Origin of the sequence: Curtobacterium sp. MCLR17_055 (assembly GCF_003234305.1) — a bacterium.
Lineage (GTDB): Bacteria > Actinomycetota > Actinomycetes > Actinomycetales > Microbacteriaceae > Curtobacterium > Curtobacterium flaccumfaciens.
Genome location: NZ_QKSX01000008.1, coordinates 57365 through 115035 on the forward strand (window position 1 = coordinate 57365; position 57671 = coordinate 115035).

Annotated in this window: 47 protein-coding genes and 1 tRNA gene (2 of these 48 running past the window's edge); 21 read left to right on the top strand and 27 right to left on the bottom strand. The window is 71.2% G+C overall.

The annotated features are described in order from the left end of the window. Nucleotides 1-1541, bottom strand: partial view of a S1C family serine protease gene (locus tag DEJ09_RS08665; RefSeq protein WP_258373836.1) — the 5' portion only. It extends 424 nt beyond the left edge of the window; 1541 of the gene's 1965 nt are visible here — the first part of the coding sequence; the start codon lies at nucleotides 1539-1541; its stop codon lies beyond the left edge, outside the window. A gap of 191 nt (nucleotides 1542-1732) precedes the next feature. On the opposite strand from DEJ09_RS08665, the gene DEJ09_RS08670 reads away from it, so the two are divergent. After that, nucleotides 1733-2941 carry an aminotransferase class I/II-fold pyridoxal phosphate-dependent enzyme gene (locus DEJ09_RS08670; RefSeq protein WP_111088204.1) on the top strand — a complete coding sequence of 403 codons (1209 nt, stop codon included), beginning with the start codon at nucleotides 1733-1735 and terminating at the stop codon, nucleotides 2939-2941. A gap of 32 nt (nucleotides 2942-2973) precedes the next feature. Here the strand turns inward: DEJ09_RS08670 and DEJ09_RS08675 are convergent, their stop codons facing one another. The 4 genes from DEJ09_RS08675 to DEJ09_RS08690 all read right to left on the bottom strand — a co-directional run bounded on the left by DEJ09_RS08675 (nucleotide 2974) and on the right by DEJ09_RS08690 (nucleotide 8409). Beyond that, nucleotides 2974-3813, bottom strand: coding sequence for a carbon-nitrogen hydrolase family protein (locus tag DEJ09_RS08675; protein WP_111088205.1), 840 nt, complete (start codon nucleotides 3811-3813; stop codon nucleotides 2974-2976). A gap of 181 nt (nucleotides 3814-3994) precedes the next feature. Then, nucleotides 3995-4071 (bottom strand) — tRNA-Met (locus tag DEJ09_RS08680). A 63-nt stretch (nucleotides 4072-4134) separates the two neighbouring features. Beyond that, entirely contained in the window at nucleotides 4135-7134 is a 3000-nt protein-coding gene (locus DEJ09_RS08685) for a UPF0182 family protein (RefSeq protein ID WP_181433313.1), read from the bottom strand. A gap of 165 nt (nucleotides 7135-7299) precedes the next feature. After that, entirely contained in the window at nucleotides 7300-8409 is a 1110-nt protein-coding gene (locus tag DEJ09_RS08690; RefSeq protein ID WP_111029540.1) for a PDZ domain-containing protein, read from the bottom strand. 152 nt (nucleotides 8410-8561) lie between these two features. Here DEJ09_RS08690 and DEJ09_RS08695 point away from each other — a divergent pair, with 152 nt between their 5' ends. Continuing rightward, the gene (locus DEJ09_RS08695; RefSeq protein WP_111029541.1) at nucleotides 8562-9980 is read left to right on the top strand and encodes a zinc-dependent metalloprotease; all 1419 of its coding nucleotides are present in this window, start codon (nucleotides 8562-8564) and stop codon (nucleotides 9978-9980) included. Between the two features lie 60 nt (nucleotides 9981-10040). Next, the gene (locus tag DEJ09_RS08700) at nucleotides 10041-10898 is read left to right on the top strand and encodes a TOMM precursor leader peptide-binding protein (protein WP_111046326.1); all 858 of its coding nucleotides are present in this window, start codon (nucleotides 10041-10043) and stop codon (nucleotides 10896-10898) included. Here DEJ09_RS08700 and DEJ09_RS08705 read toward each other — a convergent pair. Together DEJ09_RS08705 and nudC are read right to left on the bottom strand one after the other, a co-directional pair. Further along, entirely contained in the window at nucleotides 10789-12555 is a 1767-nt protein-coding gene (locus DEJ09_RS08705; RefSeq protein ID WP_181433314.1) for an ATP-dependent helicase, read from the bottom strand. The two genes, DEJ09_RS08700 and DEJ09_RS08705, sit on opposite strands and share 110 nt — an antisense overlap. Beyond that, on the bottom strand, nucleotides 12552-13487 hold the full coding sequence (gene nudC, locus DEJ09_RS08710; protein ID WP_111088206.1) for an NAD(+) diphosphatase: 936 nt from the start codon (nucleotides 13485-13487) through the stop codon (nucleotides 12552-12554). The genes DEJ09_RS08705 and nudC overlap by 4 nt, the downstream gene beginning before the upstream one ends. Nucleotides 13488-13603: 116 nt before the next feature. On the opposite strand from nudC, the gene DEJ09_RS08715 reads away from it, so the two are divergent. Continuing rightward, a complete protein-coding gene (locus DEJ09_RS08715; RefSeq protein ID WP_111022632.1) occupies nucleotides 13604-14602 on the top strand; it encodes a phosphotransferase in 999 nt (332 codons plus the stop codon). A gap of 226 nt (nucleotides 14603-14828) precedes the next feature. On the opposite strand, the gene DEJ09_RS08720 is transcribed toward DEJ09_RS08715, so the two are convergent. Together DEJ09_RS08720 and DEJ09_RS08725 are read right to left on the bottom strand one after the other, a co-directional pair. After that, nucleotides 14829-18110: an ATP-dependent DNA helicase gene (locus DEJ09_RS08720; RefSeq protein ID WP_258373839.1), complete on the bottom strand. Its 3282-nt coding sequence runs from the start codon at nucleotides 18108-18110 to the stop codon at nucleotides 14829-14831. Continuing rightward, a complete protein-coding gene (locus DEJ09_RS08725; RefSeq protein ID WP_181433315.1) occupies nucleotides 18107-21262 on the bottom strand; it encodes a UrvD/REP family ATP-dependent DNA helicase in 3156 nt (1051 codons plus the stop codon). The genes DEJ09_RS08720 and DEJ09_RS08725 overlap by 4 nt, the downstream gene beginning before the upstream one ends. Before the next feature lie 127 nt (nucleotides 21263-21389). On the opposite strand from DEJ09_RS08725, the gene DEJ09_RS08730 reads away from it, so the two are divergent. Both DEJ09_RS08730 and DEJ09_RS08735 read left to right on the top strand, forming a co-directional pair. Continuing rightward, nucleotides 21390-21614 (top strand): DUF3107 domain-containing protein, encoded by a 225-nt coding sequence (locus DEJ09_RS08730; RefSeq protein ID WP_031259670.1) that lies wholly within the window; start codon nucleotides 21390-21392, stop codon nucleotides 21612-21614. Between the two features lie 4 nt (nucleotides 21615-21618). After that, complete coding sequence (locus DEJ09_RS08735; protein WP_111033226.1) at nucleotides 21619-21915, top strand: hypothetical protein; 297 nt, start codon at nucleotides 21619-21621, stop codon at nucleotides 21913-21915. 42 nt (nucleotides 21916-21957) lie between these two features. Here the strand turns inward: DEJ09_RS08735 and DEJ09_RS08740 are convergent, their stop codons facing one another. Continuing rightward, nucleotides 21958-22671, bottom strand: a complete 714-nt coding sequence (locus tag DEJ09_RS08740; protein ID WP_258372448.1) for a ferritin-like domain-containing protein — start codon at nucleotides 22669-22671, stop codon at nucleotides 21958-21960. 159 nt (nucleotides 22672-22830) lie between these two features. Between DEJ09_RS08740 and DEJ09_RS08745 the strand changes: the two genes are divergently transcribed. Continuing rightward, nucleotides 22831-24351 (top strand): DEAD/DEAH box helicase, encoded by a 1521-nt coding sequence (locus DEJ09_RS08745; RefSeq protein WP_111088208.1) that lies wholly within the window; start codon nucleotides 22831-22833, stop codon nucleotides 24349-24351. A gap of 177 nt (nucleotides 24352-24528) precedes the next feature. Here DEJ09_RS08745 and DEJ09_RS08750 read toward each other — a convergent pair whose 3' ends face one another. After that, nucleotides 24529-25401, bottom strand: coding sequence for a PHP domain-containing protein (locus tag DEJ09_RS08750; protein WP_111088209.1), 873 nt, complete (start codon nucleotides 25399-25401; stop codon nucleotides 24529-24531). Nucleotides 25402-25471: 70 nt separating this feature from the next. On the opposite strand from DEJ09_RS08750, the gene DEJ09_RS08755 reads away from it, so the two are divergent. Next, nucleotides 25472-26956 (top strand): aminopeptidase P family protein, encoded by a 1485-nt coding sequence (locus DEJ09_RS08755; RefSeq protein WP_111088210.1) that lies wholly within the window; start codon nucleotides 25472-25474, stop codon nucleotides 26954-26956. Between the two features lie 9 nt (nucleotides 26957-26965). Next, nucleotides 26966-27442, top strand: coding sequence for a GNAT family N-acetyltransferase (locus tag DEJ09_RS08760; protein WP_111054518.1), 477 nt, complete (start codon nucleotides 26966-26968; stop codon nucleotides 27440-27442). Nucleotides 27443-27815: 373 nt separating this feature from the next. On the opposite strand, the gene DEJ09_RS08765 is transcribed toward DEJ09_RS08760, so the two are convergent. Continuing rightward, nucleotides 27816-28709: a general stress protein gene (locus DEJ09_RS08765; protein ID WP_111088211.1), complete on the bottom strand. Its 894-nt coding sequence runs from the start codon at nucleotides 28707-28709 to the stop codon at nucleotides 27816-27818. A gap of 130 nt (nucleotides 28710-28839) precedes the next feature. Here DEJ09_RS08765 and DEJ09_RS08770 point away from each other — a divergent pair, with 130 nt between their 5' ends. From DEJ09_RS08770 to DEJ09_RS08785, 4 genes are read left to right on the top strand one after another with little or no spacing between them, the layout of a single operon-like run. After that, nucleotides 28840-30159, top strand: a complete 1320-nt coding sequence (locus DEJ09_RS08770; protein ID WP_027464574.1) for a magnesium transporter MgtE N-terminal domain-containing protein — start codon at nucleotides 28840-28842, stop codon at nucleotides 30157-30159. A 52-nt stretch (nucleotides 30160-30211) separates the two neighbouring features. Beyond that, complete coding sequence (locus DEJ09_RS08775) at nucleotides 30212-30709, top strand: DUF1003 domain-containing protein (protein ID WP_111088261.1); 498 nt, start codon at nucleotides 30212-30214, stop codon at nucleotides 30707-30709. Further along, the gene (locus tag DEJ09_RS08780; RefSeq protein ID WP_111088212.1) at nucleotides 30702-31862 is read left to right on the top strand and encodes a P-loop NTPase; all 1161 of its coding nucleotides are present in this window, start codon (nucleotides 30702-30704) and stop codon (nucleotides 31860-31862) included. The genes DEJ09_RS08775 and DEJ09_RS08780 overlap by 8 nt, the downstream gene beginning before the upstream one ends. 10 nt (nucleotides 31863-31872) lie before the next feature. Further along, the gene (locus tag DEJ09_RS08785) at nucleotides 31873-32721 is read left to right on the top strand and encodes a bifunctional 2-polyprenyl-6-hydroxyphenol methylase/3-demethylubiquinol 3-O-methyltransferase UbiG (protein ID WP_111088213.1); all 849 of its coding nucleotides are present in this window, start codon (nucleotides 31873-31875) and stop codon (nucleotides 32719-32721) included. Nucleotides 32722-32803: 82 nt separating this feature from the next. Here the strand turns inward: DEJ09_RS08785 and DEJ09_RS08790 are convergent, their stop codons facing one another. Then, nucleotides 32804-33172: a twin-arginine translocase TatA/TatE family subunit gene (locus DEJ09_RS08790; RefSeq protein WP_110894138.1), complete on the bottom strand. Its 369-nt coding sequence runs from the start codon at nucleotides 33170-33172 to the stop codon at nucleotides 32804-32806. Nucleotides 33173-33236: 64 nt separating this feature from the next. Between DEJ09_RS08790 and DEJ09_RS08795 the strand changes: the two genes are divergently transcribed. Beyond that, nucleotides 33237-33869, top strand: coding sequence for an O-methyltransferase (locus DEJ09_RS08795; RefSeq protein WP_017887052.1), 633 nt, complete (start codon nucleotides 33237-33239; stop codon nucleotides 33867-33869). A 27-nt stretch (nucleotides 33870-33896) separates the two neighbouring features. Here the strand turns inward: DEJ09_RS08795 and DEJ09_RS08800 are convergent, their stop codons facing one another. The 4 genes from DEJ09_RS08800 to dapE all read right to left on the bottom strand — a co-directional run bounded on the left by DEJ09_RS08800 (nucleotide 33897) and on the right by dapE (nucleotide 37369). Continuing rightward, the gene (locus DEJ09_RS08800; protein WP_111029550.1) at nucleotides 33897-34625 is read right to left on the bottom strand and encodes an AAA family ATPase; all 729 of its coding nucleotides are present in this window, start codon (nucleotides 34623-34625) and stop codon (nucleotides 33897-33899) included. Between the two features lie 114 nt (nucleotides 34626-34739). After that, nucleotides 34740-34910: a DUF3117 domain-containing protein gene (locus DEJ09_RS08805; protein WP_017887054.1), complete on the bottom strand. Its 171-nt coding sequence runs from the start codon at nucleotides 34908-34910 to the stop codon at nucleotides 34740-34742. A 147-nt stretch (nucleotides 34911-35057) separates the two neighbouring features. Next, a complete protein-coding gene (locus DEJ09_RS08810; protein ID WP_111088214.1) occupies nucleotides 35058-36302 on the bottom strand; it encodes a hypothetical protein in 1245 nt (414 codons plus the stop codon). Then, entirely contained in the window at nucleotides 36287-37369 is a 1083-nt protein-coding gene (gene dapE / locus DEJ09_RS08815; protein ID WP_071404160.1) for a succinyl-diaminopimelate desuccinylase, read from the bottom strand. Before dapE ends, DEJ09_RS08810 begins: the two co-directional genes overlap by 16 nt. A gap of 118 nt (nucleotides 37370-37487) precedes the next feature. Between dapE and dapD the strand changes: the two genes are divergently transcribed. Then, nucleotides 37488-38453 (top strand): 2,3,4,5-tetrahydropyridine-2,6-dicarboxylate N-succinyltransferase, encoded by a 966-nt coding sequence (gene dapD / locus DEJ09_RS08820; protein ID WP_111088215.1) that lies wholly within the window; start codon nucleotides 37488-37490, stop codon nucleotides 38451-38453. A 618-nt stretch (nucleotides 38454-39071) separates the two neighbouring features. Here the strand turns inward: dapD and DEJ09_RS08825 are convergent. The 7 genes from DEJ09_RS08825 to typA form a co-directional block, all read right to left on the bottom strand. Beyond that, nucleotides 39072-40370, bottom strand: coding sequence for a citrate synthase (locus DEJ09_RS08825; RefSeq protein ID WP_111029554.1), 1299 nt, complete (start codon nucleotides 40368-40370; stop codon nucleotides 39072-39074). A 164-nt stretch (nucleotides 40371-40534) separates the two neighbouring features. Beyond that, nucleotides 40535-41653, bottom strand: a complete 1119-nt coding sequence (gene dapC / locus DEJ09_RS08830; RefSeq protein WP_111088216.1) for a succinyldiaminopimelate transaminase — start codon at nucleotides 41651-41653, stop codon at nucleotides 40535-40537. A 13-nt stretch (nucleotides 41654-41666) separates the two neighbouring features. Further along, on the bottom strand, nucleotides 41667-41984 hold the full coding sequence (gene fdxA / locus DEJ09_RS08835; protein WP_017887060.1) for a ferredoxin: 318 nt from the start codon (nucleotides 41982-41984) through the stop codon (nucleotides 41667-41669). A gap of 35 nt (nucleotides 41985-42019) precedes the next feature. After that, complete coding sequence (locus tag DEJ09_RS08840; RefSeq protein WP_111088217.1) at nucleotides 42020-43204, bottom strand: PIG-L family deacetylase; 1185 nt, start codon at nucleotides 43202-43204, stop codon at nucleotides 42020-42022. A gap of 19 nt (nucleotides 43205-43223) precedes the next feature. Further along, a complete protein-coding gene (locus DEJ09_RS08845) occupies nucleotides 43224-43772 on the bottom strand; it encodes a hypothetical protein (RefSeq protein ID WP_071404165.1) in 549 nt (182 codons plus the stop codon). A 117-nt stretch (nucleotides 43773-43889) separates the two neighbouring features. Next, on the bottom strand, nucleotides 43890-45083 hold the full coding sequence (locus tag DEJ09_RS08850) for an amidohydrolase (protein WP_220034921.1): 1194 nt from the start codon (nucleotides 45081-45083) through the stop codon (nucleotides 43890-43892). Between the two features lie 100 nt (nucleotides 45084-45183). Further along, nucleotides 45184-47106: a translational GTPase TypA gene (gene typA, locus DEJ09_RS08855; RefSeq protein WP_027464562.1), complete on the bottom strand. Its 1923-nt coding sequence runs from the start codon at nucleotides 47104-47106 to the stop codon at nucleotides 45184-45186. A 121-nt stretch (nucleotides 47107-47227) separates the two neighbouring features. Here typA and DEJ09_RS08860 point away from each other — a divergent pair, with 121 nt between their 5' ends. The 3 genes from DEJ09_RS08860 to DEJ09_RS08870 all read left to right on the top strand — a co-directional run bounded on the left by DEJ09_RS08860 (nucleotide 47228) and on the right by DEJ09_RS08870 (nucleotide 49278). Continuing rightward, nucleotides 47228-47977 carry a CPBP family intramembrane glutamic endopeptidase gene (locus tag DEJ09_RS08860; protein WP_035807570.1) on the top strand — a complete coding sequence of 250 codons (750 nt, stop codon included), beginning with the start codon at nucleotides 47228-47230 and terminating at the stop codon, nucleotides 47975-47977. Between the two features lie 76 nt (nucleotides 47978-48053). Further along, a complete protein-coding gene (locus DEJ09_RS08865; protein ID WP_071404167.1) occupies nucleotides 48054-48533 on the top strand; it encodes a peroxiredoxin in 480 nt (159 codons plus the stop codon). Between the two features lie 193 nt (nucleotides 48534-48726). After that, a complete protein-coding gene (locus DEJ09_RS08870) occupies nucleotides 48727-49278 on the top strand; it encodes a PH domain-containing protein (protein ID WP_181433316.1) in 552 nt (183 codons plus the stop codon). An 87-nt stretch (nucleotides 49279-49365) separates the two neighbouring features. Here the strand turns inward: DEJ09_RS08870 and DEJ09_RS08875 are convergent, their stop codons facing one another. Then, nucleotides 49366-51084, bottom strand: a complete 1719-nt coding sequence (locus DEJ09_RS08875) for an ABC transporter family substrate-binding protein (protein ID WP_110864438.1) — start codon at nucleotides 51082-51084, stop codon at nucleotides 49366-49368. 255 nt (nucleotides 51085-51339) lie between these two features. Between DEJ09_RS08875 and DEJ09_RS08880 the strand changes: the two genes are divergently transcribed. From DEJ09_RS08880 to DEJ09_RS08890, 3 genes are read left to right on the top strand one after another with little or no spacing between them, the layout of a single operon-like run. Beyond that, a complete protein-coding gene (locus DEJ09_RS08880) occupies nucleotides 51340-52320 on the top strand; it encodes an ABC transporter permease (protein ID WP_110864437.1) in 981 nt (326 codons plus the stop codon). 3 nt (nucleotides 52321-52323) lie between these two features. Then, on the top strand, nucleotides 52324-53262 hold the full coding sequence (locus tag DEJ09_RS08885) for an ABC transporter permease (RefSeq protein WP_083404166.1): 939 nt from the start codon (nucleotides 52324-52326) through the stop codon (nucleotides 53260-53262). Beyond that, a complete protein-coding gene (locus DEJ09_RS08890) occupies nucleotides 53255-55399 on the top strand; it encodes a dipeptide ABC transporter ATP-binding protein (RefSeq protein ID WP_111088218.1) in 2145 nt (714 codons plus the stop codon). Before DEJ09_RS08885 ends, DEJ09_RS08890 begins: the two co-directional genes overlap by 8 nt. 104 nt (nucleotides 55400-55503) lie before the next feature. Here the strand turns inward: DEJ09_RS08890 and DEJ09_RS08895 are convergent, their stop codons facing one another. After that, a complete protein-coding gene (locus DEJ09_RS08895; protein WP_111088219.1) occupies nucleotides 55504-56010 on the bottom strand; it encodes a PH domain-containing protein in 507 nt (168 codons plus the stop codon). A 62-nt stretch (nucleotides 56011-56072) separates the two neighbouring features. Next, nucleotides 56073-57671 carry the 3' portion of an ABC transporter ATP-binding protein gene (locus DEJ09_RS08900; RefSeq protein WP_111088220.1) on the bottom strand. The gene runs 144 nt beyond the window's last position, so 1599 of the gene's 1743 nt are visible here — the last part of the coding sequence; its start codon lies off the right edge, out of view; its stop codon occupies nucleotides 56073-56075.

A 57671-nucleotide genomic window follows, 5' to 3' on the forward strand; every position in this document is an offset into this window, starting at 1 on the left:
ATGCCGATCAGTCGGCCCTTCGAGTCGAGCAGCGCACCGCCGGAGTTGCCCGGGTTGATCGATGCGTCGGTCTGGATGACCGGGAGCGAGACGGTGGTGTTCGCGGACGAGCTGCTGCCGTTGTCACCGTTGCCCCAGAAGTCGAAGGGACCCGAGCCGCCGTTGCCGCCCTCGTTCGAGTCGCCGCCCTCACTGGGGGCGCTCGAGGTGACCTGGATGCTGCGGTTCAGCGTCGAGACGATGCCGTCGGTGACGGTGTTCGACAGGCCCAGGGGCGCGCCGATCGCGACCGCGGTGTCGCCCACGTTGAGCTTGGACGAGTCCGCGAACTCCATCGGCTTGAGGTCGGTCGCATCGATCTTGATGACCGCGAGGTCGACCGTCGGGTCGGTACCGATCAGCTTGCCCGCGTAGATCTTGCCGTTCGAGGTCGTGACGGTGATCCGGCCGTTCGAGCTGTCGCCGTCGAGGGTGACCACGTGGGTGTTCGTGACGATGTAGCCGTCCTTGCTCATCACCACGCCGGAACCGGTGCCGGCCTCGTTGCTCGCGGACACGTTGATCGTGACGACGGACGGGGTCGCCTGTGCCGCGACGGCGGTGACCACGGTAGCGGAGTCGTAGTCGTTGACGGTCAGGTTGCCGCCCTGCGACGAACCGGAGGACACCACGCTGCCACCGTCGTTGGTCGCCGACGAGGCGAGCCATCCGGCGCCGCCACCCACGAGCCCAGCAACGACTACGCCGGCGATGATCGGCAGGAGCAGCTTGTTGCGGCCCGAGCGGTCCTTCGTCGTCGTGGTCGCGGCTGCGCCGGAGGCGTCGTCGCTGAAGTAGTGGCCGTTGCGCTGGTTCGCGCCGTCGACGTCGCCGAAGGCGCTCGTGGCCGACTGCGGGGCCTGCGCGGACGCGTTCGCGTACTCGGAGGACGAGCTCGGAGCGGTCGAGGACGTCGGCTGGGCGTACTCGCCGTAGCGGGGGCGTTCGCCGCCCGGTTGGCCGTACTGGGACTGCTGGCCGTACGGGTTCTGGGGCTGCTGGCCGTACTGGGACTGCTGGCCGTACGGGTTCTGGGGCTGCTGGCCGTACTGGCTCTGCTGGCCGTACGGGTTCTGGGGCTGCTGGCCGTACTGGCTCTGCTGGCCGTACGGGTTCTGGGCCTGCGGCGTCTGCTGGCCGTACTGCGAGGGCTGGCCGTACGGGTTCTGGCTCTGCTGGGGCTGCTGGCCGTACGGCGACGTCTGCTGGCCGTAGCCGCCCTGCTGCGCACCCGAGGAGTCGCCGGAGACGGCGGGGTACGGCGCGGTGTAGCGGTCGGTCGGGTGGTCCGTCGACGACCGGATCACGTCCGTGTGGTCCGGGGTCGTCTCGTCGTGCTGGTTCTGGTTCGGGCGAGGGGTCTCGTCCGGCTGGTCGGAGTCGTTCGGCATCGACGTGTTCCCTCTCGTGGCCGCTGCTGCGGCGTCCTCACTGGCGGCAGGCGGAGCCGCATCGTCCGGACGGCGGTCGTCGCCCTGCCCGCTGGGCGTGGTGTCGGTCATGCTGGACGTGCTCCTTTCAAGCTCGTGCAGTCTGTCGCAAGCACCTGAGCGGTCCTTCTGGCGAGGCTGCGAGCCACCCCTGGCGATCTTATGCGTGCGCTGTACACGGTGGCCCGGTCTGCCGCGGGACGGACAGCTAGGTTGGGGTCCGTTCAGCGCGACACGTCGTCGCCCGCACGGGAGGGAACCACATGCGCCAGGCAGGACCGTGGCTGCGAGCCGCCGACGGAGCGATGCTGCTGGGACCGGACGGGGTCCCCGCACCGACGGTGTTCGCCGAGATGAGCGCCCTCGCCGCCAGCACCGGCGCGGTCAACCTGGGGCAGGGCTTCCCCGACGAGGACGGGCCGGCCGAGGTGCTCGAGGCCGCGGTGCAGGCGATCCGCGACGGCGTGAACCAGTACCCGCCGGGCCGGGGCACCCCTGACCTGCGGGCGGCGATCGCCGAGCACCAGCAGCGGTGGTACGGGCTCGAGGTGGACCCCGACCGCGAGGTCCTCGTCACCGCCGGCGCCACCGAGGGGCTGGCCGCCACGATCCTCGCGCTGGTCGAACCCGGTGACGAGGTGATCACCTTCGAGCCGTTCTACGACGCCTACGGAGCGCTCATCCGGCTGGCCGGCGGCGTGCACGTCACGGTCCCGCTCACCGCGCCCGACTTCCTGCCCGACGAGCGCACGCTCCGCGCGGCCTTCACCGACCGCACCCGCGCCGTGCTCGTGAACACCCCGCACAACCCGACCGGCCGGGTCCTGCCCACCGAGGTGCTGCAGACGATCGTCGACCTGGCCACCGAGCGCGACGCGGTGATCATCACGGACGAGGTCTACGAACACCTGACGTTCGCCGTCCCGCACACGCCCATCGCGACCCTGCCCGGCGCTGCCGAGCGGACGGTGTCGGTCTCGAGCGCCGGCAAGACCTTCAACACGACCGGGTGGAAGGTCGGCTGGCTCACCGCTCCCCCGGCACTCGTCGACGCGATCACGACGGTCAAGCAGTACCTCACCTTCGTGAACGGCGCGCCCTTCCAACCGGCCGTCGCCGTGGGACTCCGCCTGCCCGACGCGGTCTTCACCGGCATCGCCGCCGACCTGCGCGCGAAGCACGAACTGCTCGCCGACGGACTGACGGCGGCGGGCTTCGACGTGATGCGGCCCGACGGCGGGTACTTCGTGCTCGCCGACGCCGCGCCGCTCGGGTACGACGACGCCCGTGCGTTCTGCCTCGAACTGCCCGCGTTGGCCGGTGTCGCGGGCGTGCCGGTCTCGGCGTTCGTCCGCCCGGACCGGGTATCCGGCTACCGGTCCCTGGTGCGCTTCGCGTTCTGCAAGCGCCGGAGTGTCCTGGAGGACGCCGCCGCACGCCTGGCGACCCTTGGAGCGCGCCCCGGCGCCTGAGACGCGACCGCGTCGGGGACGCGACCGACGCGTCAGGGCTGCCCCGGGCCTCCAGGCAGGGTGCGCAGTGCGACGTCGTAGCGCCGCAGCGACAGCGACGGGTTCACCCGTCGGACGGCGTCGGTGACGGTGGTGTCGATCGTGGCGGTGAGCGTGGTCGGCGAAGCGCCGGCCGAAACGACCGCGACGCCCGACGGGTCGAGGACGACCGAGCCGCCGATCCCGATCGGCGGCGTCTGCCCGACCCCGACGACCCAGACGGTGTTCTCGATCGCGCGGGCGGTGAGGAGCGTGTGCCAGTGGTGCTCCTTGCCGGGGCCGCGCACCCACTCCGCCGGGAGGACGACGACGTCGGCCGCTCCGGTCTCGGGAGCGGCGAGCCGTCGCGTGACCTCGGGGAAGCGCAGGTCGTAACAGGTCTCGAGCCCGACGCGGACTCCGCCGAGCTCGAAGACCGGCAGCTGCTCCGGGTCGCCGGACTCGATGCGGTCCGACTCCCGCGAGCCGAAGGCGTCGTAGAGGTGGACCTTCCGGTACGTCGCCGCCAGGTCGCCCGACGGGAGCACCGCGACCAGGGTGTTCCGGAAACGCTCCGGCGTGTCTGCCGACTCGGCGACCCCGACGACCAGGGCGATGCCCGTGTCGCGGGCGATGTCGCGGAGGCCGGAGACGAACGGACCGTCCAGGGACTGCGCGGCCGCGACGAACCGATCGTCGATGTCGGCGGTGAAGTACGAGGTGTACTCCGGCGTGATGAGGAGATCGGCGCCACGGGCCGCCGCGTCGACGGCGGCGGTGCGCACGGTGTCGAGGTTGGTGACGGGGTCGTCCACGGGGGCGAACTGCGCCGCCGCGATCGTGAGGGTGGCCATGGGGCGAGCGTACCCGGGGGTCTGCGGCGGGCGGGCCTGCGGCTGGGCGTCCTGCGCCGGGCGTCCTGCGCCGGGCGTCCTGCGCCGGGCGTCCTGCGCCGGGCGTCTCGCGGCGGGCGTCTCGCGGCGGGGACACGAAGAAGGCCCCGGTCCTGTTGGACCGGGGCCTTCATGTGACGCTTGGTTGCGGGGGCAGGATTTGAACCTACGACCTCTGGGTTATGAGCCCAGCGAGCTACCGAACTGCTCCACCCCGCGGCACGTTTAGAAGCCTACACGGGGCCGTGGCGGGACACAAATCGAGTGCCCCGCCACGGTGTGTCAGTTGCCGTTCTCGGCTGCCGTGGCGGCCTCGATCGCGTCCTGGAGGCGCTGGTCGGCTTCCGCCGCGGCGACCAGGTCGTTGTCGGCGTAGGCCTCCTGGCGGTCCTGCAGGGCTGCCTTGGCGTCAGCCAGGGCTTCCTGCAGGGCGTCGTTGTCGGTCGAGCCGGAACCCGTGGAGCCGGTCGAGCCGGAGCCCGAGGACCCCGTGCCGGAGCCGGACCCCGTGTCGGAGCCGGATCCGCTGTCGGAACCGGAACCGCTGTCGGAACCGGAACCGCTACCGGAACCGCTGCCGCTCGCGCCGGAGTCGCCCGCCGCGGCACCGGAGTCGCCGCCGAACAGCGAGTTCAGCGCCTCGTCGAGGGTGTCCTCGAACGCGATCTTGTCGCCGAAGGCCACGAGGACCTTCTGCAGCAGCGGGTACGAACCACTCGAGGTCGACTGGACGTAGACGGGCTGTACGTAGAGGAACCCACCGCCGACCGGGAGCGTGAGCAGGTTGCCCTGCTTCACGGTCGAGTTGCCCCGCTTCAGGATGTTGAGCTCCTGCGACACGGTCGAGTCACCGTTGAAGAGGCTCTGCACCTGTCCGGGGCCCGGGATGTTGTCGGTCTTCGGCATCGTCAACAGCGTGAGTTTGCCGTAGCCCGACGCCTTCTCGCCCTTGCCGGCACCACCCGCGTCGGAGTTCACCGCCAGGTAGCCGGTCAGCACGTTGCGGTTGTTCGCCCCGGCCGACTGCTGCGGGATGTAGGTCGTGTACAGCGAGTACGCCGTCCCCTGCCCCGGCACCTTCATCGTCAGGTAGTACGGGTCCTGCAGGTTCGCCCTGTTGGCGGTCGTCGTCGTCTGCGCGCCGAGCGCGTTCGTCGACGTCGCCGCGGTGTCGGCGTCACTGTCCGACGTCGCCGTGCTGGTCGGTTCCTGCGGGGTGTTCCACGCGTCGTCGCCCGAGTAGAACGAGTTGGCGTTGGTCACGTGGTACGTACCGAGGATCGAGCGCTGCACCTTGAACAGGTCCGTCGGGTACCGCACGTGGTCGAGGAGCTCGGCGCTCATGCTCGACACCGGCTTCATCGACGTCGGGAAGATCTTCTGCCACGTCTTGAGGACCGGGTCCTTCGTGTCCCACGTGTACAGCGTCACCTTGCCCGTGTAGGCGTCGACGGTCGCCTTCACCGAGTTCCGGATGTAGTTCACCTGGTCGGTGCGGTACGTCGAGGACTCGGCGCCGGCGATGCTGTCCGACAGGCTCTGGCTCTGCGAGTACGGGTACGCGTCGCTCGTGGTGTATCCGTCCACCACCCACTGGATGCGGTGGTCGACGATCGCCGGGTAGGCGTCGCTGTCGACGGTCAGGTACGGCGCCGCCTTCTGCACGCGGGTGATCGGGTCGCGGTCGTAGAGGATCTGCGAGTCCTTGTTCACCGCGTTCGAGAGCAGGATCTGCTCCGACTGGAACTTCGCGGCGTAGACGAGCCGGTTGAAGAAGTTGCCGAGGCTCGGACCGCCGTCGCCGGCGTAGGTGGTGGTCGCGTTGCCGCCGTTGTCGTCGTCGGACCCGGACGGGTAGTCGAGCTCCACGTCCTTCGTGCCCTTCGGCGCACCCACGATCGAGTAGGGCGGCGAGGTCTCACCGAAGTACACGCGCTGCTGGAAGTCGCCCAGTGCACCGTTCGACGGGATGCCGGACTCCAGGAACACCGGCTTGCCGTCGCTCGCGCGCTGGTTGCCGTAGGCCGCGGTGACGCCGTAGCCGTGGGTGTAGACGAATGCCCGGTTGTACTGCGTGTTCGCGGCCGAGCTGAGCCCGGCGAGGTCGATGTCGCGGACCGCGATGACGGTGTCCTCGGTCTCGCCCTTGACGTCGTAGCGGTCGACGTCCAGCTCCTTCGGGAACTGGTAGTACTGCCGGTACTGCTGCAGCTGGCTGAACGTGTCGGAGACGATCTTCGGGTCGATGAGACGGATGTTGGCCGTGGTCTGCGCGTCCTTCGCGAGCGCACCCGAGCTCGTCTCGGTCGTGGCGTCGTAGTTCTGTTCCTCGACACCGGCGACACCGTAGGCGTCTCGCGTGGCCTTGATGTTCCGCTCGATGTAGGCGGACTCGAAGGTGCGCTCCGAGGGCTTCACCTGCAGACGCTGGACGACCCACGGGTAGATGCCGCCGACGACGATCGCGGCGACGAGCAGCAGGCCCGTGCCGACGATCGAGATGCGCCAGCGACCGATGACCGCCGTGACGATGAAGAGCAGCGCGACGATCGCCGCGATGCCCGCCATGATCTCGCGGCCCGGGATGACCGCATTGACGTCGGTGTACTGGGCACCGGTGATGAGCGAGTTCGACTTCGTCAGCGCCGCGTACTGGTCGAGCCAGAGGCTGACGGCCTGCAGCGCGATGTAGAGCGCCGCCGTGACCGCGAGCTGGATGCGCGCAGCACGGGAGATCCGGACCTCACGACCACCGAAGCGGAGCGCTCCGTAGAGGTAGCTCGCCGCGAGTGCGGCGAGACCGGCGATGAGGACGACGGCCGACGAGTAGGCCACGATCGAGCGCCAGAACGGCAGCTCGAACACGTAGAACCCGATGTCCAGTCCGAACTGCGGGTCGGTCTTGCCGAACGGCGTGCGGTTGAAGTACTCGAGGACCATGCTCCAGCGGCCCGCGGTCGAGAGCCCGGCGAAGATGCCGAGGACCACGGGGATGCCGATCATCACGGCGCGCCGCAGCGGCTCGATGACCTGCTGGTAGCGGTCGAGCTGCGAGTTGAGCTTCGCGTAGACCGGCCGGAACCGGAACGCGAGCGCGATGCTCACGAAGACCGGGGCCGCCATGCCGAGGAAGCCCGCCAGGAACATCAGGGTCCCGGCGATCCACCGGGTGGTGAGGACCTGCTGGAACCCGAGCTGCGCGAACCACGCGTAGTCGGTGTACAGGCTGGCGAAGATGAAGAAGGCGATCACCAGTGCGGCCAGCACGATGATCGTGACCACGATGGGGACCCGCGGCGAACGCCGCCCCGAGGTGGACGAGGTTGTCGTCACTTGATGTGCTCCAGACGTGTCGGACCGGCGGGCCCGGCTCGCGGCGGGCCGTCAGTGACACTGATCCTATGGGACCGGACCGAGCGTGAACCTGTACGGGGGCTCAGGACCGGGTCAGGACCCGCAGCGGGCGAGCTTCGCGGTGCTCCCGCCGTCGGCGATCGTCTGCAGGTCGGTGACGGCCTGGTCGAGCGTGGAGACGCTGTAGACGTCGAGCCCGTCCGGCACGTGCCCGACGACCTCGTCGCAGTTGTCCGCGGGGGCGAGGAACACCGTGGCGCCCGCGTCCGCGGCACCGTAGAGCTTCTGCCGGATCCCGCCGATGGGGCCGACCTCGCCGGCCGCCGTGATCGTGCCGGTGCCCGCGACGTGCTTGCCGCCGTTCAGCTTGCCCGGCGTGATCTCGTCGATGATCCCGAGCGCGAACATCATGCCGGCGGACGGACCGCCGACGTCCTGCAGGCGGATCGACACCTTGAAGGGGAACTCGTAGCGCTCGGTGACGCCGACCCCGAGCAGCGCCGTGCCCTGCTCGCTGCGCGGCGTCACCCGGACGTCCTTCGTCGCGCCGTCCCGTTCGACGGTGACGGTCGCGGGGCTCGAGGTGCCGTGCTGCGCGACGGCTTCGCGCAGGCTCACTGCGTCGGCGTTGGTCGTGAGCGACTTGCCGTCGAACGCCGTGATGACGTCGCCCTTCTCGATCGTGCCGTCGGCCGCTGAGCCCTCCTGCACGGCGCTGACCTCGAGTTCCGTGGGCAGGTCGTTCCCCTGCTGGATGAGCGCGGCGGCGACGGCTGACTGCTGCGACGCCTGCATGTCGGCGGAGTCCTGCTCGTTCACCTGCTCGGTCGTGGTGCCGCTCGGGTAGATCGCCTCGACCGGGATCACCGCCTGCGACCTGGTGAAGATCGCGCGGATCACGCTGGTCCACGACGGGCGATTCGTGGCGTCGCCCTGGATGCCGACGGTGAGCATGTCGAGGGCGCCGGCCGTCGGGTACGTCTCGTGGCCGGACACCTGGATGAGCTTGACGTCCTTCGCGTCCTTGCCCGTCCCCTGCTCCTGGGTGCCGATCGTGTTGTAGACCGGCCCGGGGACCTCGATGAGGTACGGGCTGGGCAGCAGGCTCGCCAGCAGTCCCAGCACGACCGCGCCGATCAGGAACGCCCACCCGACGGTCCGGGCACGCGAGCGACGACGGGGCGCGGGGGCGAAGAGGGTCACGCGGGGTCCTTCCGAGGTGGGCACCCGCGCCTGGAGGCAGGGTGGTCGCCCGCGTCTCGCGACGGGGCTGTTCGCCCTGGGCGCAGCGCTTCGGGCGTTCCCACGGGGGCATCCCAGGTGCGGCCCCGTGAGCAGCGATTAGCGTAGTCGGCATGCCTGATGAACCACAGCCGGGGCCGGACGACGACTTCCAGGAGATGCTGCGCAAGCTACTCTCGGGCGAGGGGCAGATCGACCCGTCGCAGCTCGCCGGTGCCGCCGGTCTGCCGAACGACCCGGCATCCGTGGCGAACCTGATGAGCCAGCTCCAGCGTGCCGCGCAGTCCGGCGGTGACGGCATCGACTTCTCGGCCACCGCGGAACGCGCCAGCGCGATCGCTCGGGACGGCGGCCACCCCGTCGACCCGGCCACCTCGCAGGCGGCCGACCAGGCGTTCCAGGTCGCCGCGCTGTGGCTCGACGAGGTCACGACCGTCGCCGAGCTGACCGCGACCCCGAGTCTCTACACGCGTGAGCAGTGGGCCAAGGCGACCGTCCCGGTGTGGACGCAGATCGCCGAGCCGGTGGCCTTCAGCATCGCCGATGCCCTGACCGAGGCGATCGACCAGCGTGCTCCCGAGCAGCTCAAGGCGATGCTCGGCGACGTCTCGAAGGCGATGCGCGGCATCGGCGGGGCACTGTTCGCGATCCAGCTCGGCCAGGTCGTCGGGCAGCTGTCGAAGGAGGTCGTGTCCGGCGGTGACGTCGGCGTACCGCTCCTCGACGAGCAGGTCGCGGCACTCCTGCCCCAGAACGTCGCCGAGTTCGCCGAGGGCCTCGACGTCTCCGAGGACGAGGTCCGCATCTACCTCGCGGTCCGCGAACTCGCCCACGCCCGGCTCTTCCGGTCGGCACGGTGGCTCCGCCTGCACATCATCTCGTCCATCACGGACTACGCGCGGGGCATCCACATCCCCTTCGACCGCGTCGAGGAACTCGCGGCCGACATCGACCCGACCAACCAGGAGCAGCTGCGCGACGCACTCGCCTCGGGTGCCCTCATCCCGCCGCGGACCGCCGAGCAGGACGCCGCGCTCGCCCGACTCGAGACGATGCTCGCCCTGGTGGAGGGCTGGGTGGACACGGTCACCGCCGCGGCCACGGTCCGTCTCCCCAAGGCCGGAGCGATCGCCGAGATGGTGCGCCGTCGCCGTGCGGCCGGCGGCCCGGCCGAGTCGGCGTTCGCGACACTCGTCGGCCTCGAGCTGCGTCCGCGTCGTCTGCGTGAAGCCGCCGCGATGTGGCAGCGGGTGACCGACGAGCTCGGCGCCGAAGAGCGTGACGCCCTCTGGTCGCACTTCGACCTGGTGCCGACCTCGGACGACGTCGACGCACCCGACGCCCTCGTCGCACGGCTGCGGAACCCGTCCCAGACCGACGAGGACGACGCGTTCGACAAGGCCCTCGAGGACCTGCTGAACGACTCGACCGGTGCGCGTCCGCACGAGGACGAGTCCGGCCGCGTGGCCGACGACCCCGAGGGTGGAGCGGGCGACGAGCCCGGGAACGACACGGGCGACCAGCCCCGCTGAGTTCTCCACAGATCCCCCCGGTGACCCCACGCGTGCCGCGCACTCCGGCACCGTGGGGTCATGGGCATCCGCATCGATCCGACGCTCGAGTTCGTCTGGCGTGACCCCGCCACGGTCCAGCTCGGGGTCGATCCTCCACGCGCCGTCGTCGCGGTGCCCACCACGGGGGAAGAACGGTTCCTCAACGGTCTGCGACGCGAGACCGGGCACGACGTGCTGTCCGGGCTCGCGGCCGCGTCGGGGTGTTCCCCGGAACGTGCTGCCGGGGTGCTCGGTGCCGCGTCGCCCGCGGTGGTCGAGGTCCTGCCCGAGCCGCTCGAACGCATCGAGGTGCACGGCGCCGGTGTCCTCGCCGACGCCGTGGCGACGTTCCTGTCCGGCGAGGGCGTGACGGTCAGCCGCACCACCGCGCCCGCCGGAGGGCCGATCGTGCTGCCCGAGCCCGAACCACGCCTGGCCGTGGTGGTGGCCGACCACGTCGTCGACCCGGCGCTCCGCGCCGCGTGGACCCGCCGGGGTGTGCCGCACCTGGCGGTCGTCGTCGGCGACGGACGCGTCCGTCTCGGTCCGTTCGTCGTGCCGGGAGCCGGGCCGTGCCTCCAGTGTGCTGAGTACGCACGCGTCGACGACGACCCGGCCTGGCCGGCCATCGCCGCCCAGGTGTGGGGGCGGCACCCGACACCGCTGTCCCCGTGGCGGGCGGCGGCGGTGGCCGCCGCCACGACGCGGATGCTGCTGGAACGACTCCCGCTCCGGACGCAACGAGCCGACCCCGACCAGCTCGTCTTCGAGCGCGACGACCTGTCGGTCAGCCGTTCGCCGGTCCGGCCCCATCCGCGGTGCGCGTGCCGAGCGCTGCCAGGAACCGACTCGGAGCCCGGGCTCCCCCACGCGTGGAGCCCTGTTGCGACCACGTGATCGTGACGGAACGGCGGGCGCGTGTCAGCCCGACGTAGAACAGGCGTCGTTCCTCGTCCACCTCGGTGTCGGTCGACGCGTGCGAGATCGGCAGCAGCCCCTCGGCCGCGCCGGCGATGACCACGTGCGGCCACTCCAGACCCTTCGACGAGTGCAGCGTCGCGAGCGTGACGGCGTCGACCTCGGGCTCGTGGTGCGTCGCCGCACGGTCCACCAGGTCCTGGGTGAACTGCTGCATCGTCGTGCCGGCGGGGGCGTCCTCGGCCAGGCCCATGATCGCCTGCAGCGCTTCCCACTGCTCGCGGACTGCGCCGGTGCCCTCCGGCGGCGTCTCCGTCCAGCCGCTGACCTGCAGTACCAGCCGGACACGTCGGGTCAGCTCGTCGTCGGTCTGCCGGATCGCCTCGCCGCGCATGTGGTGGACGGCGAGCTTGACCTCCGGGCGGTTGAAGAACCGGGTCCCGCCCTGCACGCGGTACGGGATGCCGTTCCGGCCGAGCGCGGACTCGAGCGCAGCGGACTGCGCTCCGACGCGGAAGAGCACGGCGCAGTCCCCGTAGGACGCTCCGGCTCCGACGAGCTCGGCGATGCGCCGGGCGATGGTTTGTGCCTCGTCACCGTCGTGGACGCAGGCCAGCACGACCGGTTCCGGGCCCGGTTCCTGGCTCTGGGCCACCAGGTCGAGTGCCCCGGGCTGGCCGCGCATCAGCGTGTTGGCCGCGGACACGACCTCGCGGGTGGAGCGGTAGTTCCGCTCGAGACGCAGGACCGACCCGCGCGGGAACTCCGAGCCGAACCCGAGCAGGTAGTCGCTCGAGGCGCCGGCGAACGAGTAGATGGTCTGACTGGCGTCGCCGACGACGCACAGGTCGTCCCGGCCACCCAGCCAGGCCCGCAGCAGGTCGTGCTGCACCGGCGAGACGTCCTGGTACTCGTCGACGACGAAGAACCGGTACTGCTGCCGCACGTACGACGCCACGCGGGGTTCGGACTCGACCATGCCGAGGGTCGCCAGCAGGACGTCCTCGAAGTCCAGCTGCCGCCGGTCGTCCTTCAGCCGCTCGTACGCCTTCATCAGGTCGATGACCCGACGCGGCGTGGTGTCGCGCGGCATCACCCGGTCGGCGGCGGCAGCCTCGTACTCGTCGAGCGAGAGCATCTGCACCTTGCGCCACTCGACCTCGGCGGCCAGGTCGCGGAGCACCGGGGTGTCGACGTGCATGCCGACGGTGTCCGCGGCGTGGGCGATCATCCGCCCCTTGGACTCGACGATCTTCGGGGCGTGCCCGCCGACGGTGTCCGGCCAGAAGTAGCTGAGCTGCGCCATCGCCGCGGCGTGGAAGGTGCGTGCCTGGACCGTCCCGGCCCCGAGCGCGCGCAGGCGCGACCGCAGTTCGCCGGCGGCACGGGTCGTGAAGGTCAGCGCGAGGACGTGGTTCGGCGCGTAGGTCCCGGTGGCGACGCCGTAGGCGATCCGGTGTGTGATCGCGCGGGTCTTGCCGGTCCCGGCGCCGGCGAGCACCGCGACCGGACCGAGCAGGGTGCGGGCGACCGTCCGCTGCTCGGCGTCGAGCGCGGCGAGCAGTTCGTCGGGCGACGGCGGCCGGGGGTCGACTGCCCCGGCACCCGTTGCACCGCGCGGACCGGTGACGCTCACGGCAGGTCCAGCGGCCCGCCGTACCACTCCTCGATGATGGCGCGGGCGATCGAGGTGCGTCCCGGCAGCAGCAGGGTGTCGCCGGCGCGCTCGCGGATCTCGTCGCGCGAGAACCACCGGACGTCCAGGATCTCCACGCCGTCGGGTCGGGCGGTCGTGGGGTCACCGCCGGCTGCGCGGGCGCGGAAGCCCACCATCAGCGACGCGGGGAACGGCCACGGCTGCGAGCCGAGGTACTCGGGCTCCTCGACACGGACGCCGGACTCCTCCCAGACCTCGCGGCGGACGGCGTCCTCGAGCGACTCCCCCGGCTCGACGAACCCGGCCAGCAGCGAGTACCGGTCGGCGTCCCACGCGGCGTTGGAACCGAGCAGGATCCGGTCGTCGGCGTCGACGACCCCGACGATGATCGCCGCGTCCGTGCGCGGGAAGAGGTCGTGTCCCTCGGGGTCGCGGCGGACCCATCCGCCGCTCACGACGGCGGTGGGTGAGCCGGTGCGCGGCGAGAAGCCGTGCACGGCGTGCCAGTTGGCCATCGCCACGGCTTCGACCGCCAGGCCCTGGTCGCGCGGCGAGAGCTCGGTGCCGAACATCCGGAGGCTCTGCCAGGCGTCGTCGTCGGGTTCGATGGCGGACGCCGTCGCGCTGTCGATCAGGGCGGCGACGAAGCGGGTACCCGCCGGGGCATCGGCGGCGTCCGACACCGCACGGCCGAGGTACAGGGTCACGGTGTCGACCGGGATCTCCGTGGCGGTCACGAAGCGCAGGGTGCCGTCGGCGTTCCGGAGCATCTCGGCACCACGCACCGGCAGGTACCGGGTGTGCTCGTCCTCGCGCAGGACGCGCTCGACGTCGTCGGTCGTGCGGAACTCGGCGTCGCGGTCGAGTTCGTTGCGGGACAGCGGGAGCCGGGCGGCGAACTCGACGGTCACGGCGGGAGAGCTCCTCGGATCGGGTGCGGACGTGCAGGAGACGTGCGGTGGGCGTGCGGGCCGCCGAACAGCGTGGCGTGCAGCCGTGCACGCGTCACGCGCCTACCCTGAGGGGCATGGCGGGATCCCAGTTCACTCTAGCCGCGTTGGCGACGACGGCCGTTCCAGGCCTCCTCGTCACGGGCACGCGCACGCTCGGCTCGGCCGCGGCCGGCGACTACGAGTCGGCGCTCCTCCGCGACGCCGACGGCGCCGAGATCGTCATCCGCCGCCCCCGGAACCAGCGCGCCGAGGCGCGGCAGTCGGCCGACCTCGTCGCCATCCGCGCGCTGAGCGCCGGCATCCGCACGCGCCTGCCGTTCGGCGTCGCCGAGTACCGCGGCCAGGCGCCGATCGGGTCGACGCGCGCCATCGTCACGACGCGGCTGGTCGGGGCCCACCCGACCCTCGCGTCGCTCGTCGAACGTCCCGACCTCGCCACCAGCGTCGGCCGTGCCGTCGCCTCGATCCACCAGCTGCCGACGAGCTTCGTCTCCGACGCCGGCCTGCCGTCGCTCACGCCGTTCGAGGTGCTCCGGTCCGCCGTCTCGGTGATGGACCGCGCCGTGGCGACCAAGCTCGTCCCCGCCGCGCTCGTCGAACGCTGGGAGGGTGCCGCCCGCGACCAGCAGCTCTGGCAGTTCACTCCGACCGTCGTGCACGGTTCGCTCGGCACAGGCGCCCTGCTCGTGGACGGCGACGCGGTGACCGGGATCCTCGACTGGGGCGAGCTGCGGCTCGGTGACCCGGCGAAGGACCTCGCCTGGGTGCTCGCCGGCCGCCGCGACGCCTTCGACACCGTCCTCAGCGCCTACGAGGCGAACGGCGGCGGACGAGACCGCCAGCTCGCACAGCGTGCACGCGTGCACCACGAACTCGAGACGGCGCACTGGCTGCTGCACGGCGTCCAGGCGAAGAGCACCGAGGTCGTCGACGACGCCGTCGCGATGATGCACCGCCTGGTCGACGCGGTGCACGCCCCGAGTGCGGAACCATTGCAGTCCGTGTCACCCGAGACGATGGAGATCGGCGAGGTGGAGCAGCTGTTGTCCTCCACCGAACGCCGCCACGGCTGACGCTTCGTGAGCAGGAATGGTCGGGTCGCTGCGGCGCACCCGACCATTCCTGCTCATCAACGTGCGGCAGGAGTCGTGGACGCGACCGCCTGGAGGCCCGGCGCGGGTCCGGCGGACCGGCACCGGGCCTCCAGGGCGGAGCACGACACGGGGGCGGAGCACGACACGGGGGCGGAGCACGACACGGGGGCGGAGCACGACACGGGCGCAGCGCGCCCGTAGGACGTCAGCCGATGGCCTCGGACCACGCACGCTCGAGTCCGGCGCGGTCGAGCAGCTCGGTCGGACGGACCTCCAAGTCGTCGGCGACGAAGTAGAACACCGCGTCGACCTGGTCGAGCGGTCGCCCGGTGAACTCGGCGTAGGCGACGCGGTACAACGCGAGCTGCAGGGTGCGGCGGGCCAGGTCGTCCGCCCCCGACGGCGCCTTGCCCGTCTTCCAGTCGACCACCTCGGCGCGCCCGTCGATCTCGTACACGGCGTCGAGCTTGCAGACGACGCTGTGGCCGAGGAACGGGATGTGGATCTCGCGCTCGACCTCGATCGGCGTCAGCCCGGCCCACCGTGAACCGGCGAACGTCGCCTGGAAGTCCGCGAGGCGACGGGCGTCGTCGTCGGTGACCACGGCGTCCGGCGACGAATCGGCGAGGTCGTCGGCATCGAGGTCGAGCTCGCCGTCCCACACGTCGAGCGTCTCGAGCGCGCCGCCGCTCCGCGCACGCTGTTCCACCCACTGGTGGAAGAGCGTGCCGAGCCGGGTGGCCCGGTACGGTCGCTCCGGCATCGGCCGGCGGAGCCGCTCGGCCACGGAGTCGGGTTCGGTCAGGTAGTCCTTGAAGCCCGACGCCGGGACCCGGTGCGGGACGGCGACCGCGTGCTTCGCGTTCCGGGTGGCGTGCCGTTCGGCGAGCAGCAGGTCGATGTCCGCAGCGAAGCGCCCCGCAGCACCGGGGTTCGCGTTCCGCACCCGCTCGGCGGCAGCCAGGACCCGCGGCGCACGCTGCCCGAACGGCACGTGCGGCCAGGTCTGGGTCGCGCCGCTCTCCCCCATCGGGTTCTCGTCGTGCACCGTCGTCTCCGGGATCGCCGCACCGTCGATGACGCCGGCGTCCACCAGGTCGCGCAGGTATCGGCTCGGCTCGGTGGGTCGGACTCCGCCCGCCCAGAACGAGCCGGACACCAGCAGGTCGTGCTTGGCACGGGTCAGGGCGACGTAGGTCAGCCGGCGTTCCTCGTCCTCGTTGCGGGCCTTCACCTGTTCCTTGAAGGCGTCGATCGCCGTGGTGACGTCCTTCTGGGTCTCCTGCCCGCGCCATGCGAGTCGCGGCAGCTCGGCGGCGTCTCCACGGAACTCGTACGGCAGTCGGCCGAACCCGAGCCAACCCGACGAGCCCTCCTGCGGACGCGCCGGCAGGCCGCCCTCGACCATCCGGGGCACTGCGACGGCGTCCCACTCGAGCCCCTTGGACCCGTGGATCGTCAGGATCTGCACGGTGCCGGCCTCGGGCTCCTCGGACCGCGGGCCCATGTCGTCCCGTCGGGCTGCGGCGTCGATCCACCCGAGGAACGAACCGAGGTCGGCGCGGTCGTCGGTCGACACGAAACCGGCGAGCTCGTCGATGAAGGCGTCGAGGTACGCGCCGCTGCCCTGTTCGTGCGCGGCGACCTCGATGTCGAGTCGCATCTCCTGCACGACGAGCGTCACGAAGTCGACCAGGTCGCTCCCCGCGCGTGAGCGGAGCATCGCGAGCTGCCCGCCGAGCGCACGCATTCGGCTGCGACCCGCGGGGGTGATGCCCTCGAGCGCGCCGTGCTCGTCGGGTGCGGTCGCGACGAAGTCGAGGGCGTCGACGATCGACCCGTGCTCCCCGGCAGCCACCGATGCACGGAAGGCCGCGGTCAGGTCGTCGTCGAGGCGCTGCTGGGTGTGGTCGCGCTGGAACAGCCACCGGGCGAGCTGGTGCAGGGCGACGATGTCCGCCGCCCCGACCCGCCACCGTGCACCCGCGAGCAGCCGGATCAGGTCGTTGCCGGCCGCCGGGTCGTGCAGCACGCGCAGGCACGCCACCAGGTCGACGATCTCCGGACGCTGGAGCAGTCCGCCCGTGCCGAGCACGTGGTACGGCACCCCACGGGAACCGAGCGCCGCCGTGAACGCCGCGAGGTCCTTCCGAGCCCGCAGCAGCAGCGCCATCGAGCCCGCTGGGCTCTGCCTGCGGTGGTCCTGGAACCACGCCGCGACCTCGTCGGCCTCTTCCGGCAGGGTCTCGGGGAACACCACCCGCACGGTGCCGGCGTCCGCACCCGGCCGGGGCGAGAGCCGTTCGACGTCGACCTCGGACGCCTCGGACAGCGGCGACACGATCGCGTTCGCCCCCGCGAGCACGTCCACCGGGTTCCGCCAGCTGGTCGACAGCGCGAAGGTGACGGGTTCGGCCACGCCGGGTTCGTCGCCGCCGAAGTCGTGCGGGAACCGGGCGAGGTTCGCGGCGCTCGCACCACGGAACCCGTAGATCGACTGGTGCGGGTCGCCGACCGCCATCACCGAGTGCCCGCGGAACAGCCGGGCGAGGAACCGGGTCTGCACCACCGAGGTGTCCTGGTACTCGTCGAGGAGCACCACGCCGTACCGGCTCCGCAAGTCCGTGACGACGCGTGGGGCCGACTCGGCCGCGGCGAGCGCGAGGGCGATCTGGTCGGAGAACTCCACGAACCCGCGGTCGACCTTCTGTCGTCGGAACTCGGCGACCAGGTCGGCCAGGGGTTCGAGGGCGCCGATCGCGGCGACCGCGTCGGTGATCGCCTTGTACGGCTTGCCGCGGTTGCCGGGGAGTTCGAGCAGCTCCGAGAACTCGATCGCGAACCGGCGCAGGTCCTCCGGCTCGACGAGGTGTTCCGAGGTGGCACCGGCGAGCGCGACCACGGCTGCGGTCAGGGTGTCGACGTCGCGGTCGAGTCCGGCGAGCCGGTCGTCGCGGGCGGCCACCACCACCCGACGGGCGAGCTGCCAGGCCGACGGTTCGGTCAGCACCTGGGACTCGCCGTCACGCCCGACGAGCAGGGCGTTCTCGCGGAAGACCGCGTTGGCGAAGGCGTTGTACGTCGAGACGGTGGGCGCTTCGAAGGCGTCCCCGGGGGTGATCAACCCCACGTCCTCGAGCGCACGGATGCGGTCGTTGATGCGGACGGAGAGCTCGCCGGCGGCCTTGCGGGTGAAGGTCAGACCGAGGACCTCGTCGGGGCGGACGAGTCCGTTGGCCAGCAGCCAGACGACGCGCGAGGCCATCGTCTCGGTCTTCCCGCTGCCGGCACCGGCGACGACCAGCGCCGGCACGAGCGGTGACTCGATGACGGCGCGCTGCTGGGCGGTGGGACGGGGGCGGCCGAGAGCGTCGGCGATGGCGTCGGCGCCGTGCCGGATGACGGGCGGTGCAGCGGCAGCCGTGTCGGTCGTGTCCGCCGTGTCGGTCGTGCCCGCCGTGTCGGTCGTGTCCGCCGTGTCGCTCACCAGGTCACCTCCGCCACCACGTGGATCCGGCACTCGACCCCGGTCCGGGCCTTCTCGCAGTGGTCGTCCACGTTCGCCACGAACGTGCGTCCGGCCATGCCCCGCGCCACCCCGTGCAACCGCTCGCGGTAGGCCTCGCGCGCCTCGGCGTCGAACGCGTGCTGGGTCCGCTCGGAGTACGCCTGTCCGCCGCGGGGGTTCTGGACGAAGACCAGCCGGGCGTCGGTCATCGGAGACCCCGCCGGCACGCCCTCGACCGCGCCGTCCTCGACCGCGAGTTGGTAGGCCCCGAGCTGCGGGTGTTCCGGCATGTCGTTCTTCTCGCTGGGCATCGAACGGCCGGTCTTCAAGTCGACGACGCTCACCCGCCCCTCGGGGTCGACCTCGATGCGGTCGATGCTCCCCCGGATCCGGGCGGGCCCGGTCACGAGCGCGAACGAGGTCTCGGCGCCGAGCAGTCGACGGCCGGCGCTGGCGAAGGTGCGGAGGTAGTCGCTCAGCCCCTCGATCATCCGCCGGGTCCGGGCACGTTCGCGGTCGGCGACCCAGGGCGACTCGAACGTGAGCTCGTCCCACCGCGCCTCGACCCGCTCCCACAGCGACTCGACGTCGATCTCGGTGGCGTGCTCCATCGCTTCGTGCACGATCGTGCCGATGCCCATCGCCGGGCTCGGGGCACCGCCGCCGAAGGTCTGCGCGAACCAGTGCACCGGGCACTCCTCGAAGGTGCCGATCCGCGACGGCGACACCGACACGGCCGGGGAGACGGGCTCGCCGCCCTCGACCTCGGGCGCGGGCTCGGCGTCGAGGTCGACCAGGGGGTCGTCCGTCGTCGGTTCGGCGAGCCCGTACCACTCGTCCGGAGCCGCCCCGGGGACCTCGGCCTCGGCCAGGCGTGCCAGGGCGGACGCAGCCTCGTGGTCGCCGGAGCCCACCACCCGGCGGCGCAGCGACCCGGCCAGCCCACGCAGGGACAGCGGGTGGACGGTCGGCTGACGGTCCGGCGGCACCGGGACGAGCCGGACGAAGGGTGACGGCGACTCGTCGTCGTTCGCGACCGTGCCGATGACGACCTGGGTGGTGGCGCGCGAGACGGCCCGGGCGAACAGCCGGAGTTCGTCGGCGACCACGGCGGCACGGTCGTCGATGGGCGAACGCTCGACCCCGGCGGCAGCGCGGACCAGTCCGTCCGGGTCGAGCAGACTGCCGCGCACCCGGGTGTTGGGCCAGACGCCGTCCTGCAGACCGAGCACCACGACCACATCGCACTCGAGCCCGATCGTCGCCGACGGCGTCAGTACCCGCACCCGGCCGGCGGTCCGGTCGGGGCCGATCGAGTCCTCCGGTAGGTCGGCGCCGAGCAGGTCGTCGACGAAGACCCGTGCAGGGGCGTCCGGGGTGCGCTCGACGAAGCGCTTGGCGGCGGTGAACAGGCCGACGACGGCGTCCAGGTGCCGGTCGGCTTCCCCGGCGCCGACCCCACCGGCGGCGGACTGGGCGCCCCATGACTTCGCGAGACCGCTGCGTTCCCAGAGGCCCCAGAGGATCTCTTCGATGCTCGATCCCGCCTGGGCGTCGGCACGCGCCTGCACCAGGCTCCGGGCCAGCCGGGTCGCTCGTCGTGCGAACCCGGCGTCCACCGTCGCCAGGCGCTCCGGTGCGCCCAGGGCATCGACGAGCAGTTCGTCGGCGGTGCGGCTGCCGTCGCCCGCGAGTTCCTCACGCCGCAGGGCGAGCCGGAGCCGACGCATCGCCAGGGTGTCGAGGCCACCCAGGGGTCCGGTGGCGAACGCGGTGGCCAGGGCGGCGTCGAGCGGCAGGACGTCGAGCGCCACCGCGGCCGCGTCGAGCAGCGCCCGCGCCGCCGAGTCGTCGCGCGGACGGACGGGCGCGGCACCGGCGGTCGCCGGGACCTCGGCCACGGAGAGTGCCCGGACGAGTTCGGGGATGGCAGCACCGCTGCGGGTGACCACGGCCATCCGGTGCCACGGCACACCGTCGAGCAGGCGGTGTTCGCGCAGTCGACGGGCGATCGCCACGACGAGCGCGGACCGGCTGGCGGCTTCGAGGTGCACGACGGCGTCGGACCGCGCATCCTGGTCGCCTGCCGACGCGCTGCGCTGCCGACCGGCCGCCGCGGTGCCGATGCGACCCGTGACGCCGGTGACCAGGGCGCGGATCGGGGCGGGGTGCCGGTGCACCGCGCCGAGGAACAGCTCGTCGACACGGTCCACCCCGAGTCGCACGGTCAGTCGACCGAGCACGTCCGGTTCGGCGCCGCGGAACGCCGAGGCGGCGATGTCCGGGTCGCCGAAGGCAACCACCTGCACGCCGGAGCGCGCGAGCGCCCCGAGCAGGGCGATCTCGCCCTCCACCAGTTCCTGTGTGTCGTCGACCACGACCAGGCGCAGGGCGGCGACGCCGGCGGGGAGCTCGTGCCGCAGCACCGCGGCGGTGGCGTACGCCACGAGTTCACCGGAGTCGAGCCCGGTCGGCCGGAACGCGGTGACCGATGCCCGGTAGTCGTCCACGAAGTCGCCGACTGCCCGCCACTCGGGCCGTCCGAGCTCGTCGCCGAGTTCCCGCATGTCGTCGGGCTCGACGCCGGCGGCCACGGCACGCATCATGACGTCGCGCAGGGCGGTGCGGAACCCCGCTCGCTCCCGGACGACGGCGGTGATGGGGTCGGGCCAGGTCGGTCCGGCTCCGTCGAGTTCGTGGCCGGCGAGCAGGTCGGCGATGATCCGGTCCTGTTCCCCGCCGGTCAGCAGCGTCGGGGGTTCCTGCCCCTGCACCGACGCCGCGTGGGTGACGATCTGGAACGCCAGCGAGTTCACGGTGCGTGCAAGGGCACCCGGCACGACCCGGTCGACCGCCCGAGCGAGCCGGTCACGCAGCGCCGTCGCGGCCGTCCGCGCCGAGGTCAGGGCGAGCACCGTCGCGTGGCCGTCGGGGGTGATCGCGTCGGGCCGGGTCAGCCGGTCGGCGACGAGCCGCGCGAGCGTGGTCGTCTTGCCGCTGCCCGGCGCACCGATCACCGCGGCGTGACGGCCGTCCGGCAACGCGAGCACCGCGGCCTGCGAGGGGTCGTCGACCAGTGCGCGCGCGAACCCGGTGTCCTCGGGAGCGGGCATCAGCGTGGTCTGCGGCACGCTCGTACGGTACCCAGGACCGCCGACAGCACCGCTGCTGACGCGCGGGGCACCGATCGTCACGCCGTCGAGTGCGCCCGCGGCGAACGCCCGATGCCGCACGGGACCGCTCGGATACGCTGTGCTCGTGGACATCAAGATCGGCATCATCAACAGCCCCCGCGAGATCGCCTTCGAGACCGCCCAGACCGCGGACGAGGTCGAGAAGGCCGTGTCCGAGGCGCTCACCGCCAAGTCGACGCACCTGTCGCTGCAGGACGACAAGGGCCGTCGCTTCATCGTCCCCGTCTCGGCCCTGGCGTACGTCGAGGTCGGCGCGGAAGAGGCACGGCGCATCGGCTTCGTCGCCTGACGACGTGGAACTGCTCTTCGCCGTCCTCGGCGGCATCATCATCGGTGCGGTCGCGCACGTGATCCTGCCGTGGCGGTCGAACCGTGGCGTGCTCGTCGGCCCAGCGGTCGGCGGCATCGCCGCAGCAGTGCTCTGGGAAGCGCTGACCTGGGCCGGGTGGCGGTACGACGGCACCTGGATCTGGGTCGTGGCCCTCGTGGGGTCCGGCGTGGTCGTCCTCGTCGTCGAGTGGCTCCTCGGCACGCAGCGCGACAAGCGCGACGCCGAGTACTACGAGCAGCTCAAGACGCGCGGCGCCTGACGCTCGAGCAACTCAGACGCGCGGCGCCTGACGCTCGACCGCTCAGGCCGTCAGCCCGAGCGCGTCCATCCGTCGGGTGTGCGCGGCGATGAGTTCGGTCCAGACCGGCTCGAGCCGCTCCTGGTCCTCGCGGGCGTGCGACGCCAGCGCCGACCGGGCGACGAGCAGGGTGTCGCCCACCAGACGGCGTCCCCACATCGCCAGACGCGAACCGATCTGCGGGTCGTCCTCGATGTGAGCCGTCAGTTCCTCGACGACCGCCGCTTCCTCGCGCGCGTCGAACACCGACCGCAGCCGCTGCCGCACGTCGAGCGGCAGCGAGCGGAGCAGGTTGCCGAACAGGTCGTTCAGGATGCCGGCGGTCACGTAGCCGGTCAGCATCGACTCGTACCAGTCGGCGCCGCTCGTCCGTTCGAGGAACAGGTCGATCGCCTCGCGGTGCGGGGCCATCAGCGCCGCCGGGTCTCCGCCGGTGCGCTCGATCTCGGCCACGATCGTGCGGTGCCGCTCGAGCGCCGTGGTCGCGAGGACCCCGGTGACCAGACGGCCGGAGAGCGTCGGTGCCGAAGCACCGGCTCGTCCCATCGTCTCGTAGACGGAGAGCTGCAGGTACGCGGCCTGCCCGAGGTAGACGTCGAGCTCCGGGGTGACGTCGTCGAGCGCGAGGCGCTTGACCTGTGCGGCTCCGCGCGGGTTCCGCGACGCGAGCCATGCTGCAGCGAGCTGCGCCGCGCGCTTCCGGTTCCACCACGACACCACCCGACCAGCATAGAGGGCGCGCCCCGTGGGACCCGCCGGTCGCCCCGCTCGGCGCCCGGACCGGACCGCCCGACTCCCCGGAGCACCCCGGAGCGCCCCGGACCACGCGCCCGTCGGTAGACTGGCCCGGACTTCCACCAGAACTAAGGTGATTCTTTGACTTTCTCAGACCTCAACATCGACCAGGACATCGTCGATGCACTGGCCGGCAAGGGCATCATCGAGCCCTTCCCGATCCAGGAACAGACCATCCCGCTCGGCCTGACCGGCCAGGACATCATCGGCCAGGCCAAGACGGGTACCGGCAAGACGCTCGGTTTCGGCCTGCCGCTGATCCAGCGACTCGGTGCCGACCCGGCGCACGGCGTGAAGGCGCTCGTCGTCGTCCCGACCCGTGAACTCGCGGTCCAGGTCACCGAGGACCTCGAGCTCGCGGCCTCGAACCGTCCGACCACGGTCGTCTCGATCTACGGCGGCAAGGCCTACGAGGGCCAGGTGGAGCAGCTCAAGGCCGGTGCCCAGATCGTCGTCGGCACGCCCGGGCGACTCATCGACCTGCAGCGGCAGCGGCTGCTCGACCTCTCCCACGTGCAGGAGGTCGTGCTCGACGAGGCCGACCGCATGCTCGACCTCGGGTTCCTGTCGGACATCGAGCGCATCTTCCAGGCCGTCCCCGAGGTGCGGCACACGATGCTGTTCTCGGCGACGATGCCCGCGCCGATCGTCGCGCTCGCCCGCCGGTTCATGAGCCGTCCGGTGCACATCCGGGCGACCGACCCGGACGAGGGCCTCATGCAGGCCAACATCAAGCACCTCATCTACCGTGCGCACTCCCTGGACAAGGACGAGGTCATCGCCCGCATCCTCCAGGCCGAGGGCCGCGGCAAGACCGTGATCTTCACCCGCACGAAGCGTGCCGCGGCGAAGCTCGTCGAGGAGCTGAAGGACCGCGGGTTCAACGCCGCAGCGGTGCACGGCGACCTCAACCAGGAGCAGCGCGAGCGCGCGATGGCGGCGTTCAAGGCCGGCAAGCGCGACGTGCTCATCGCCACCGACGTCGCCGCCCGCGGCATCGACGTGGACGACGTCACGCACGTGATCAACCACACGATCCCGGACGACCCGGACACGTACCTGCACCGCGCCGGCCGCACCGGCCGCGCCGGCAAGACCGGCATCGCGGTCACGTTCGTCGACTGGGACGACCTGCACAAGTGGACGCTGATCGACAAGGCGCTCGAGTTCGGCATCCCCGAGCCCGTCGAGACCTACTCGTCGTCGCCCCACCTGTTCGAGGAACTCGACATCCCCAAGGGCACCAAGGGCCGTCTGCCCGGCTCGTCGTCGCACGCCGCCTCGGCTGGCGCCCCCGTCGAGAAGCGCAGCAGCGACCGCCCGGCCTCGGGTTCGGGTTCGGGTTCGCGTGACGCGTCGCGTTCGCGGTCGCGCAGCCGCACCCGGTCAGGAGGCTCGGAGCAGTCCGCCCCGCAGGCTCCGGCCACCGAGTCGGTCGCCCCCACCACCGCGGCGGGCACCGAGGACGGCTCGGCCGTCGAAGGTGGTTCCACCACCGACGGTGCCGCGAAGCGTCGTCGCCGTCGCCGCCGTCGCGGAGCCGGCACCGGCGATGCCTCGGCGACCGCCTCGGCACCGCAGGGCACGTCGGACGGCGAGTAGCGCCTCCAGACCGAAGGGCACGTCGCTGACGCGACGGGCCCTTCGTCGTCTCCACCCGCCGACTGCCCCGCGAGGGCGACAGATCGCCGCGAACTGTCAGCGGGGATCTGTCGCCCTCACGGATGGGTCAAGCCGCGTCGAGCGAGATGTGTCGCTTCGGTGGGACGACGCGACGCGTCAGGACAGGCGCGAGCCGGGTCCGACCACGGGAGCGCTGCCCGTCGCCTCGGACACGATCGCGTCGAAGGAGACGCGTGCGGTGCGGTGCTCCCCCAGCCGGTTCGGCTTGCCGGTGCCGTGGTAGTCGCTCGAACCGGTGACGAACAGGCCGTAGCGCGTCGCCCAGTCGAGCAGGGTGCGCTTGCCGTGTGCCAGGTTCTCGCGGTGGTCGACCTCGAGCCCGCCGAGCCCGGCGTCGACCAGGTCGCGGAGCATCGGCTCGTCGATGACGATCCCGCGCGAGGACGCCGCGGGGTGCGCGATGACGGGCACGCCGCCCGCCTGCCGGATGAGTTCGACGCCGCGCAGGGGCGACGGTGCCTCGTGGGGTTCGTAGTAGCCGGACGCCGGGTGCAGGATGCCGCGGAACGCCGCGGACCGGTCGGACTCGAGCCCGCGGGCGACCAGGGCGTCGGCGATGTGCGGACGGCCGATCGTGGCACCGGGGCTGGACTGGGCCAGGACGTCCGCCCAGGTGATCGGGTGGTCCTCGGCGATGCGGTCGACCATGCGGTGCGCGCGGGAGAGCCGGCCGTCGCGGATCCGGGTCGTCTCCTCGACCAGTCCGGGGTGCTCGGGGTCCACCAGGTAGCCGAGCACGTGCACGCTGCGGTAGCCGATCCGGGTGCTCAGCTCGAGGCCGGGCAGCAGGGTCAGGGGCAGCTCGCGCGCCGCGGCTGTGGCGTCCGCCCACCCTGCGGTCGTGTCGTGGTCGGTCAGCGCGACGGCGTCGAGTCCGGCGGCCGCGGCCGCTCGGACGAGCTCCGCGGGACGCTCGGTGCCGTCGGAGACACTGGAGTGCGCGTGCAGGTCGATGAACGGGTCTGGCACGAGGCCAATGCTATCCACAGGTGGGCGGCCGCACAGGCCGGGTGTCCCCGGGCGGTGCGATGATGGACGCATGGCCGACACGACTCCCCGCGCGACGAGCAACCGATCCACGACCCCCGGGTCCTCGACCTTCAAGGACTTCATCGGGTCGCAGTGGGCCGAGCGCTCGGAAGCGCAGCCCGAGCCCCGCGAGCAGGCCGCGTTCGCCGCCGAGCGTCGCGCGCGCATCTCCGAGCTGCACCCGGGCCGCACGATCGTGGTGCCGGCCGGGCAGGCCAAGGTCCGCTCGAACGACTGCGACTACCCGTTCCGCCCGCACTCCACCTTCGCGCACCTGACCGGCTGGGGCACCGACACCGTCGTCGGCTCGGTGCTCGTGATGACGCCGAACGGCTCCGGCCACGACGCCACGCTGTACTTCCGTGCCACCGCGGGCCGCGACTCGGAAGAGTTCTACGCCAACCCCGAGATCGGGGAGTTCTGGGTCGGGCCGCGCCCCTCGCTCGACGCCGTCGCCGCCGACCTCGGGCTGGCCACGGCCGACCTCGGGGCGTTCGCTGCCGTCGCCGATGCCCTCGACGCGTCGGCGCTGCTCGTCCGCGAAGCCGACGACGACCTGACCCGTTCCCTCGATGCCCGCATCGGCGCGACCATCGGTGGCGCGGACGAGACCGAGGGGTCGCCGGCCACCGACGACCTGCTCGCCCGCGACCTGTCCGAGCTGCGACTGGTCAAGGACGCGTACGAGGTCCGCGAGCTCCGCAAGGCCGTCGACGCCACGAAGCACGGGTTCGACGACGTCATCGGCGACTTCGACGCCGTGCTCGCGCACCCGCGCGGTGAGCGCATCGTCGAGGGCACGTTCAACCGCCGGGCCCGCGCCGACGGCAACACCGTGGGCTACGACACCATCGCCGCCTCCGGTCACCACGCCTGCATCCTGCACTGGACGCGCAACGACGGTGCCGTGCAGCCGGGCGACCTCATCCTCATCGACGCCGGGGTCGAGGTCGACTCGTTCTACACCGCCGACATCACCCGCACGCTGCCGGTGAGCGGCACGTTCTCCCCCGTGCAGCGGATGGTCTACGAAGCCGTGCTCGAGGCAGCCGACGCCGCGTTCGCGATCGTCAAGCCGGGCATCACGTTCCGCCAGGTGCACGCCACCGCGATGGAGGTCATCGCGCGCAAGACCGCCGAGTGGGGCTTCCTGCCGGTCTCGGCCGCCGAGTCGCTCGAGCCGGACAACCAGTTCCACCGCCGCTACATGGTGCACGGCACGAGCCACCACCTCGGGCTCGACGTGCACGACTGCGCGAAGGCCCGCCGCGAGATGTACCTCGACGGCACCGTGCAGGCCGGCATGGTCTTCACGATCGAGCCCGGACTGTACTTCCAGCAGGACGACCTGACCGTGCCGGAGGAGTTCCGCGGCATCGGTGTCCGCATCGAGGACGACATCCTGGTGACCGAGGACGGCGCCGAGAACCTGTCGGTCGGCATCCCCCGGACCCCCTCGGAAGTGGAGGGGTGGATCGCCCGCTCGGGCCGCTAGCCTGATCGGGTGACCACGCCCGAGGCCTCCCCGAACACCATCTCGATCGAGGTCGAGCACTTCGACTCCCCCGACGCCCAGCGACTCCGCGCCGCCCAGCGCCTGGAGATCGACCGGGCGCACGGCGGCGACACCGAACCGGGTGAGAAGCCGACCGCCGAGTCGATCGCGGTGTTCTTCGTCGCACGGGACGAGTCCGGGACTCCCCTGGGGTGCGGGGGCCTGCGCATCGTCGACGACGGCATCGCCGAGATCAAGCGGATGTACGTCCGGCCGGAGTCCCGCGGGTCCGGCGCCGCGGCTGCGTTGCTGCGCCGGCTGGAAGAAGCGGCGCTCGACCTCGGGTCCCCGGCGCTCGTCCTCGAGACGGGCACGGAGCAGCAGCGCGCCGTCGGGTTCTACCAGCGCGAGGGGTTCCGGCGGATCGCGAACTTCGGGCCGTACGTCGGGGCGCCCCTGTCGGTCTGCTTCTCGAAGGTCCTCTAGCCGGCGCGAGCCTGCCCGGAGCGCGCCGCGCCGCGAGCAAGCCCGCCCGCGCCCGAGCCCGCTCGGCTCTCGGTCACGACGTGCCGTCGGCCCGAGGCGGAGCGGTCACGAACCGTCGCCTGAACCGGCGCCGAACGACGATCTCCGACCGCTCGAGGCCTCGCGCGCGGGGTGTTGCGACCGCCCGGACTACCCGTCCGCCCGGACGCCGCCGAGGTCGCACGAAGTGCCGCCCGCGGCGGTCGGCGGCGACAGTTCCTGCGACCTCGGCGGACGTGAACGGCGTGTCGAGCGATCTCGCACGACCCGATCTCGCACGACCCGACCTCGCACGACCGCAGGACGAAGCCCGGTCGCGCCAGCCGGAGCGCGGCTAGCGGCGGTCGCTGTCCCTGTCGCCCTCGCGCGGCGCATCCGGCGAGGACGAGGACGAGGGCTCCGGCGGCGTGGCACCGGCGACCCGCTCGCCGTAGCGCGGCGGCTCCTCGGGTCGACGCTCCGGCACCGGCGGGGCCGCGGGGGCGGCAGCCGTCTCGGGGGTCTCCCCGTACCGGGGTCCGTCGTTCGTGCCGTAGCGCGGCGGGCCCGAAGGCGCACCCGTCTGCGCGCCGGGGGCCGACGTGCCGGGGTGTTGCGGGCCTCCCGGCTGCTGGTGCGGCGTGGCGTGGCCGCCGTACGGCGACTGCTGCTGCGGCGGGACCCCACCGGGGCCCGGACGCCACTGCTGCTGCTGCTGCTGCTGCTGCTGCTGGGGAGCGTCGTTCCAGTGCGTGGACGGGGTCGCCCCGTGCTCGCCCAGGATCCGCTGCGCCTGCCCGGTCAGCTGCGGGTTGACGACGATCTGGTAGGTCGTGGCGAGCACCTGGTGCACGCTCGTGAAGTCGCGCTGCCGCTTCGTGATCGCGAACGAGACGATGCCGTAGAGCATGCCGAAGGCGGCGCCGATGACGGCCGCGGCGAAGAACAGCCCACCAGCCTGCGGGGAGAACAGCGTGAGCACGATGCCGAAGAAGAACCCGAGCCACAGGCCGGACAGCGCGCCGGCGATGGCGGCACGGCCGTAGGTCATCTTGCCGGTGACCCGTTCGACCGTCTTCAGGTCGTTGCCGACGATCGAGAGCTGGTTGACGGGGAAGTCGGCCTCGGCCAGCTTCGCCACCACGCGCTGCGCGTCGGGGTAGCTGTCGTACGTTCCCAGGACGTCGCCCTTGGGCAGCGTCGGGAACGCCTGGGCGGTCCTGCCGGCGAAGGGGCTCTGATTGCTCACACAGCCATCATTCACCGCACACCTTGCAATCGCACGTGCACTCTCAGGGAAGCAGCCGATCGCAAGCCGTCGACCGGTGCCGTCGGCGGCGCGAGCGAACGCGCACACCCGAGCGACTACGCTGGGTCGGGTGAGCGCCACGAAGGTCTTCGTCGCCCGCCTCGCCGGGTGCTCCGTCTTCGACCCCGCGGGCGACCGCGTCGGCAGAGTTCGGGACGTCCTGGTCGTCTACCGCCGGGCCGATCCCCCGCACGTCGTCGGGCTCATCGTCGAGGTGCCCGGCAAGCGCCGCATCTTCGTGAGCATCGGCCGCATCACCTCCATCGGTGCCGGGCAGGTCATCACGACCGGCCTCGTGAACATGCGCCGCTTCGAGCAGCGTGGCGGCGAGGTCCGCGTCATCGCCGAGATGCTCGGCCGCAAGGTGCTCATCAAGAACCAGCGGATCCGCGCCACCATCGAGGACGTCGCGATCGAGGACCGCGGGCAGGGCGACTGGGAGGTCGCGCAGCTCTTCCTCCGCAAGCCGAAGACCACGCCGTCGCCGTTCGGCAAGGGCCCGACGACGTTCGCGACGTGGAACGAGGTCACCGAGGACGAACTCCCCGGCGAGGCCCAGTCCGCCGAGCACGTCATCGCCGCCTACTCCGACCTGCTGCCCGCCGACCTCGCGTCGACGCTGCTCGACCTGCCAGCCGAGCGCCGGTTCGAGGTCGCCGAGGAACTCCCCGACGACCGCCTCGCCGACGTGCTCGAGGAGATGCCCGACCAGGAGCGCATCGAGATCCTCACCCGGCTGGTGGATGCCCGCGCCGCCGACGTCCTCGACCAGATGCAGCCGGACGACGCGGCCGACGTCCTCGCCCAGTTCTCCGACGAGCGGAGTGAAGCCCTCCTGCAGCTCATGGAGCCGGAAGAGGCGCAGGACGTCCGCATGCTCCTGGAGTACGAGCCGGACACCGCCGGTGGTCTGATGACCACCGAACCGGTGATCGTCTCGGCAGACGCCACCGTGGCCGAGGGCCTCGCGCTGGTCCGCCGCCACGAGCTCGCTCCGGTGCTCGGCGCCGCCGTCTGCGTCACCCTGCCGCCGTACGAGCCGCCGACCGGTCGGTTCCTCGGGCTCGTGCACTTCCAGCGGATGCTCCGCTACCCGCCGAACGAGCGGCTCGGCACGCTCATCGACCAGCAGACCGAACCGGTCCGGGTCGACGCGAGCGCCGCCGAGGTCACCCGCATCATGGCGACCTACAACCTGCTGTCCGTCCCCGTGGTCGACGACGCCCACCGTCTCGTCGGGGTGGTGACGATCGACGATGTCCTCGACCACGTCCTGCCGGACGACTGGCGAAGTCAGGGCGAGGGGGAACCCTCACCGCTTCCACGCCAACGCCCGCGCAGGACCCCCGTGACGACGGGAAGGAGGACCACCCGTGGCCCGAACGGATGACAACCGTCGCGACCGTGACCGCCAAGAGGTCCGGCTCGACTCCCCGAAGGGCATGCGCACGCGTGTGCTCCCCAGCCGCCGCCGTGGTCGCGGGGACACCTTCGGTCGTGCGACCGAGGGCATCGCCCGCGGGATGGGCACGCCGTGGTTCCTCATCGGTCTCACGCTGTTCTGCGTGGTCTGGATGGGCTACAACACCCTGGCGCCGAAGCCGTGGCAGTTCGACTCGGCGGCGATCGGCTTCACGGCTCTGACGCTCGTGCTCTCGCTGCAGGCCTCGTACGCCGCCCCGCTGATCCTGCTCGCGCAGAACCGGCAGGACGACCGCGACCGCGTGCAGTTCGAGCAGGACCGCCAGCGCGCCGAGCGCAACCTGGCCGACACCGAGTACCTGGCCCGCGAGGTCGTGGCCCTGCGCCTGGCGATGCGGGACATGGCGTCGAAGGACTTCATCCGCGCCGAGCTCCGCTCACTGCTCGAGGAGCTCGACCGCCGCGACGCCGACGAGGCCGGCTACGTGGACGAACACGACAGCTCCACCCGTGGCTGAGGCCGTCCCCACCGACGAACAGCTCGGCACGGCGGTCCTCGCTGCGCTCGGCCGCGTCATCGACCCCGAGATCCGCCGCCCCGTCACGGAGCTCGACATGATCCGTGGTGTCGACGTGCAGCCAGGAGGCGCGGTGCGCGTCGACCTGCAGCTCACGATCGTGGGGTGCCCCGCCGCCGACACCATCGAGCGCGACGTCCGCGTCGCCGCCGGGTCCGTCCCGGGGGTCGTCGCAGTCGACGTCGACGTGTCCGTGATGGACCCGGCCACTCGTGCCGCGCTGACCGAGCGGCTGCGAGCCGGCCGCCCCAAGGGCGTCCAGTTCACCCCGGACTCGCTCACGCGCGTCATCGCCGTCACGAGCGGCAAGGGTGGCGTCGGCAAGTCCACCGTCACCGTGAACCTCGCCGTCGCGCTCGCCCGCCGGGGCCTGCGGGTCGGGGTCGTCGACGTCGACGTGCACGGCTTCAGCGTCCCCGGCCTGATGGGCTTGACCGACGAGCACGGGGTCGCACCCCGCCCGACCCGCGTGGACAGCATGATCCTGCCGCCGGTGGCGCACGACGTGAAGGTCGTCTCGATCGGCATGTTCGTCGACGACGTCTCGACCGCGGTGTCGTGGCGCGGACCGATGCTGCACCGCACCGTGAACCAGTTCCTGACCGACGTGTTCTTCGGCGACCTCGACGTCCTGCTGCTCGACCTGCCCCCGGGCACCGGCGACGTCGCGATCTCGGTGGGGCAGTTGCTGCCGCACGCCGAGGTCCTGGTCGTCACGACCCCGCAGGCCGCCGCGGCCGACGTCGCCGAGCGCAGCGGGATCGTCGCCCGGCAGACCGGGCAGCGGGTCATCGGCGTGGTCGAGAACATGGCCGGGCTCGTGCAGCCCGACGGCTCGGTGCTGCACCTGTTCGGCGAGGGTGGTGGCGCCGAGACCGCCGCACGGCTCTCCCGCGGGCAGGACACCCCCATCCCGGTGCTCGGCAGCGTGCCGCTGTCCGTGCCGCTGCGCGAGGGCGGCGACGCAGGCGTCCCGGTGGTGCTCGGCGCCCCGGAGGACCCGTCCGCCGTGGCCCTGACGGCGATCGCCGACCGGATCACCACGATGGGACGCGGACTCGCCGGCCGGAAGCTCGGGTTGTCGCTGTCCTAGGCTCGAGGTCATGAGCACCGATCACGTCGATGTCGACTGGGACCACGCACGCGCCACCAACCGCGCGAACTGGGACGACCGGGTGCCGATCCACGAGGGTGCCTACGCGATCGACGCCCTCGCCGACCCCGGCCATCGTTCCGACGTCGTCCGTGAGGACCTGCCGGCCCTGACGCCCTGGTTGCCGGACGGCTCGCTCGCGGGCCTCGACGTCTGTCACCTGCAGTGCCACATCGGCACCGACACGGTGTCGCTCGCCCGCGAGGGTGCCCGACTGACCGGTGTCGACTTCTCCCCCGCCGCCCTCGCCTCGGCCGCCGGACTCGCATCGCGCCTCGGGCTCGACGTCACCTGGGTCGAGACCGACGTCCTCGATGCCCGGGCCGCCGTCACCGGCGACTTCGACGTCGTGTACACGAGCATCGGCACGATCTGCTGGCTCCCCGACCTCGACCGCTGGGCTGCGCAGGTCGCCGGCCTGCTGCGCCCCGGCGGGGTGTTCTTCATCCGCGACGGACACCCGGCGCTGTACGCCCTCGACGAGGACGCCGACGAGCTCGTCACCCGGTACCGGTACTTCCCGGACGGCACCGCGCAGCAGTGGGACGACGCCGGCACCTACGCCGGCGACGGCACGGTGGCGAACGCCCGCACCTTCGAGTGGCCGCACCCGCTGTCCGAGATCGTGAACGCCCTGCTCGGTGCCGGGCTGCGGCTCCGACGGCTCGACGAGGGCCGGACCCTGCCGTGGCGCTTCAGCTCCCGCATGGTCGAGACCGACACCGGCTCGTGGGCCTGGCCGGAACACGACCGCGACCGGATGCCGACGACCTACACGATCGTCGCCACCCGCGACTGACGACGCGACCCCCAGACGGACTGGAGGCCCGGTGCCAGCTGGCACCGGGCCTCCAGTCCGTCAGGTGGGGACGTGACGGGCGTCAGGTCGCCTCGGCGTCGAAGGGAGCCGGTTCACCGGCGGCCAGGGGCACGACGGGAGCCGTCGCGCGAACCTTGGAGGCCGTCACCTGCGCGGTCTGCACGGCGGCCGCACTGGAACCGGAGTCGAGCAGGGCGTCTCGGATGATGCGGCGCGGGTCGTACTGGCGCGGGTCGAGCTTCTGCCACTCGATGTCGTCGAACTCGGGGCCCATCTCGTCGCGCATCCGCTCCTTCGCGGTGTCGGCGAAGCGACGGACGGCCTTGACGAACTCGGCCAGCTTCTGGGCGTACATCGGCAGGCGCTGCGGCCCGAGCAAGAGGACGCCGATGACCCCGATGATCAGGATCTTGTCGAGCGGGATGTCCACGCGAGCGAGCCTAACGCGTGCTGCTGCGTTGCACCTCTAGAGTTGTCTCCCGAACGGAGTGTGCGTGTCAGAGAAAGAGTCGAACTGGAAGTTCGCCGAGGACATCGTCTCGGAGACCGAGGCGATCGCCCGTGCTCGTGAGCACTCCCTGGAACTCGGGGTCGAAGCGATCTCGCCCGCGATCGGTGCGCAGATCGGGGTCATCGCGGCAGCCTCGCGAGCCACGAGCATCATCGAGATCGGCACCGGCCTCGGGGTCTCCGGTCTGTACCTGCTCGCCGGCGCCCCGAACGCGACCCTCACGACGATCGACGTCGAGGTCGACCACCAGCAGTTCGCCCGCGACGCCTACATCAGCGCCGGCACCGCTCCCGCACGGATCCGGCTCATCCCCGGTCGGGCGAACCAGGTGCTCCCCCGCATGAACGAGGCCTCGTACGACGTCGTCCTCGTCGACGCCGACCCCGAGCACGTCATCGAGTACGTCGAGCACGGTCTCCGGCTCGCCCGCCTGGGTGGCACCGTCCTGGTGCCGCACGCCCTGTGGCGCGGACGCGTGGCCGACCCGGTGAAGCGCGACCGCGCCACCACGGACTTCCGGCTGCTCCTGACCGAGGTGTCGACCTCGGGTGCGGTGCGCAGCGCGCTGTCGCCCGCCGGCGACGGGCTGCTGCAGTTGACGAAGGTCACCAACTAGCGCTCGACCCGCCGGCGCTCGCGCAGGTCAGTCGAGGTGCCGCAGGTACCGCTCCGGGGACTCGAGGAACGCCCGCTGGTTCCGCACCAGGTCGAGGTCGCGCCACTCGGTGCGCCGCAGGCCCCACTCGCCGACCTCGTGGATCGTCGCGCCCGGGAACGCGGCGAGCACGGGTGAGTGGGTCGAGAGCACGACCTGGCCGACGCCGCTCTCGACGATCGAGCGCAACAGTGCGATCAGGGTGAGGCAGCCCGAGAACGACAGGGCGGACTCCGGCTCGTCGAGGATCCAGAGGCCGGGCCAACGCGCCCGGTCGATGACGAAGTCCAGGAATGCCTCGCCGTGGCTGCGCTCGTGGAACACCGGCTCGGGGCGACTGCGGTTCGGGTGCTCCTCGAGGTAGGTGAAGAAGCCGTGCATCGTCTCAGCACGCAGGAAGAAACCACCGCGGGGCGCACCGAAGTCACGTCGCAGGGCGATGTGCTGCCACAGGTCCGACTCGGACGGACGGGTCGAGTGGTGTGCCCCGGTCGAGCCGCCTTCCGGGGACATCCCGAACGCGAGCGCGATGGCCTCGATCAGGGTCGACTTGCCGACACCGTTGTCCCCGACGAACACCGTCACCGGGTCCAGGTCGAGGCCCTCGTCGAGCAGCTGCCGGATCGGCGGGAGCGTGGCCGGCCACTCGTCGCGCGGCATCGGGTCCGGGTCGCGGTACTCCTCGACGCGTCGGATGGGCAGGTGGGTCCTCGGCACGGCCCCATCCTGCCGGAGCCGACCGACACCGCGTGTGGACGCCCGCTACCGACGGGCAGACGGAAGGCCCGGAGCGTACACGCTCCGGGCCTTCCGTTCTGGTGCTTCGACGTACTAGGCCGAGACGACCTCAGCGAGTGCGTCGTGGAGTTCCTTGGCCTCGGCATCGTTGACCGAGACGACCAGGCGGCCTCCACCTTCGAGCGGAACCCGCACGATGATGAGTCGACCCTCCTTAACAGCCTCCATCGGCCCGTCACCGGTCCTCGGCTTCATGGCTGCCATCAGATGTCCCCTTTCGTGCAGTAAATGCAGCCCCATTATCCCGTATGGAGGGGGCAACTGCGAAACCGCCCAGGTTGGGGGTGTCGGATGTGCCGTCCGGATGCTCCGCAGAGCGCGGATCCACGGGCCTCCGGCGCCCCCCATCGATCACGGCGGGGTCCAGTCGTAGCCGTCGACCCACCACGTGTAGTACAGCCAGACCCACTGCAGCCCGACGAACGCGACGACGACGGCCACGCGGTACACCCGCGACCGCGGCAGCGCCACGATCCCGAGCAGCGGTGCGATCGGCACGAGGATGCGCCAGGTGCTCGACTGCGGGAAGAACACCGCGAGCAGGTACACCAGGTACGCCACACCCCAGAGTCGGAGCTCGATGCCGATCCGGCGTGCGGCCGGCATGCACACGAACGCCGCGAACCCGACGAGCACGACGACGAGCAGCACCGTGCCGGCCGGCTGCCCGAACCACCACCCGAACCCCTGCACCCACGGCGCGAACGGCACGAGTTCCTTCCACCCGATGTACGACGACCGCCAGGCGAGCTCGGTGTCCGTGTAGGCCTTCGGCACGCCGGTGACCGCCCACGCGATGGCCGGCCAGGCCAGACCGACCAGACCCGACACCGTGGCGACCACCGCGGGTGGGACGAGCCGGCGGAGGGTCAGCGGTTCCGACGAGCGCACCCACGCCGGGCGGATCGCCCACGCGGCCACGAAGAGCACCACCAGGAACGCGAAGGCGAGCCCCGTCGGTCGGGTCATGCCGAGCAGGAGCACGACGGGCAGCATCGCCCACCACCGTCGATCCACCATGAGCAGCAGCGCGACGAGCAGCAGGAACAGGCCCATCGACTCCGCGTAGGCCACCTGGAACATCGCCGACACCGGTGCGACGCAGAACAGCACCGTGGCGAACGTCGCCCGTGCGGGGTCGAGGAACCGTCCCATGAGGCGGCGGAACACCAGCGCGGCCCCGAGTCCGGCGAGCAACGACACCGAGACCGCGACGAACTCGAACGATGCTCCGGTGAGCAGCGTGAGCGCGCGCACCAGGAACGGGTACGCGGGCATGAACGCCCACGCGTTCTCGGTCACGTGTCCGGCGGCGTCGACGGGCAGCGTCGACGGGTACCCGCCCGTGGCGATCACGCGGTACCAGGCGCCGTCCCAGATCGACGCGAACGACAGGTAGCCCGGGCTCTGCACGGTGAACGAGTTCGCCGCCTGCACCCGGGCGAAGGCGAGCATCATGGCGCCCGTGACGAGCCGCGCCAGCACGTACACGACCGTGATGCGCACCCACCACGGGACGACCCGGTACCGGGCCCGCCAGCGGTTCCGGGCAGGGGTCCTCCGGGTGGCCCCCGCCGTCGTCAGGCCGTCAGCCACCGACGCAGCCCGGCCTCGACCGCGGTGATCTGGGCGACCGGGACCTGCTCGTCGTCGTGGTGGGCGAAGACCGGCTCGCCGGGGCCGTAGTTGACCGCGGGGACCCCGAGCGCCGAGAAGCGTGCGACGTCGGTCCAGCCGTACTTCGGACGGGGCTCCGGTCCGCCGACGGCCGCGACGAAGTCCTGCGCGAGCGGGGCATCGAGTCCGGGGCGGGCACCGGCGGCGAGGTCGACGATCGTGACCTCGTACCCGTCGAACAGCTCGCGGATGTGAGCGACGGCTTCGTCGGCCGAGCGCGAGGGGGCGAACCGGTAGTTCACGTGCACCATCGCCTCGTCCGGGATGATGTTGCCCGCGATGCCGCCGCTGATGCCGACCGCGTTCAGGCCTTCGCGGTACTCGAGCCCGTCGACCGTGACGGTGCGGGGCTCGTAGGCGGCCAGGGTGGCCAGGATCGGGGCGGTCTTGTGGATCGCGTTGTCGCCGATCCAGCTCCGGGCGCTGTGCGAACGCTTGCCGAACGTGCGGATCTCGGCGCGGAGGTTGCCGTTGCAGCCACCCTCGATCTGCGCCCCGGACGGCTCGCCCAGGATCGCGAAGTCGGCGGTGAGGAGTTCGGGTCGCGTCCGGGCCAGACGGCCGAGGCCGTTCAGGGCGTCGCTGACCTCCTCGTGGTCGTACCAGACCCACGTGACGTCGACCGAGGGGTCGACCAGGTCGTACGCCAGCTTGAGCTGCACCGCGCAGCCGGCCTTCATGTCGACGGTGCCGCGGCCCCAGAGGATCTCGGTGCCGTCCTCGGTGGTCCGGAACTCGGTCGGCAGGTTGTCGTTGAGCGGCACCGTGTCGATGTGACCGGCGATGACGACCCGGCGGTCGCGGCCCAGGTTCGTCCGCGCCACGATCGCGTCGCCGTCGCGGATCACCTCGAGGTGCGGCAGCGGTGCGAGCACGGCCTCGATCGCGTCGGCGAGGGCCTGCTCGTTCCCGGACACCGACTCGATGTCGCAGATGGCACGGGTGATGTCGATGGACGAGGCGGTGAGGTCGAGGTGCTCCGGCATGCGGGCAGCCTACCGGCCGCCCCTCGCACCGCCCCGGCAGTCCGGACGGTCGGGAACCCCACCGCCCGGCAGTCCGGCCGGACGGTGCCCGCCGACGGCCGCTCGGTACCCTGGAGCCGTGACCGACACGACTGCCACCGACCGCCCGACCCACGCCTGGGGCCACGGCCTCGCGACGATCGCCGCCGACGGCACGACGCTCGACACCTGGTACCCGGAGACGCACCTCGGGGCACTGCCCTCCGACGCCGTGTTCCCCGCCGAGCTGCAGGCGCACGTCGGTGACGACCCCCGCCGCGAGGTCCGGATCGAGGCCGTCACCACCGAGATCACGATCGACGCCGCTCCGACGAGCACCCCGGACGCGTACCTCCGCCTGCACCTGCTGAGCCACCTGCGGGTCCGCCCGAACGAGGTCTCCCTCGACGGTGTCTTCGGCCACCTGCCGATCGTCGCGTGGACGAACGCCGGCCCGGTGCACCCCGAGTCCCTGACGCGCCTGCGCCCGTCCCTGCAGCGCGCCGGCATCGCCGTGCACGCCATCGACAAGTTCCCGCGCCTGCTCGACTACGTCGTGCCGGACCGCGTCCGCATCGGCGACGCCAACCGCGTCCGTCTCGGCGCACACCTGGCGCCGGGCACGACCGTCATGCACGAGGGCTTCGTGAACTTCAACGCCGGCACCCTCGGTGACGCCATGATCGAGGGCCGCGTCTCGCAGGGCGTCGTCGTCGGCAACGGCACCGACATCGGCGGCGGCGCCTCGATCATGGGCACGCTGTCCGGCGGCGGCACGCACCGTGTCTCGCTCGGCGAGCGCGCGCTGCTCGGCGCGAACGCGGGCCTCGGCATCTCGCTCGGTGACGACTCCGTCATCGAGGCCGGTCTCTACATCACGGCCGGCACGAAGGTGGTGCTGGTCGGCGCGGCACCGAACCCCGACGGCACCCCGAAGACCGTCAAGGCCGCGGAGATCTCCGGCACCCCGAACATCCTGTTCCGCCGCAACAGCATCAGCGGCGCCGTCGAGGCACTGCAGCGCAAGGGCGAGGGCATCCAGCTGAACACCGCGCTGCACGCGTAGCGCTCTGCGAGCGGTCACGACGCGCCGCCTGCGCGCGCCGAGGGCGCACGAACTGTCGCTCCGACACCCGCCGAACGACAGTTCGCGACCACTCGGCAGAGGTGAGCGGCGCGCCCCGCCGCCCCGCGCCCGACACGCCCGCACGGAGGCCCGGTGCCGGTCCACGAGACCGGCACCGGGCCTCCAGGCGGTCGCGTCCAGAGCCGCAACCCGCCCCGCGAGTGGTCACAACACGCCGTCCGCGTGCGCCGAGGGCGCACGAACCGTCGTTTCGACACCCGCCGGACGACAGTTCGCGACCACTCGGCGGAGGTGAGCGGCGCGGCCCACGATCGCGCTCCCACCGACGCACCCGCCTGGAGGCCCGGTGCCGGTCCACGAGACCGGCACCGGGCCTCCAGGCCGTCGCATCCAGAGCCCCAGCCCGCCCCGCGAGTGGTCACAACACGCCGTCCGCGTGCGCCGACGGCGCACGAACCGTCGGTACGGCGCCCTCCGAACGGCAGTTCGCAACCACTCGACGGAGGTGAGCGGCGCGTCCCGCCGGACGGCGCCACGCGGCGCACACGCACGAGCGCCCCGCGCCACGGAACCGTGGGGCGGGGCGCTCGGAGTCGGTCAGCGTGCGGGGACGTCGCGCTCGGGCGCACCCACGTAGAGCTGCTGCGGGCGACCGATCTTGTTGAGCGGGTCGTTGTTCAGCTCGCGCCACTGGGCGATCCAGCCCGGCAGGCGACCGATGGCGAACAGGACGGTGAACATCCGCGGCGGGAAGCCCATCGCCTTGTAGATGATGCCGGTGTAGAAGTCGACGTTCGGGTAGAGCTTGCGGCTGACGAAGTACTCATCCTCGAGAGCGATCTGCTCGAGTTCCATCGCGATGTCGAGCAGGTCGTCCTGCACGCCGAGGGACTCGAGGACCTCGTGCGCGGACTCCTTGACGAGCTTCGCGCGCGGGTCGTAGTTCTTGTAGACGCGGTGCCCGAAGCCCATGAGCTTGACGCCCTGCTCCTTGTTCTTCACCCGCTCGACGAAGCGCGTCACGGGCTCGCCCGAGTCCTTGATCTGCTGGAGCATCTCGAGCACGGCCTCGTTCGCGCCGCCGTGCAGCGGGCCGTACAGGGCGTTGATGCCGGCCGAGATCGAGGCGAACATGTTCGCCTTCGTCGAGCCGACCATGCGCACCGTCGAGGTCGAGGCGTTCTGCTCGTGGTCCTCGTGCAGGATGAGGAGCCGCTCGAGCGCCTTCGAGAGCACCGGGTTGGGCTTGTAGGTCTCGGCCATGGTGCCGAAGTTCAGCCGCAGGAAGTTGTCGACGAACGACAGCGAGTTGTCCGGGTACAGGAACGCCTGCCCGATGGCCTTCTTGTGGGCGTAGGCCGCGATCACCGGGAGCTTGGCGAGGAGCCGGACGGTCTGCAGCTCGACCTTCTCGGGGTCGTCCACGTCCATGTCGTCCTCGTAGTACGTGGACAGGGCGCTCACGGCGCTCGAGAGCACGGACATCGGGTGCGCCGAGTGCGGCAGGGCGTCGAACAGGCGGCGGAGGTCTTCGTGCAGCAGGGTGTGCCGACGGATGCGGGCGTCGAACTGCTCGAGCTCGGTGGGGGTCGGCAGCTCGCCGTAGATCAGGAGCCACGCGACCTCGAGGAACGTGCAGTTCCCGGCGATCTGGTCGATCGGGTACCCGCGGTAGCGCAGGATCCCCTGGTCGCCGTCGATGTAGGTGATCGCGCTCTTCGTCGCACCGGTGTTCACGAACCCGTAGTCGAGCGTGTTCATCCCGGTCTGCTTCTTGAAGGTCGAGATGTCGATCGCGGACGCGCCGTCGACGCTCTGCAGGATCGGGAACTCCGCCGTGCCACCCGGGAACGTCAGCGTCGCGGTCGCGCCCTGCTGTTCGGCGGCGGGACTCACGGGGACGGGCGTGGTGGGCGGTGTGGCCGTCTTCTGAGCGTCATTGGCAGTGTCAGTCACGAGGACAGCCTAATCGCGGCACCTGTCGGTCGTGCACACATCCCAGGTGACGATTTGGTGGTTCCCACGGATTGCGGGCACCACCGGAACGACTCGTGTCCGTGCTACGCGGTGCCGAGGCGACGGCTGCTCGCCAGTCGCTGCGACGCTGCGGCGATGCGTTCGTCGGTCGCCGTCAGGGCCACGCGGACGTGCTCGCCCCCCGCTGCGCCGTAGAACGTGCCCGGTGCGACGAGGATCCCGCGGTCGGCGAGCCAGGCCACGGTGTCGAGTGCGGGTTCGCCGCGGGTGGCCCAGAGGTAGAGCCCGGCCTCGCTGTGGTCGATCCGGAACCCGGCGTCCTCGAGTGCCCGCCGCAGCATGTTCCGGCGCGCTCGGTAGCGGGCCTTCTGCTGCTGCACGTGGGTCTCGTCCTGGAGCGCGACGACCATGGCCTGCTGCACGGGCAGCGGCGGCATGAGCCCGGCGTGCTTCCGGACGGCCAGGACGTCGGCCAGGATGGCGGCGTCACCGGCGACGAAGGCCGCACGGTAGCCGGCGAGGTTCGACTGCTTCGACAACGAGTACACGCTGAGCACGCCGTCGAGCGAGTCACCGACGACCCGGGGGTCGAGGACGGTGGGCGTCGGGGTGGTGGCGTACTCCGGGTCCCACCCGAGCTCGGCGTAGCACTCGTCGCCGACGATGACGGCCCCGAGCTCGCGGGCGCGCACCACGGCGGCACGGAGCTCGTCGATGGTCAGCACGCGGCCGTCGGGGTTGCCCGGGGAGTTCAGCCACACGAGCTTCGTGCTGGACGGCCACGCCGCCGGGTCGTCCGAGGCCAGGGCATCGGCGCGGACCAGTGCGGCGCCGAGCTCGTACGTCGGGTACGCGGCGGCCGGGAACACCACGGTGTCACCGGGCCCGATGCCGAGCCAGAGCGCCAAGCCCGCGATGAACTCCTTCGAGCCGATCGTCGGCAGCGCGTTCGCCTCGGTCAGGGCGACGCCGTGCCGACGGCCGTACCAGTCGGCGATGGCCTGTCGCAGCGCCGGGGTGCCGGCGACCTGCGGGTAGGCGTGCGCGTCGGTCGCGGTGGCCAGGGCGGTGCGGACGACCTCGGGCGTGGGGTCGACGGGCGACCCGACGCTGAGGTCGACGATGCCGCCCTCGTACGCCGCGGCGCGCTGCTTGAACGGGACGAGCTGGTCCCAGGGGAAGTCGGGGAGGTCGAGCGCCACGAGGGGGGTCCGGTCAGCCGCGGACGGGCTCGGCCGCGACGACGGGGTGGTCCTTGTGGATCACGCCGACCTTCGCAGCGCCACCGGGCGACCCGACCTCGTCGAAGAACTCGACGTTGGCCTTGTAGTAGTCGGCCCACTGGTCGGGCAGGTCGTCCTCGTAGTAGATGGCCTCGACGGGGCAAACCGGCTCACACGCACCGCAGTCGACGCACTCGTCGGGGTGGATGTAGAGCGAGCGGTCACCCTCGTAGATGCAGTCGACCGGGCATTCGTCGATGCAGGCGCGGTCCTTGACGTCGACACACGGCTGGGCGATCACGTAGGTCACGGTTCGGGTGCTCCCTTCGACGAGCGGGTTCGAGTCTACTCGCGGCCCGGGGCCGTCCGGGACCGCAGCCCCGACAGGTCCGGCCACGCGAGGACCAGGGCGGCGATCACCGCGGGGGCGAAGTTCCACACGTACCCGGCCGCGTTGGCGAGGACGAGCGGCGAGCTCTCCCCGCCGACCGACACGAGCACCTGCGTCGCGACGAGGATCCCGATGCCGATCGCGGCGACCATCGCCCGCGAGCGGTAGACGAGCCGCACGCCCACGGTCAGGCCGAGCACGATGAGGGTGGTGACGACGAGTCCGACCGGGAACGCGCCGAGCGTCTGCTGGTGCGTGACCGTCCCGAGCCCGCCGGCGAGCAGCCCGAGCAGCAGCGAGACGACGACCGCCGCGGCCTTGCCCTGGCCGGACATCTCGGCGTAGGTCTGCGGGGCCGCCGGCTGCGGGGCCGCGTCGTGCCGGAACGCCTCGACCGCCGGGGCGTGCTGCCGGACGCCGTGCGGCATCACCCACGACAGAGCGCTCGGGTCGGCGGGGTCCACGGGGTCGACGGCGACCTGGGAGCGGTACTGCTCGACCGCCGCACGCACCTTGGCCCGGACCGGCAGGACGTCGACCGTGACGTCGGCCTGACCGCTGGCGGGGTCGACGATCATCGAGAAGGGGACCTCTTCGGCACGGGCCGCGTACTGCGCCGCGTGGTGCATCCGCACGTGGTCGGGGTGCCCGTAGCCGCCGTCGTCGGCGTAGCTGATCACGGCGTCGGCACCGGTGGAGCGGATCGCGGCGCGGACGTCGTCGACGACCTCACCCAGGTCGGCCGCGGTCAGCGAGTCGGCCGGGGCGTCGTCCGCGGCGGTGGCCCGCCCGTCCGGGCCCCACTGCATGCCCGAGTCGACGTAACGACGCTCCGGCAGGTCGGTCGGCCGGGCACCGCGCCCGCCGAGCCACAGGTGCTGCGGCCCGCCGAGAGCGGCGAGGGCCGCGGCGATCTCGGTTTCCCGGTGCCGTGCCACCCGCACGGGGTCCCCGGCCAGCGGGGCCAGCTGCTCCGTGAGCATCTCGCCGCGCTCGCCCCGGGTCGCGGTGAGCACGGTCACCTCGGCGCCGCGCTCGAGCAGGGTCGCGATGGTCCCGCCCGACGAGAGCGTCTCGTCGTCGGGGTGGGCGTGCACGATCAGGACGCGCTCCGGGCGCGTGGCGGGGGCCTTCGACATCGTCCCCAAGGGTACGGGACTAGCGGGGCGTGACGATGTAGGTCGCCGTGACGCCGCCGCTGTCCTTGGTCTCCGAGAAGGTCAGGACGACGCGGTAGGCGTCGCTCCGGAACATGCCGAACGCGCTCGACGAGTCCGCACGCTTCGCCGACTCGGTGTACCCGGCGTCGGTGAGCTGCTGGACAGCGGCCTGGAAGTCGTCGACGGAGGCCGCCCGGACCTGCGCGACCCACCCCGAGCCGTTCGGTCCGGCTCCCCCACCGAGCACGGTGCCGTCGACGAGCGGGACGTCGGCCGACGGGAACCCGTCCGGCACCTTCCCGTCGGAGGTGACGTCCGCACCCTTGAGCGCCGTGTCGAGCGCGCCGTCGATGCCGCCGGCGACCGAGGACATGCCGTCCTGGATCGCCTTGCCGTCGATGCCGGCGACCCCGTCGGCCACGTTCGACGCGACGGAGGACCCGAGGTCGGTGGCCTGCTGCACGGCCTGGGTCGAGCAGCCGGTGAGTCCGGCCAGGGCGATGCCGGCAGCGACGGCGGCGATCAGCGGGGTACGGAGGGAACGCATGGCGCGACCGTAACGGACGAGCCGGGAGGCCCGGCGCGAGTTGGCTGTGAACGTGCCGTCCCCGGGGCGGTCACGTGCGCGGCGGGGCCGCCCCGGGCCTCCTTCCCGAAGAACGTGTCAGGCGACGTAGGCGCGCGTCGCCGCGACCAGGGCGTCGACGCCGACCGGGATCGCGGTCTCGGCCTGCGGCGCGTAGAACGGCGAGTGGTTGCTCGGGATCTCCTCGCCGCGGCGGAAGCGCTCCGGGTCGGTGATGCCCGTGAACCAGTACACGAGCGGCGCTCCGGCGGCGGTGGCGAGCTGGCCGACGTCCTCCGACGCCATGGCGAGCCCGATCTCCAGGTCGCGGGCTCCCGGCACCTCGGCGCGGATGGCCTCGAGCACGGTGGCGGCGGCATCGGCGTCGTTCACGGTGACCTCGGCGCCCGGTGCACGCACGATCGTCGGCTCGGACAGGCCACCGGCGGTGCTCTCGGCACGGACGATGCGCTCGATCGAGGCGATGATGCGCTGGCGGGTCTCCTCGTTGCGGGCCCGTGTCGAGATCTCGATGACGGCCTCGTCGGGGATGATGTTCGCCCGCGTGCCGGCGTGGAAGCTGCCGACGGTGACGACCCCCGCGTCGCTCGGCGAGACCTCGCGGGCGACGACGGTCTGCAGCCGCACGACGGCCGAGGCCGCGGTGACGACCGGGTCGAGGGAGGCCTGCGGCGCCGAACCGTGCGCCCCACGGCCGTTGAAGGTCACCGTCAGCCGGTCGCTCGACGCCATCACGGGGCCGGTGCCGACCGCGACGATGCCGACCGGTGCGGGTGCGGAGTGCTGCCCGAGCACGACGTCCGGCTTCGGGAACCGCTCGACCAGGCCGTCCTCGACCATCGCGCGGGCGCCGGAGATGACCTCTTCAGCGGGCTGGAAGACGGCGACGACCGTGCCGCGCCAGTCCCCCGTGGTCGCGACCAGGCGCTCGAGCGTGCCGAGCAGCCACGTGACGTGGATGTCGTGGCCGCAGGCGTGCATGGTCGGGACCTCGCGGCCTTCGTCGTCGGTGCCGACGTGCTCGCTGGCGTAGGACAGGCCGGTGCGTTCCTGCACGGGCAGGCCGTCCATGTCGGCGCGGAGCCAGACCACGGGGCCCTCGCCGTTCGACACGACACCGACGACGCCGGTGCCGCCGACGCCCGTCGTCACCTCGATCCCACCGATCTCGGCGAGCTTCGCAGTGATGACACCGGCGGTGCGGTGCTCCTGGAAGCCGAGCTCCGGGTGGGCGTGCAGGTCCTGGTAGATCGAGAGCAGGTCGAGAGTCACGCTGACCACGGTACAACCGCGAACGGCCCGGCCACCTGTTGCAGGTGACCGGGCCGTCGGACGGAGGACGCGCCTCCGCGCGTGTTGCTCGTGCTGGTGCTTACGCGTCCTGGCGCTTGAGACGCGCGTAGGAGCGCTGGCGAGCCGACGCGTCCAGCTCGACCTTGCGGATGCGCACGGCGGCGGGGGTGACCTCGACGCACTCGTCCTCACGGGCGAACTCGAGGCACTCCTCCAACGAGAGCTGACGCGACGGCGTCATCGACTCGAACGTGTCGGCGTTGGCCGACCGCATGTTGGTGAGCTTCTTCTCCTTGGTGATGTTCACGTCCATGTCGTCGGCGCGCGAGTTCTCGCCGATGACCATGCCCTCGTAGACCTCTTCGGTCGGGTTGACGAAGAACGACATCCGCTCCTGGAGGTTCGTGATGGCGAACGGCGTCACCACACCGGAGCGGTCGGAGACGATCGAGCCGTTGATGCGGGTCTGGATCGCGCCGGCCCACTCGTCGTAGCCGTGGAAGATCGCGTTGGCGATGCCGGTGCCGCGGGTCTCCGTGAGGAACGACGTGCGGAAGCCGATCAGGCCGCGCGACGGGACGATGAACTCCATGCGCACCCAGCCGGTGCCGTGGTTCGTCATGTTCTCCATGCGGCCCTTGCGAGCGGCCATGAGCTGCGTGATCGCGCCGAGGTACTCCTCCGGCGTGTCGATCGTCATGTGCTCGTACGGCTCCTGCAGCTTGCCGTTCTCGTCACGCTTCGTGACCACCTGCGGCTTGCCGACGGTGAGCTCGAAGCCCTCGCGACGCATCTGCTCGACCAGGATGGCGAGTGCGAGCTCACCACGACCCTGGACCTCCCACGCGTCGGGGCGGCCGATGTCGAGGACCTTGAGCGAGACGTTGCCGACGAGCTCGCGGTCGAGGCGCTCCTTGACCATGCGGGCGGTCAGCTTGTGGCCCTTGACCTTGCCGACGAGCGGGCTGGTGTTCGTGCCGATCGTCATCGAGATCGCCGGGTCGTCGACCGTGATGGTCGGCAGCGGGCGGACGTCCTCGGGGTCGGTCAGGGTCTCGCCGATGGTGATCGTGTCGAAGCCGGCGACGGCGACGATGTCACCGGGGCCCGCCGACTCGGCCGGGTAGCGGTCGAGCGCCTTCGTGATGAGGAGCTCGGTGATGCGGGCGTTGACGACGGTGCCGTCGTGCTTGACCCACGCGACCGTCTGGCCCTTCTTCATGGTGCCGTGGAAGATGCGCAGGAGCGCCAGGCGACCGAGGAACGGGGAGGCGTCGAGGTTCGTGACGTGCGCCTGCAGCGGGTGCTCGTCGTCGTACTTCGGGGCCGGGACGTGCTGGAGGATCGCTTCGAACAGCGGCTCGAGGTCGTCGTTGTCGGGCAGCTCGCCGTCGTTCGGCTTGTTGCGCGACGCGGCACCGTTGCGACCCGAGGCGTAGACCACCGGGACGTCGAGGATCGCGTCGAGGTCGAGGTCGTCGACCTCGTCCGAAAGGTCGGAGGCGAGGCCGAGGAGCAGGTCCTGGGACTCGGAGACGACCTCGTCGATGCGGGAGTCGGGCCGGTCCGTCTTGTTGACGAGCAGGATCACCGGGAGCTTCGCGGCGAGCGCCTTGCGCAGCACGAAGCGGGTCTGGGGCAGGGGACCCTCGGAGGCGTCGACGAGCAGCACGACACCGTCGACCATGGAGAGGCCGCGCTCGACCTCACCACCGAAGTCGGCGTGGCCGGGCGTGTCGATCACGTTGATGGTGATGGGGCCGTCCGCGCCGAACTCGGTCGCGTGCTTGCCGTTGTAGAGCACCGACGTGTTCTTCGCGAGGATCGTGATGCCCTTCTCGCGCTCGAGGTCGTTCGAGTCCATCATGCGGTCTTCGCCCTCGAAGTGGGCGTCGAACGAGTTGGTCTGCGTGAGCATCGCGTCGACGAGGGTGGTCTTGCCGTGGTCGACGTGTGCCACGATGGCGACGTTGCGCAGGTCGGACCGGGTGGCGAGCGCCATACAGGACATCCTTCAATTTCTGGGAGAGTGTCGGGCCAGTGTTTTCACAGCACCGCACCCGTGGGCAGAACGCCCGACACGCCAGTCTACCGGTAGTTCGCAAGCGACAGGAGTACAGCGCATGAGCCGTCGGCGAACGTGGGTCGAGATCACCATCGTCCTGCTGCTCTCGCTCGGTGCCAGCGCCCTCTACTCGATCCTGCAGATCATCGACGACCTGTCCCAGACGACCCCGCTCGGCGAGCAGTCGACGGCGCTGAACACCTCGTCGACGACGGTGCAGTACGTCGACCTCGCCCGGCAGCTCCTCGGCATCGCGGTGGACCTGGCCCCGGTCGCGCTCGTCTGCTACCTGCTGTGGAGCACGTCGCGACCCCACCTGGGCCGGCTCGGGATCGACCGGTTCCGGGCGAAGCCGGACCTGGGCGGCCCGGCACTCATCGCCCTGTGCATCGGGATCCCGGGGCTCGCGCTGTACTTCGCGGGGCGGGCGCTCGGCATCACCGTCGCGGTCGACCCTGCCGCGCTCAACTCGTACTGGTGGACGGTCCCGGTCCTGCTCCTGTCCGCGATCCGCTCGGGCCTGCAGGAAGAGGTGATCGTGATCGGGTACCTCTACGCCCGTCTCGGCGACCTGGGCTGGGGCCGCTGGCAGATGATCCTGTCGACCGCTCTGCTGCGCGGCAGCTACCACCTGTACCAGGGGTTCGGGGCGTTCATCGGCAACGCGGTGATGGGCGTCGTGTTCGGCTGGATCTACACGAGGTGGGGCCGACTCCTGCCGCTCGTCATCACGCACGCACTGCTCGACGCGGTGGTCTTCGTCGGGTACCCCTGGGTGGCGCACGCGTTCCCGCAGTTGTTCTCGTAGGCCGCGGAGCGCATCCACAGCCCCCGCACAGCGCGCCGAGGGGCAACCACCGCCGGGCCGCCCTACCGTGAGACCCATGAGCATCCCCGCGATCGGCGAGTCCGCCCCGTCGTTCACCCTGCCGGGGATGGTCGTGCGCGGCGGCGTCCGCTCCGACGACGAGTACGACCTGTCCGCCGAGATCGGCCGCACCGTGGTACTGGCGTTCTACCCGGGCGACGCGACGGCGGTCTGCACGGCCCAGCTCTGCAGCTACCAGGCCGAACTCGACGAGTTCACCGACCTCGGCGCGACCGTGTGGGGCATCAGCCCGCAGGCACTCGACTCGCACGAGGGGTTCGCCCGCGGGTCCTCGCTCGCGTTCCCGCTGCTCAGTGACACCGCGGGCTCGGTGATCCGCGCCTACGGGGTGCAGGCACCGGGCATCGGCCTGCGTCGGTCGGTCTTCGTGATCGGCCCCGACGGCGTGGTCCGGTGGCGGCACGTCGGCCTGGTCGGTCTGCGGTTTCCGAAGGCCGAGACCATCCGCGAACAGATCGAACTGCTCGTTTCGTAGTCCTCGGCGTGGGATTCCCCTGAATGCGTCGCGATGGGGTATTGACACCCCAACTGGGGGCGACGACCATTGACGGCACGAGGGTCCGTCCAGGATCTGCCTCCCCGGGGAATCGGGTCGTCCGGAGATACGCGCCGGTGTGTCACACCCGCTCCCCGGGCGTCTCCGGGGAGGCATCTCGTACCCTCGTCCGGTGCCCACCACCATCGTCGCCCCCGGCCTGCGCGCCCTCGCCGTCGTCCTCTGGGTCGTGGCCGTCGTGCTCGTCCCACTGGCGCTGCTCGGCGGCGGCGCCCCCTGGCTCGTGCCGATCCCGAGCATCGCCGTCGCGTTCGTCGCCTGGGCTGCGCTCTGGCGTCCCCGGATCGAGCTGACGCCGGAGCACCTGCGCATCGTGGACGTCCGGCGGACCAGCACCTACACCTGGTCCCGCATCAGCGAGGTGCGCACGAAGTACGGCCTCGAGGTGGTCACCAGCGAGGGCGTCCGCCGCGTCTGGATCGCGACCCGTCCGACGGCGCGTCTCGCCGCGCACACCGGTGACCAGCCGGGAGGCCCGGATCGCCTGGACGTCGACGCTGCGGCCGCGCGGATGCTGGCCCACGTGCCCGCCCCGGCCGAGCAGGACGGCCCGCCCCCGTCGACCGTGACGGCTGCGCCGATCACGCACCGCACCCACGGCTGGACGATCCTGGCGATGGTCGTCCTCGGGGTCGCGGCGTCGCTGGCGGCGGCACGGTTCTGACGGTCACGACGCAGAACGACACCCCCGACGTCGTGCGACGTCGGGGGTGTCGTTCGTGAACGCGGTCGTTCGTGAACGCGGTCGCGACTACTTCGTGTAGCCGACGTCCTGCCACTTGACCGAGGACTGCTGGAACTGCGCCGGACCGTAGTTCACCAGGTCCTTGCGCACACCCCAGGCGTACGGCTCGGCGAACAGCGGGATGGTGCCGGCGACCGCGACGATCTTCTTGTCGATGGCCTGCGCGTCCTTGATGCGGGCATCCGGGTCGAGCTCGCCGTTCGCCTTGTCCCACGCGGCACCGAGCGAGTCGTCCGTCACGCCGGTGTAGTTCTGGCCGGCGTCGGCGGGGTAGTAGATCGACTTCAGCGACGAGATCGGGAACGGGGTGCCCTGCCACGCGAAGTACGTGGCGTCGAAGTCACGCGTCGTCGTGGTGATGTACTTCGTGAAGAAGTCATCGGTGGGCACGGTGTCGATGGTCACCTTGAAGCCGGCGAGCTTGGTCTGCTGCTGCACGAGCTGCGCGACGTTCGCCGAGTTCGGGTTGTCCGACGGGATCACGAAGCGGACGTCGAGTTCCTTGCCGCCCTTGGTCGCGTAGCCGTCCGAGCCGATCTTCCAGCCGGCGTCCTCGAGCTTCGACTTCGCCTTGTCGGTGCTGTAGCCGTAGACGCTCGACGCGTCGTCCTCGTAGCCCTGCTGTCCGGGCAGGTAGACGAGGTTGTTGAGCACGTCGCCCGGGCTCTTCACCGGCGACAGGATCGCCTGGGCCACGACCTTGCGGTTGATGGCCTGTGCGAACGCCTGGCGCACGTCCTGGTCCTTGAAGACGTCCGAGGTGCCGTTCAGCGTGATCTGACGCTGCGTGGTGCCGAGCGAGCGCTCGATCTTCGAGTCGGACCGCGAGTTCGCCGTCTTGAGGTTGTCGGCGCTGCCGTTCAGGTTGAATGCGTCGAGCTCCTTGTTGCCGTACGCCTGGGCGACGCCGTCGCGCGAGACCGTCTTGAAGACGATCGTGTCGAGCTTGCCCTCGTCACCCCACCACTTCGAGTTCTTCTCGAAGGTCACGACGCCACCGTTGGTGTCGAAGGACTTCAGGATGTACGGACCACCGGAGACGTAGGTCTTGCCGTCGGCGGCGTACGGCGCCTTGGCCCAGGCCTTGTTGAAGTGGTCCGGGGTGTCGACGGCCCAGTACGGGTAGATGGCGGTCAAGACGCTCGCCCAGTCGGCGTTGGTCTTCGAGAACGTCATGATGACGTCACGCTCGTCGGAGCCCTGCTTGACCGAGTCCACGTCCTCCCACACGTTGGTGGACAGCGGCGCGAAGGCCTTGTCGGAGCCGTTCAGCGCCTTCCAGTTCGCGATGACGTCCTTCGCGCTGATCGGGGTGCCGTCCGACCACACGGCCTTCGGGTTGATCTTGATCTCGACGGTCTGGGGCGAGTCCTTGGTCAGCTCGACGGACGTCGCGTAGTCCTTGTTCGCCTCCCACTCGCCGTTCTCCTTGAACTGGATGAAGCTCGGCAGGTAGGTCTGCGAGATCGTCGTGTCGTCGACGGTCCCCGAGTCCAGGTTGAGCAGCTGCCAGTTCGCCGGAGCGGTGTCGATCGGCAGGGTGATCGACCCGCCGTCCTTGACGTCGGCGCGGTCCGCGACGGTCCAGCCGGTCGACTTCAGCGACGACTCGGCGACCGCGGAGTTGTCGCCGCCCGCTTCTCCGCCGCCGGAGCAGCCTGCCAGCACGACGGCAGCTGCCGCAGCGGTGGCCAGGACGGCGATGCCCTTGATCCTCTTTCGCATGGCGAGGATTCCCTTTCGTTGTGGTTCGCGCAGATCGCGCTGGACCGCGGCGGCCCCCGCCGTCGCGCCTGTTGGTTGAGAACCCTAGCCACATCCGAAGGCGGCACAAGGGTCTGTGCGATGAATCGAAACACGCTCGTAACGAATGTTGCATAGCGTCACTTCCGTTGTCCCACCCAGTCGCTCGAACGGCTAGCCTGTCGCCACCGACAACGCCGTCCGGTCGGACGGCCGCACCCAGAGGTCACGAACCACATGCTCGCCTTCATCGCAAAGCGGATCGTCAACTACATCGTCCTGACGATCGTGGCGACCACGCTCGGGTACATCCTCGCCAGCACGACGCTCAACCCGGCAGCCCGGTTCCTGGGGCGCAACCCGGCCGTGCCGCCGGGCACCATCCAGGCGTCGCTCCGCAAGCTCGGCGCCGATCCGGACACCCCGCTCCTCGTCCGCACCTGGGACTGGTGGGTCGGGCTGGTGACGCACGGCTCGCTGGGCATGAGCACCCGCGGCACCGAGGTGACGGCCGACATCATCGCCCGCTCCGGGACGAGCCTGCGGCTGCTCGTGATCGGCACACTGCTCGGCGCGATCCTCGGGGTGCTCCTCGGCGTCTGGAACGCGGTCCGGCAGTACCGCACCTCCGACCAGGTGTCGACGTACCTGTCGTTCGCGGTGCTCGCCACCCCGACCTTCGTCATCGCGGTCGTGCTGATGATCCTCGCGACCACGCTCAACCAGGGCGTGGGGACGCAGGTGATCCGGTTCACCGGCGAGTACACGCCGGGGGTGACCGGGTTCTTCCCGGTGCTCGGCGACCGGCTCGTGCACCTGTTGTTACCGACGATCTCACTGACCATCGGCGCCGTCGCCACCTACTCGCGCTACCAGCGCTCGGCGATGCTCGACGTGCTGTCGAACGACTTCATCCGGACCGCACGGTCGAAGGGCCGCACCCGCGGCTCGGCGATCATGCGCCACGGTGTGCGGGTCGCCCTCATCCCGATGTCGACCTTCTTCGCGTACTCGTTCGGACTCATCCTGACCGGCGCGAGCATCACCGAGCTGGTCTTCAGCTGGCACGGCATGGGCGAGTACTTCGTCCAGAGCATCAGCAACAACGACATCAACGCGGCGTCGGGCACGATCCTCTTCACGGCGATCCTCGTGCTCATCGCAGGGACCCTCGCGGACCTGCTGTACGCCGCGCTCGACCCGCGAGTGAGGGTGTGACCCGTGTCTGTTCTCGACCCCACGACCACGACCACCGCCGGTGACCCCGGCGACGGCAACGCCGGGACGCCGGCGCACGTCATCGAGGTGAAGGGCGGCCGCACCCCGCTCTGGCGCAAGGTGTTCGGCACCTGGCGCGCGCGCATCGGCGGCAGCGCCCTGCTCCTCATCATCCTCTGGGCGTTCCTCGGCCCGTACCTGTACCACTGGAACGCCGTCGACTCCGACGGACTGGCGTTCGGCATGCCGCCGAGCGCCGCGCACTGGTTCGGCACGAACGACATCGGCCAGGACATCTACGCGCAGACCCTGGTCGGCCTGCAGAAGTCGCTGCTCATCGGCCTGATCGCCGGTCCGGCAGCGACCCTGATCGCCGGCATCGTCGGCGCGATCGCCGGGTACTTCGGCGGCGTGACCGACCGGCTGCTCGTGTGGGTCATCGACCTGCTGCTCGTGATCCCGTCGTTCTACGCGCTCGTGCTGCTCAGCCCGGTGTTCAAGAACCTGACATGGGTTGCCCTCATCGTCGGCCTCGCGGTGTTCAGCTGGATGGTGATGGCCCGGGTGATCCGCGGGCAGACGATGTCCCTGCGCGAGCGCGACTACGTCAAGGCCGCCCGGTTCATGGGCGTCCCGGCGTTCACGATCATCCGGCGGCACATCCTGCCGAACGTGGCGTCGCTGCTCATCATCGACGCCACGCTCGGCGTCGGCGCCGCGATCCTGGCGGAGAGCTCGCTGAGCTTCTTCGGCTTCGGCATCCAGATCCCCGACGTGTCGCTCGGCACCCTGCTCGCCGCCGGCAGCCAGTCCGCCGTCACCCGCCCGTGGCTGTTCGTCCTGCCCGCCGCGACCCTCGTCGCGACCGTGCTCTCGACCAGCCTGCTCGGCGACGCCCTGCGCGACGCCATCGACCCCACCTCCGGAGCCAACCGTGACTGAGCCGCTGCTCACCGTGTCCGACCTGTCGGTCACGTTCAACCCGAAGACCAAGCCCGTCTACGCGGTCCGGGGTGTCGACTACGAGGTGGCCCCCGGTGAGTTCCTCGGCATCGTGGGCGAGTCGGGTTCCGGCAAGTCGGTGTCCTCGATGGCCGTGATGGGCCTGCTGCCGTCGTCCGCCCAGGTGCAGGGCAGCATCCGGTTCGACGGACAGGAGCTCGTCGGCAGGAACGACCGCGAGATGTCGGCGCTGCGCGGTCGCGACATCGCGATGGTGTTCCAGGACCCGCTGTCCGCCCTGACGCCGGTGTACACGATCGGCCAGCAGATCATCGAGGGCCTGCGCCTGCACGACCGCTCCCTCACGCAGCACGCCGCACGCACCCGCGCCGAGGAACTCCTGCGCATCGTCGGCATCCCGAACCCGGCTCGACGACTCGACGCGTTCCCGCACGAGTTCTCCGGCGGCATGCGCCAGCGCGCGATGATCGCCATCGCCATCGCGAACGACCCGAAGCTGATCATCGCGGACGAGCCCACCACCGCGCTCGACGTGACGATCCAGGCGCAGATCCTCGACGTGCTGCAGACCGCGAAGGACATGACCGGTGCGGCCGTCGTGCTCATCACCCATGACCTCGGCGTCGTCGCCGGCAACGCCGACCGCGTCGCCGTGATGTACGCCGGCCGGATCGTCGAGACGGCGCCGGTGCTCCCCCTGTTCCGCGAGCCGGTGATGCCGTACACGATCGGGCTGCTCCGATCCATGCCGAACATGACGTCCGCCCGCACCGAGCGGCTCGTCCCGCTCGACGGCCGCCCGCCCCTGCTCACGCAGAAGCCGACCGGCTGCCCGTTCGCCGACCGCTGCCCCGCCGTCATCGACGCGTGCCGCGACGGCGAACCCGCCCTCGTCGCACCGACGGTGCCGCAGAGCGCCGACAACCCGGTCCTGACCGGTGCCGTCCAGACGATCGGCAACGGCACCCTGCTCGACGACCACACCGCCGCGTGCATCCGTCGCGACGAGATCGCCGCGGGCACCCTCGAGCGCTCGGAGATCTTCCCCCGCCCCGAGGACGTCCCCGAGGCAGCGGTCGACCACGGCGACGAGGTCGTGCTCGAGCTGCAGGACGTCGTCAAGACGTTCCCGCTCACCAAGGGCGCGCTCTTCCGCCGGCAGATCGGCGAGGTGCACGCGGTGGACGGCATCTCCCTGACGCTCAAGCGCGGCCAGGTGCTCGGTCTGGTCGGCGAGTCCGGCTGCGGCAAGACGACCACCATCATGGAGATCCTCGAGCTCGCCGGGGCCCAGCACGGCACCATCCGGGTGAACGGCGTCGACACCGCCTCGCTGTCCAAGAAGGACCGTCTGGCACTGCGCCGCGACATCCAGGTCGTGTTCCAGGACCCGATGGCGTCGATCGACCCGCGCCTCGACATCGGCTCGGTGATCGGCGAGCCCCTCACCGTGCACGGCGTCGCGAAGGACGAGATCCGCCGGCGGGTGCGCGAGGTCCTCGAGCTGGTCGGGCTCGAGCCGAGCTACATCGACCGGTACCCGCACGAGTTCTCCGGCGGCCAGCGGCAGCGCATCGGCATCGCCCGTGCGCTCATCGTCGAGCCGAAGATCCTGGTGCTCGACGAGCCGGTCTCCGCGCTCGACGTCTCGGTGCAGGCCGGTGTGATCAACCTGCTCGAGGACCTCAAGCACCGCCTCGGGCTGTCCTACCTGTTCGTGGCGCACGACCTGTCCGTCGTCCGGCACATCGCCGACGACGTCGCGGTCATGTACCTCGGCCGCATCGTCGAGTACGGCGACGGCGACGCGGTCTTCTCGGACCCGCAGCACCCGTACACCCGGGCCCTGCTGTCGGCCGTGCCCGTGCCGGACCCCATGGCCGAGGCCGCCCGCGGGCGCATCCTGCTCGACGGCGACCTGCCCTCCCCCACGGAACGCATCGACGGCTGCCGGTTCCGCACGCGCTGCCCGCTCTACCAGCTCCTCGACGAGGGCCGGCAGGAGCAGTGCCGCACGATCGACCCGGGTCTCGAGCCCGTGCACGGCCGCGGTGTCGCCTGCATCCAGACCGACCAGGAGCACCTGCTCACCGAGCGGGTCGGCGCGGTCGTCTGACGACGCCGGTCACGTCGTGGACGTGACCGGCAGACGGACGGGAGGCCCGGTACCAGCTGGTACCGGGCCTCCCGTCCGTCGTGTGGTCGCGATCGTGAGCCGCGTCAGGCCCCCAGCCACAGGCTGAGCAGCGAAGCGGCGAGCAGCGCCAGCGCCGCTGCGCCGACCGCCAGGGCCGGCATGTCCCAGCCGCGCACGGGGTCGCCGGCGCCGGTGCCGTCGCGGTGCTCGGACCAGCGGTCGAGCAGCACCGTCATCTCGTCGGGCTGTCGCAGGACGGCCCGCTCACCGCGCCGGGCCGGTTTCGGCCGCGGCAGCGACGGCCCGCCCCAGCACTGGACCTTCCGGCCGGCGACCGTCTCGATCACGATCTGCCAGCGGAGCCGGACGTCGGCGACGGCCTGCCACGGCACCACGGTTCGGCGGAGCGGGTTGACCACGGTGACCGCGCGCTCGTCGATGACGATGCACGGGCGGTAGGTCAGGACCCAGAGCGCCCAGACGAGCACGGCGATCGGGCCGGCGGCGCGGAGGACGACGTCCCAGCTCCCCCGGAACGCCGCATCGCCGAGCAGGAACAGGCCCAGGACGGCGACGAGGCCGGACGCCACCGCGCCCCCGCGACCAGCGCGGAGGACGACGGGGCGTCCGGCCTCGTTCGTGTCCAGGTGGATCAGCGTCCGAACTCGAACCCGGCGCCGGGGATGGCGGCCAGGAGGTCCTTCGTGTACTGCTCCTTCGGGGCGGCGAAGACCTCGTCGGTCGTCGCCTTCTCGACGATCTGCCCACGGCGCATGACGCACACGTTGTCCGCGACGAGGCGGACGACCGCGAGGTCGTGCGTGATGAACAGGTACGTCAGGCCGAGCTCGGTCTGCAGCTCGGTGAGCAGGTCGAGGATCTGGCCCTGCACGAGCACGTCGAGCGCGGAGACGGCCTCGTCGAGGACGATGACCTCCGGCTTGAGCGCCAGCGCACGAGCGACGGCGATGCGCTGCCGCTGGCCACCGGACAGCTCGTTCGGGTAGCGGTTCACCATCGACTTCGGCAGCGCGACCTGGTCGAGCAGCTCGAGCACCCGGGCGCGACGCGAGGCCTTGTCGCCCACCTTGTGCGTGGCGAGCGGCTCGGCGATCGTGTTCCCGACGTTGTACATCGGGTCCAGGGAGCCGTACGGGTCCTGGAACACCGGCTGCACGCGGCGGCGGAAGTCGAAGAGGTCCTTGCCCTTCAGCGCGCCGATGTCGATCCCGTCGAACTGCACGGTGCCGCTCGTGATGCTCTCGAGCTGCAGCACCAGCTTGGCGACGGTCGACTTGCCCGAACCGGACTCGCCGACGAGCGCCGTGGTGGTGCCCTTCTGGATCGAGAACGACACGTCGTCGACGGCCTTGAGCTCACGGGTGGCGAGGCTCTTGCCGCGCAGCTTGTAGACCTTCTCGAGGTTCTTCACCACGATGAGGTCCTCGGCCGGACGGTGTTCGCGCTCCTGGGCCCGGGCGATCAGCTCGGCGTCGTCGCTGCCGGCGTCGGCGATGTCGACGCGTGCGTGCTGCACCTTCGACTGGATGCGACGGCTGGCCAGCGACGGGGCCGCCGCGACGAGCCGCTGCGTGTACGGGTGCTGCGGGTTGGCGAGGATCTCCTTCGAGGGACCGGCCTCGACGACCTGGCCCTTGTACATCACGACGAGCTTCTCGGCGCGCTCGGCGGCGAGGCCGAGGTCGTGCGTGATGAACAGCACCGAGGTGCCGAAGTCGCGGGTCAGGCTCTCGAGGTGGTCGAGGATGACGCGCTGGACGGTGACGTCGAGCGCGCTCGTCGGCTCGTCGGCGATGAGCAGCTGCGGGCGGCTCGACAGACCGATGCCGATGAGCACGCGCTGGCGCATGCCGCCGGAGAACTCGTGCGGGTACTGCTTCAGGCGGGTCGAGGCGTCGCCGAGGCCAGCCTCCTGCAGGACCTCGACAGCACGGTCACGGACTGCCTTCTTGCCGGTCGCCATGCCGTTCGCACGGATCGCTTCTTCGACCTGGAAGCCGATCGACCACAGCGGGTTGAGGTTCGACATCGGGTCCTGGGGGACGTAGCCGATCTCCTTCCCGCGGATCTCCGACATCTCCTTGTCGCTCAGCCCGACGAGCTCGCGCCCGTTGAACTTGATCGAGCCACCGGTGACCTCACCGGTGCCGGGGAGCAGCTTGATGATCGCCTGGGCGCTCGTCGACTTGCCCGAACCGGACTCGCCGACGATGGCCAGGCGCTCGCCCTG

Bases quoted from the DNA above. Each gene is read 5' to 3' on its own strand.
- DEJ09_RS08695 (WP_111029541.1), top strand. From the start codon at position 8,562: ATGCCTGATGAACCACAGCCGGGGCCGGACGACGACTTCCAGGAGATG.
- DEJ09_RS08865 (WP_071404167.1), top strand. From the start codon at position 48,054: ATGAGCATCCCCGCGATCGGCGAGTCCGCCCCGTCGTTCACCCTGCCG.
- DEJ09_RS08845 (WP_071404165.1), bottom strand. From the start codon at position 43,772: ATGCGTTCCCTCCGTACCCCGCTGATCGCCGCCGTCGCTGCCGGCATC.
- DEJ09_RS08670 (WP_111088204.1), top strand. From the start codon at position 1,733: ATGCGCCAGGCAGGACCGTGGCTGCGAGCCGCCGACGGAGCGATGCTG.
- dapE (WP_071404160.1), bottom strand. From the start codon at position 37,369: ATGCCGGAGCACCTCGACCTCACCGCCTCGTCCATCGACATCACCCGT.
- DEJ09_RS08785 (WP_111088213.1), top strand. From the start codon at position 31,873: ATGAGCACCGATCACGTCGATGTCGACTGGGACCACGCACGCGCCACC.
- DEJ09_RS08880 (WP_110864437.1), top strand. From the start codon at position 51,340: ATGCTCGCCTTCATCGCAAAGCGGATCGTCAACTACATCGTCCTGACG.
- DEJ09_RS08775 (WP_111088261.1), top strand. From the start codon at position 30,212: ATGCGCACGCGTGTGCTCCCCAGCCGCCGCCGTGGTCGCGGGGACACC.
- DEJ09_RS08875 (WP_110864438.1), bottom strand. From the start codon at position 51,084: ATGCGAAAGAGGATCAAGGGCATCGCCGTCCTGGCCACCGCTGCGGCA.
- DEJ09_RS08755 (WP_111088210.1), top strand. From the start codon at position 25,472: ATGGCCGACACGACTCCCCGCGCGACGAGCAACCGATCCACGACCCCC.
- DEJ09_RS08840 (WP_111088217.1), bottom strand. From the start codon at position 43,204: ATGTCGAAGGCCCCCGCCACGCGCCCGGAGCGCGTCCTGATCGTGCAC.
- DEJ09_RS08715 (WP_111022632.1), top strand. From the start codon at position 13,604: ATGGCGGGATCCCAGTTCACTCTAGCCGCGTTGGCGACGACGGCCGTT.
- DEJ09_RS08700 (WP_111046326.1), top strand. From the start codon at position 10,041: ATGGGCATCCGCATCGATCCGACGCTCGAGTTCGTCTGGCGTGACCCC.
- typA (WP_027464562.1), bottom strand. From the start codon at position 47,106: ATGGCGCTCGCCACCCGGTCCGACCTGCGCAACGTCGCCATCGTGGCA.
- DEJ09_RS08860 (WP_035807570.1), top strand. From the start codon at position 47,228: ATGAGCCGTCGGCGAACGTGGGTCGAGATCACCATCGTCCTGCTGCTC.
- DEJ09_RS08675 (WP_111088205.1), bottom strand. From the start codon at position 3,813: ATGGCCACCCTCACGATCGCGGCGGCGCAGTTCGCCCCCGTGGACGAC.
- DEJ09_RS08805 (WP_017887054.1), bottom strand. From the start codon at position 34,910: ATGGCAGCCATGAAGCCGAGGACCGGTGACGGGCCGATGGAGGCTGTT.